The following is a 57,671-nucleotide window of genomic DNA, read 5'->3' on the forward strand; positions in this document are numbered from 1 at the left end:
GTTTTTTCAAAGTGTCGAGCACAATTTCCATTGTGATGCTATCTGCTACTTCATACGCCAAAATCTCATTCGTCTCAGCGTCTTTAATCGTTGATAAATAAGCACGTTTACCATTTTTATATGTCAAATATGTGATATCCGTTAAGAGGACTTTACCAGCCACGCCTTGTTTAAATTGGCGTTCGAGCAGATGTGGACACGTACGATGTTCTTGTGTGGCTTTGGCTAGACGACGATAAGGATTTGCTTTACGAATTGGACAGATAATCCCGAACTTCTTCATAATGCGGCGAATTCGCTTCAGATTATAGGTAATACCATATTGATGGTGAAGCGTCATTTTGATTTGACGGGCTCCTTTGTGACGTCGTCGGAATCGATATTAGTTCAAATTTCAGTTCTGGTGCGAGTTTTATTTCTTTTTCAACATCTGCCTTTCGAGTAAATCGATCTTTTTTAATAGTTCGTTTTCCGCTTCTAGTAAACGCATTTTTGCTTCAAGTCGTGCATACTTTTCCTCTATACTTAATTCTCGCTCGATAGGACGTCCTGTACCGTGTTTTCGAGAATCTTCTAAACCGGTGATTCCACGTTTTTTATAAGCTGTTCTCCACCTAGTACCTGCTCTGTGAATACGTGTTATACCAATCGCTTCCACGTCAAATCCCGCTTCTTCAAAAATTTCTCTTGGTAATTTTCCTGTTTCAGATTGTGCAATAAATAAGCGTTTAAACTCATCCGTATACGTAATCGAAATTCCTCACTACCTATTTTAAATAATATGGGAATAGTTAATGATACGCTGTGTTATGTAAATTGTAAAAGTAAGGGATAATTACATAGTCAAAATGACACAAATTATGTATAATATATTATAAGTTAATAGTAATTGATTTGGACGTTATATAGAAAAGGTGATTTCATGACAGACCATTTACAAACGCTAAAATATATAAAATCTGATGTTTTGAGCTTTTGGGTGAGTTCTTATGAAGAACAAACTAGTTTTAATGGGTATTTTTGTTCATTGAAACAGTTTCTAAAGAAGCGCTTGAAAATTGATAATGCTGCTTTTCTTAGTTTTGAAGGTAATTCCTTAATCCCAATAGAAGAGATGGCTTCATTAACAATTGAAACAAAGCTAAATGCTGTGTCATGGCTGATGATCGAAGCTAGTTTTTATCAACAAAAAGTAGTGAAAATTCCTTATATATTGAAAGCAAGACAGGCCTATTCAATGATGACAGATATGGTGCTTTTCCAAGCAGAGGGCAAAAATCCCATTGGTGTATTACTTGTGGAGGCAACAGAGTCTTGGACAGACTTTATGACCTCGGAGTATGGTGAAGAGTGTATAGAAATACTTTCAAAGGTTCTTCAAATGATTAAAGACAATTTAGATGTCAAAATAAATGAAGACCAATATAGAAAACTATATAACATGACTGATTTATTTCATTCAACAATGGATATTGATTTAATTTTAGAAAATGTATTAAAAAATATACGGGATAATTTTCCTGAGTTTAATGTGGAGCTTATTTTATCGAATGATCAAGATCGACACACGACCATCGATATTAAGCTTTTTGATTATTTATCAGAAAGACCTGCTACTATTGAAGCCTTTGTATCAGGAGAGTTAACCACAGAGCTAGCGAGCGATTTAAATTGTCGGTTGTTAAATGCACCGATTAAGGGCAGGCAAGCTATTTATGGCATCTTGCAAGTAAGTGCTCCCACCACTTATCTTTTTTCAACAACCGAAAAAGATTTTGTACGGATGCTGGCACAAGCTTCAGGAAATGCTCTTGAAAATGCAAAATTATATCATCAATCGCATCGCCTCGTAAGTGATTTACAACTCATCAATGAAACTTCGCATCGTTTAAATATGCGAATTGACATTCATGAAATGTTACTTTTCCTACAAAAGCAGTTACTGAAATCCTTTCAGCCAATGGAAGTTTGTTTCGCATTTAAAAAACATGATACATTTGAAATAACAGGTGCAAGTACCTCCCTGTTCCATTCAGAAAATGGTCAAAGTTATATAAAACATGTTGAACAGCACTTTGCTCAAACGAATGATCCACTATTTGTTGCCGATTTCAGCCGTCTAACTCCTAATCAAATTGAGTATCGCTCGATTATGGCGATTCCTATACTTATGGAGGAAAAGATTAATGGTTTCAGTATTGTTTTACATAAAGAGCCATATTTCTTTTCATTCGATAGTTTCAAATTAATGCAATCTTTAATTCACCACTCATCATTAGCCATTGCAAACTCAATTTTACGAACACAGCTACAGGAAATGGTCGATTTGGATCATTTAACGAAACTGTATGCCCGCAGTTACCTCGATCAGTTTGTAGAAAAATCACTTGAATATGATCAATCGGGTATGTTTTTGTTAATTGATATTGATAATTTTAAACGTATTAATGATACGTATGGTCACCAAGTTGGAGATAAAATTCTTGTTCAGATTGCGGTTCAATTAAAAGAGACTATTGGAAGTCGTGGGATATGTGCAAGATGGGGTGGAGAAGAAATGTCTGTCTATGTGCCTAACATCGATGAAAAAGAAGCTTTAGAATTAGCATCAACCATTGTGGAAGTCATCCCAAGTGCCACAGATCCACAAGTAACCATTTCTGCGGGTCTTATAACATGGGATGAGCGAGATCGACCAGCATTCCAATCTGTGTTTTTGCATGCCGATACCGCCTTGTATGAAGCGAAAAATAGCGGGAAAAATCGCTTTTGTACTCACAATGGTTCGTACCAAACGAATTCATAGGTTTGATAAATGTAAATGGTTGTTTAAATAAATTGCCCTGAAATGACAATATAAAACATTTCAGGGCAATTTTTAATATTGTATTATAAATGGTTAAGGAGTGTTTTAACAAATTTTTCTAAGCCATTGCGATCTTCCGCTGAAAATCGATTCACAATAGGACTATCGATATCTAACACACCAAGAATTTCACCTTGCTTCATTAGCGGTATAACAATTTCAGACTGCGATGCAGCATCACAGGCAATATGGCCTGGAAAATTGTGTACATCTTTCACGACAACTGTTTCTCTTGTTGCCACAGCTGTACCACAAACACCACGCCCAATAGGGATTCTAACACAGGCAGGCAGGCCCTGGAATGGTCCTAACACAAGCTCATTTTCCTGTAAAAGATAGAAACCAACCCAGTTAATGTTCGTTAAAAATTGATTTAACAGAGCAGAGGCATTACTTAAATTGGCGATTTGATTGGTTTCGCCAGTTAATAGTGCATCTAATTGTTTTGACAATGTCAGATATTGGTCAGCAATTGATCCTTCGTAATTAATTTGTGTAAACATACTAAGCACCTCGTTTAAAAGTTATTTATATTGGTAATATAACGTTATAGTGTTGATGTAAGTCTTCTACGCTATGTGCATCTGAACCAAATACATATGGTAGTTTAATAGCTTGACTATAATTGATAAGGGCAAATGGTGGATAGGGCTCCTGACAATATTGTTTACTTAAACCAGCACTATTTAAATCTAATTCATAGCCCGCGAATTTCATGCTGTCTAATATTTCTTTGATACGTGGGGTGTCATTGATTTTTTCGTTGTGCGCTAGTTGAAATTTATGAATAAGCGATGGGTGCCCAATCCGTTTTGGTTTGTAAGGACCAAGATCTGCTTTAATCGATTGTAGGACTGTATCATAATATAAATCATAAACCTGTTCAACAGAGCCAACTTTTTTTGAAAAATCAATAAAGCATTCAGAAGAAAAGTCGATACATACAAAGGTATCTTGCCATTTTAAAAAATGAACTGATAAAATAGCGTCATCTAAAAAATGTCCATATGTATCAAGGAATTGACGAGTTTCTTGTTCGTAGCCTTGGATGTAGTCAACTTCTAGTCCGATGCGGATGCGAATATCCTGTGCATACTGTTGTTGCAGATGCTGCAATTCTTCAATGTAAGGCATGAGATCATCGGAATTCATGCCACTATCTTGTTGTGGGGTTGGATCGACAAAACTTTTAGGCAATGGGGCGTGTTCTGTAAATGTTATATCTGTGAAATGTTGAGAAATCGCTTTTTCAATATATTGGTTGAATGAGTCCGTAGTACCATGTGGACAAAAAGGACTATGTATATGCCCATCACGTTTCATAATTTACCACTCCTTTAGCTCTATAGATACGCTATTTAAATATTTCACAATAGCGAAAATACAGTTTTCTGAAAAACACTTAAATTTTAGTACAAAAGGCGAAAACATAGTATATAATAAATACAACTAGCCAATTCGTTTATTGTAGAATAGGAGGCTTACGATGGAGTATATCATCATTCCGATTATCCTACTATTAATTTTAGCCATAGTAGGATTTATGATGCGAAGAAAACATGTTGCAATTATTGCAAAACTTGAAAATGAAAAATTACAAATACAACATAATCCTATAAATGAAGAAATTTCAAAAGTAAAATCTTTAAACATGAACGGTGAAACGGAAGAAATGTTTGAACGATGGCGCAATACTTGGGATGAAGTCATCGACGTACATATGACGAAAATAGATTCTCTTCTATTTGATGCTGAGGATCAAATTAATCGACTTCGTTTTAAAAGGGCAACTTTAATAGAACGTGAAATTGAAGATTACATTGAAAAATGCGACCAAGATAAAAATAAAATTTTAGAAGAACTGAATGAATTAATTGGCAGCGAAGAAAAAAATCGAATTGAAATCGAACAATTAAAAGAATACTATCGCTCTGCGAGAAAAACATTGCTGGCTCATCAGCATTCATTCGGTGTAGCATTACCTGCATTAGAGAAGAAGCTAGAGACATTTGTTCAAAAATTTGAAGAGTTCGATGTACTGACAAATGAAGGTAATTATTTGCAAGCACGAGAAATAGTCATTAGCTTAAATCAAGAATCCCAGCAGACATTCGAATATATTAATGATGTTCCAAGTATTTTAACGGAAATTCAAGTAAAGCTACCAGGTGCGGTTCAGGAATTGCGTAATGGTCAGCGTGAAATGGAAGACCAATCGTACTATTTACAGCATTTAGAATTGACAGAGGCACTTAATAAATATGAAAAAGAATTTGATGCATTAAAACAGGAACTTGCAGAGCTGAATTTAAAAGTTGTGAAACCTCGTGTGACAGAAATAAATGAAGAAATCGATCATTTTTATGATTTACTTGAAAAAGAAGTTATTGCTAAAAATTATGTAGATCAAAATTGTGATCGTTTATTAAGTTCTATCACCAATGTCATTTCTTCAACAAAATTAGTGAATGACGAGGCAACTTATGTACAGCAAAGTTATCATTTAAATGAAAAGGATGCAGAAATTCCAAAAGCTGCTTTAAAACAATTGGAAGCACTGCAACGTCGCTATGATCTATTAGCTATGCGAGTTAGGGAAGAAAAATCGGCTTATTCTAGCTTACAGGAAGAGTTAATCGAAATTAGTGAAGAGCTTGAACGAATTCATGAGGAACAAGGTCATCTATCAAATACAATGAAGAAACTTCGAATAGATGAAAATAAGGCACGCGCTCAAGTCGAAAACTTAAAGAAAATATTACAGGATACTGATCGTTTATTAAACAAGGCAAATATTCCTGGAATTCCTGAGGAGATGGATGCACGTCTTGATGAGGCAGCAGAGCACATCTATGTTGTCATGCAAAGCTTGCAAGAAGTACCGCTTAATATGGGTACTGTTCATAATAATCTAAATGCAGCAACACTTTGTGTAGAGGATGTTAAAGCAAAGGCACATGAGTTAATAGAAAATGTGATGCTCATTGAGCGTATTATTCAGTACGGTAATCGCCACCGTGCGTCAAACCCAAAATTGAATGGACGTTTAAGAGAAGCAGAAGATGCTTTCCACCAATTCCGTTATGCAAAGGCTTTAGAAGAAGCAGGTACTGCAGTGGAAGAAATGGAGCCAGGTGCCTTAAAGCGTATTCAAGAAATGGTTGCCGAAGAATTCACAGCAAAATAATTTAAATAACCTTTTGAGCTGTCTAAAAAGTATAGCGATTACTTTTTAGACAGCTTTCTATTTATTGCTTAGATTAGGATGTGATTCAGTATGAAGCTGGCAATCAAAGAAATGAATGAACAGTTCGCAAGTGAAATTTTACAATGGCAATATGTAGCACCTTACGATTTTTACAATAATGAATTATCAGATGACAATGTACAAGAAATGCTTGATAATCCTTACTTTGCGATCATTAATAATCAGAGTGAATTAATCGGCTATTATTGTACAGGTACGGCAGCACAAGTACCAAAAGGACAAGATGTCGGGGCATACGTAGAATGCTGTGTAGATATTGGAATTGGTATGAAGCCAAATCTAACGGGTCAAGGATTAGGAACGGCATTTTTTTCGTTTATTGTACAAACAGTTCAAGAAGAACATCATCTACCGCTACGTTTAACAGTGGCCCAATTTAATAAGAGAGCAATCCATCTTTATGAAAAATTAGGTTTTGTTAAAGCGATCGAATTTAGTACACCAACAGAGTTTGTCACAATGCTGAAAATGTAGGATATCATTAAAATTGAAAGAATCGTTAAAGTTAGTGGTCAATCGCCAAAGATTGCGTTATGATAAATACCGTTAAATCAACGTTTTGAAAGTGTGTGAAAAGTTATGGTTAATACAATTTATTTTGATAATAGTGCAACAACTAAGCCTTTAAAAGAGGTTATGCAGGCATTTATGGTTGTGAATGAGCAGTATTATGCCAACCCTGCTTCTATCCATGCTATGGGTGTTGAAGCAAATGATTTATTAATGCGTGCGCGTGAGCAAGTAGCAGATATTTTGCAGACAGAGGCAAAAAATGTGCTATTTACTTCAGGTGGTACAGAATCAAATAATGCAGCTATTTTTGGCATAGCACGTAGTAATACGCATATAGGAAAGCATATTTTAACGACTGAAATTGAACATCCATCCGTGTTAGAAACAATGAAGCAACTTGAAAAGGAAGGCTATGATGTTGAGTATCTTCGTGTTGATCAAAATGGAGTGATTTCTCTAGACGAGCTTCGTACTAAAATACGAAAAGACACAATATTAGTTAGCATCATGCATGTGAATAATGAAATGGGTGCGATTCAGCCTATAAAGGAAGCAGCAAAAATGATTCATGATATGAGTCGTGCAGCCTTTCATGTTGATGCTGTGCAAAGCTTTGGGAAATTAACAATATCCTTTAAAGAAGAAGAAGGACCTGATTGTATTTCTATCTCGGGTCATAAAATTCATGGCTTTAAAGGCTCAGGAGTATTAGCATTCCGTAAACCTATAAGATGGCAGCCTTTTGCGCTTGGTGGAGGTCAGGAATTTGGTATGCGCAGTGGTACTGTAGCAGTTCCACAAGCTGTTGCTTTAGCGAAAGCGGCTCGACTGGCTGTTGAAACAATGAACGAACGCGCAAATAATTACCGTCAATGGCACGATGAAATCCGAACTCAACTAGAAAGTTATGGCGAAGCAGTGCATATTTTATCAACCCCACAGGGAGCTGCACATATTGTGTCATTTAGTGTTCGTGATTTAAAAGGGGAAGTTATTATTAATGCTATGCAAAAACGTGGTGTCATTGTCTCAACATCAAGTGCGTGTTCTTCCAAGCAAACGAAAACAAGTCATGTTGTCGAGGCACTTCACCTTGACGAGCATTATAAGAAAGGCGTAATTCGCCTTAGCTTTGGCGCACATAACACAAAAGAAGATATAGAAAACTTTAAACAAGTACTAGCAGAAGTAATGTTGGAACTCAAAGGAGAAAATAAGTAAATGATTTGGAAAGAAATTTTAATACGATATGGTGAGCTTTCTACAAAAGGTCGCAACAAAATGGATTTTATCCGCCGCTTACGTGAAAATATTCGTCATGCCTTTGCAGATTTAGGTCAATTGCATATTCGCACAGAACGCGACCGTATGTTTATTGCCATAGAAGACGAAGCACAAATGCAAAAGCTAATTACAGGCTTACCTAAAATTTTTGGAATTCAATCATTTAGCCCTGTAGCTGCATGTGAAAAAGATATGGACAGTATGAAAAAGCTCGCTATCACGATTATGGAGACATTTAAAGACGAGCAACATACTTTTAAAGTAGAGGTAAAACGTACTGATAAAACATTTCCTTTAGAATCTCACGCCATTCAACGTGAGATCGGAGGCTATGTATTACCGCAATTTCAAAATTTATCTGTCAAAGTGAAGCAGCCTGATATTGAGCTACGCGTAGAAGTTCGCCACGATGCAACTTATATGATGGCACAAGTCATTCCTGGTGCAGGTGGAATGCCTGTAGGATCAAATGGCAAGTCATTATTAATGCTATCTGGCGGTATTGATAGCCCTGTCGCAGGTTATTTAATGATGAAGCGTGGTGTGCGATTAGAGGCAATTCACTTCTTTAGTCCACCTTATACAAGCCAAAATTCACTGGAAAAAGTTAAAGTGCTTGCCAATGAATTAACAAAATTCGGTGCTAGTATTCGTTTACATGTCATTCCTTTTACTGAAATACAAGTTCTTATTAAAGAAAAAGTACCTTCTAACGTATCGATGACGACAACACGCCGAATGATGTTGAAGGTTGCTGATCAGGTGCGTGAGGAAATTGGGGCACTTGCCATTGTAACAGGCGAAAGTCTTGGGCAAGTAGCGAGTCAAACACTTGAAAGTTTAACAGCGATTAATGCTGTAACGAACACACCTATTTTGCGTCCGTTAATTTCATCAGATAAACTCGAAATCATTGATATTGCAGAAAAAATCGGCACATACGAAACATCTATTCAGCCATTTGAAGATTGCTGTACGATTTTTACACCAGCAAGTCCAAAAACAAAACCAAAGCTTGAAAAGGTTGAGCATTATGAAAGCTTCTCTGACTTTGATGAATTGATCGAGCGAGCAGTGAAAAATCGCGAGGTCTATATTTTCCCTAAGAAAGAAGAACAACAACAAGATAAATTTGCAGATCTTCTATAAGGATTTAAAAGCCGTCTCAAAGCCGTTTTGAGACGGCTTTTTTGCATGGATATCGTTATTCCAATGGAGGTACAATTTACCTCTAATTTTTTTGTATTAAAAATCTAATATCGCACATTCTATATTCACAAGGAGGTGAGAAACATGGCTTCAAACAACAACCGTAGTTCAAACCAGCTTGCAGTACCTGGTGTACAACAAGCACTAGATCAAATGAAATACGAAATTGCACAAGAATTTGGTGTTCAATTAGGAGCTGAAGCTTCAGCTCGTGCCAACGGTTCCGTTGGTGGTGAAATCACTAAACGTCTTGTACAAATGGCAGAATCTCAATTAAAAGGTATGCCAAACAACAACCAATAAATGCTGATTAAGCATTTATAAACTTAAAACCAGTGACCGTAAAAGGCACTGGTTTTAGTTTGTTTATTGTTCATTTATTTATACAAGATAAAGATCTAAATGTATTTACTGTATGCTCCACATCTTCGCTTTCACAGATAGCTGAAATTACAGCAACACCATCAGCCCCAGTTTGAAATACAGTTTGTGCATTTGTGCAGTTTATTCCACCAATCGCTACAATCGGTAATTCAGGATAAAGAGAACGAGCCTGCTGTAAAAAAGATGTACCACATGGTGGTTGTGCATCACTTTTAGAGGATGTTGGAAAGATTGGACCGATCCCAACATAATCAGCTTGATGGTTAATAGCTATTTGTAATTCTTCCTCGCAATGGACAGAAACACCAAGAATCATGTTCCCAATTTTTTTACGAGCTTCACCTACAGGCAAATCATCTTGCCCGATATGAACTCCATCAGCTTCCAGTCGTATCGCAAGCTCAATATCGTCATTTACGATAAAGGGTACATTATATTGATGACATAGTTTTTGACATTGGCGTGCAAATTGTTCATAGGCAAGATCAGTTAATGCATGAGGGCCTTTTTCACGAAATTGAAACATTGTAATGCCTGCTTGTAAGGCTTTTTCTAGGATATAGATAGGTTGTTGTTGAGGAGACACGTTGCTGGTACCCATAATAAAATAAAGCTGCAAATCCTCACGTTTCATGAATCATCACCTCACAGGCATCCTTATACTGTTGGTAAGCAAAATGATTAGTGGGTCCATGACCATTTCCAATCGATAAATCATACATAATTGCTAATTGGATAAACTTTTTAGCTTCAATAATAGCTTCTTCCATAGCAAATCCTCGCCCAAGAAAAGCAGTAAGTGCTGCCGAAAATGTACATCCAGTACCGTGCGTATTTTTTGTTTGGATTCGAGGAGACTGCATCGAAAAAGAAGGTCCATTTTTGATAAATACGTAATCAATAGCATAAAGTGGATTTGCTAAATGACCACCTTTAATGATGACACATTGTACACCTAGCTGTAACAAGCTTTGAGCTACGTCTTTTATGTCTTCAAAATGCTGAATAGTTCTCCCTGTAAGTGTCTCTGCTTCGGGTATGTTGGGCGTAACAACCGTAGCAAGTGGTAGTAAAGTTGAGCATAAGGCATTGATAGCTTCTTGCTGTAATAGGCTTTCTCCTCCTTTTGCGATCATCACTGGATCAACAATCAGTGGAATGTTTAGCTCACCGATCATGCGTGCAATGGCTTTGATAATATCTGCCGAATAAAGCATTCCTGTTTTAATCGCAGCTATTGGAAAATCTTCTACTAAGGCTTCAAATTGTTTTTTTATAAAGGAAACGTCAATTGGACAAACACCTGATACACCCAATGTATTTTGTGCAGTTAAAGCAGTAATCACAGAAGTACCAAACACTTCTAATTCCTGAAATGTTTTTAAATCAGCCTGTATACCTGCACCGCCCCCACAATCTGAGCCGGCGATTGTCGTTACAATATGCATGAAGTTGCACCATCCTTTGACAAACGATGTATAGCATTGAGGAAAGCTATTTGAAAATCACCAATGTCTGCAGTAAATGCTGATGCTAGTACACCTGCTTTTTTATAGTAAGTTAGGGTCTCCGTTAATTGTTGGTAAGGGCTATGGCTTACACTATAGGCTGCACCACAAATTGCGCTAAGTAAACAACCTGTACCCGTAACTTCTGTCATTTGTGGATGACCACCAGCGATCCATTGGCTATGCTTGCCATCAGTTATAAAATCACGCTCTCCCGTTACAATAACAATGCATTGATAGCGTTGAGCTAATGATGTGGCTTCTACTTCCATTGCGATAGTGCCTTGCCCACTATCGACGCCTTTTTGTTGCCAATCTACACCAGCTATTGCTGCAAGCTCGCCGAGATTACAGCGAATCACGGCAAATTGTATGTTCTCAAGTAAGTTTCTTACGGTTTCCTTACGATAAGTTGTGGCTCCAACTCCGACAGGATCTAAAATAACAGGAATACCAAGTGCATTGGCTTTTATACCTGCTAATAACATGGCACTTTTTGTGCGATCATTGAGTGTTCCGATATTAATTAATAATGCTTGAGCAATCGCTACCATTTCCTCTACCTCTTGACAGTCATCGGCCATTACTGGTGAAGCACCTATCGCTAATAAACCATTTGCTTGAAAATTTGCCACTACATAATTGGTGATGCAATGGATAAGTGGTTGCTGTTGACGAATTGTTTGAAAAATCATTGTAGTCCTCCTTTTGGGATGGACGTAAGCATGCAAAAAAGGCCCTTTTTGTGTAAAAATGCACGAAAAAGAGCCTTTCATCTGAAAAAACGATGTTATTGCTCCCTACGTCAGTATTAACTAACAGGTTCAAAGGGTCAGGTTTTACCTTCTCAACTCTTACGAGTCCCCCTGCAATCTTGCTTATAGTTGACCAAAATGTACCATACTTTTCATTTGTATTCAATAGCAAGTTTTCCTATGGATAAAATGTGACCGATGCCATATAGGAGAGTATGATAGTTGTCATGACTTTACCGAAATCAAGCACAAACCATTGAAAATGCTGAAAAAAGAGTTTTATAATGTGTCATAGCAAAAGGGAGGCAATTGCCATGAAAAGACAAGATTTAATTGCACCAGAATGGTATAACATAGCAGAGGAAATTGAAAAATATGCTCAGGATGCAACCAAAAATGCTTTAATCATTTATGAAGAAAACCAAGACATCCAATGTATTACATATGCACATTTATTGGAAAAGGCAAATCAAGCAGCACATGTTTTCACCAAGCAAGGCTTAAAGAAAGGTGATGTCATTTTAGTGATGGTCCCACGCTCTGTGGAAGCATATATTGTATATATTGCTGCATTGAAAGCGGGTTTAACCATTATTCCAAGTTCTGAAATGTTAAGAACAAAGGATATTGAGTATCGAATTCATCATGCAAATGCTAAAGCAGTTATTGCATTTGAACCCTATATCGAACAGTTTGATCAAGTGGGAAATTTACAAGGCTTACTGCAATTTGTCATAGGAAATGCGCACAAACCTTGGCAAAACATACTTGAAAAGATGCATAATCAACCTACAACCTACATAAATCCTATCCCAACAAAAAGCACAGACAATGCATTTTTAGCCTATACAAGTGGAACAACAGGAAATCCCAAAGCAGCAGTGCATACGCATAGTTGGGGCTATGCACATTTACGAACAACAGCACCACATTGGATGGGTGTACAAGAAAATGATATTGTTTGGGCAACTGCAGCACCAGGATGGCAAAAATGGATATGGAGTCCGTTTCTAGCTATTTTAGGTAGTGGTGCTACTGCATTTGTCTACAAAGGTAAATTCGATGCAGCTTCTTATCTAGCATTGCTTGAGAAATTCAAAATTAATGTACTATGCTGTACACCAACTGAATATCGTTTTATGGCAGCGCTTGAAAATTTACATGAATATGATCTAAGTGCCATTCGCCAAGCCGTATCAGCTGGTGAGCCATTAAATAGTGAGGTCATTAAAGTATTCTTGGAAACATTCAAATTACAAGTACGAGATGGCTATGGACAAACGGAAAATACATTATTGGTGGGCACAATGGTAGGGATGGAAGCAAGAGTTGGCTCTATGGGGAAACCTACTCCCGGCAACACTGTTGAAATTATTAATGATTTGGGCAAACCCGTTACAATCGGAGAAGTGGGTGATATTGCTGTACATCGTGAAACACCAGCCCTCTTTAAAAAATATTTAAATGATCCTGAACGTACAAATTTACAATTTCGTGGGGATTGGTATATTACAGGAGATCGAGCCTATAAAGATGAAGATGGCTACTTTTGGTTTGATGGTCGAGGAGACGATGTCATTATATCCTCAGGCTATACAATTGGCCCTTTTGAAGTAGAGGATGCTTTAATGAAGCATCCAACCGTAAAAGAGGCTGCTGTCATTGCGAGTCCTGATAAAGTCCGTGGGAATATCGTCAAGGCATTTATCGTTCTACACAATGGTGAAAAAGGTGATGCAGCGCTTATTCAAACACTTCAAAGTCATGTAAAATCACTGACTGCCCCTTATAAATATCCACGTGCTATTGAATTTGTAGAGGAGCTACCCAAAACATCTTCCGGGAAAATTAGACGTGTCGAATTACGACAACAAGAAATTAAAAACCTCCAATCTTAATCATTTCCTAGGAAATAATGTCGAAAATCAAAGTTCATCAATGGTATGGACTTTGATTTTTTAAATTTTTTTAGGTAAGGTAATATGAGGAAATAAACAGCTTAAAGCTTTTTGCATTTAATTATTGCAAAAAAATGAAACAAATAAGCAAGTCATACGTATTACGTGTTGAGGAGGCGGAAAGACATGAATGTAAAAAGGTGGGTTGCTTTAGTAGTGGCAGGTGTTCTCTTACTATTTTCGTTAGGAATTAATACCATTTTTGCGCTATTTAAAGCAGATTTCCTAGGTAATTTTGATAGCTTAATGGCAGGTAATAGCTTAGATGTATATGAAAATGTCATTGAAGGGGAAAATTTTGATAAGCGAATTGCTTATTTAAAGGTAGATGGAACGATTCAAGATATCGGCTCAAGTACATTGTGGCAACCAGTTGCCTATGACCATCAATTTTTCTTAGAACAATTGGATAATATTTTATATGATGAGACCATACAGGGGGTTGTTTTAAGCGTTAATTCACCAGGTGGTGGTGTAAAGGAATCAGCAGATATCTATAAAAAGCTACTAAAAATTAAAGAGGAACGACAAATTCCGATTTATGTATCGATGGATTCTATGGCAGCTTCAGGTGGTTATTATATTTCGGCCCCAGCAGATAAAATATTTGCCCATCGTGATACAATAACAGGTTCTATTGGTGTTATCATGCAATCTATTAACTATCAAGAGCTGGCTGAAAAAGTAGGGGTCAAATTTGAGACGTTTAAATCGGGAGAGCATAAAGATATGTTAAGTCCAATGCGTGAAGTGACAGCAGAGGAACGTGCAATGATGCAAGATATGATTAATGAAACGTACGAAGAATTTGTAGATATTGTAGAACAGGGACGTAATATGTCTGAAGCAGAAGTGAAGAAGGTTGCAGATGGTCGTATTCTTGGCGGTACAAAAGCGCTTGAAGCAGGATTAATTGATGAGATTGGTGATGAAGAAGCGACCATTGCAGCTCTTCGTGAAGATTATGGACTTGAAGATGCGGCTTTATTTGAGTATTCATACGATATGGGCGGCTGGCAATCATATGTTGGTATGAAAATTGGCTCCATGTTTGGTCCATCTGCAGAAGAAAAAATGCTAATGAAAATCATGACGGACTATAGCGCACCGAAAATGATGTATCTTTATGGGGAATACTAAGGGGGGAGCACAATGACAAACAATGAAATTGTTATGCAAGGTTCACCCTCTATGGAAAATGGCTTTCTTATGAATATATCAGGAGAATCAGCAAATGATAAAAACTATGCATTAAAAACTGCTGGTTTTTGGGTACGATTTTGGGCATTTTTATTAGATGGATTCATCATTTCTGCTATAGGTGGAATACTTGTTAATCCAATCTTCTATTTAATGGATTGGTCCCTATCTGATTCTGTTTGGTATGCGCCGATTTCTATTATTACAGCAATCTTCTACTATAGCTACTTTGTGCTGATGACAAAGTTCTTTGGGCAAACACTAGGGAAAATGGTGTTTGGATTACGTGTAATTTCATTAAAGCACGATCAGCTAACTTGGTCAGATGTGTTATTCCGTGATTGGATTGGTCGTATCATCAATAATATTTTTATGCCACTGTATATTTTGGTAGTGATTTTGCCAGAAAATCAAGGTTTACATGATTATTTTGCTGATACAACAGTGGTGCATGAAAAAATCTTTATTGAAAAGGCTTCAACACCGACTACTTTACCAAAACAAGAAGAGCAAATAGAAGCTTTTGTGCAAGAAGAAAAAATAGATCTAGCCAAGCTAGAGGAAAAAAATGAACAATAAACATAAGACTGTCTCCTAATTTGAGACAGTCTTATCTATTTCTAAGTATGTAAGCTATGATAGTTGCAATTAATTCCCTCCATTTAGTAATATTATGTACATATGATGATTAGGAGGCGTTTATATGGCACAAGTAACATTTAAAAATGGTCCAGTGACACTAGTAGGCAATGAAGTAAAGGTGGGCGATCAAGCTCCAGATTTTACGGTATTAGCAAATGACCTATCACCTGTAACATTAAATGATTCAGAAGGAAAAATTCGTTTATTTAGTGTTGTACCATCATTAGATACTGGTGTATGTGATGCGCAAACACGCCGATTCAATGAGGAAGCTGCTAACTTAGGTGATAATGTAGTTATTTATACTGTATCTGTGGATCTTCCATTCGCTCAAAAGCGCTGGTGTGGTGCAGCAGGTATTGATGCAGTCCAAACTGTATCAGATCACCGCGATCTTTCATTTGGTGAGGCATATGGCGTATACATTCAAGAATTACGTCTTCTGACACGTGCAGTATTCGTTGTGGATGCAAACAATAAAGTAACATATGTTGAATATGTACCTGAAGCTACAGATCATCCAAACTATGAAGCGGCCATTGCAGCTGTCAAAGCACTAGCATAATAAGCTGCTTTTAGGCTAAGATAATACTAGACAAAGGGGCTGTGACAAGTGTTTGTCACGGCTCTTTTCTGCGTGAAAGGAAGTTAGAAATGGAAAATATCGAAAAGTTATTTGGTTTGCTAAATGAGCATGCCGAAAAAATCGAAAAAGAACAGAATATAACGTTACTAGAAGGGTTATTAGATGGGTTAGAGGCATGGCTTGATGGCGAAGTTGATTTTTCTCAAAAAGATGCAACAAAAGAGGATATACGTAAAGCTATTCAAATTGCTATTTTAAAAGGAATGCGCAAAGGCTCACAGCCGAATCATCAAATGACTCCTGATACGTTAGGGTTATTAGTGGGCTACTTTGTGGAGCAAATTTTTGCAGAGAGTCTTGAAAATGAAAAGATCTCGATCATGGACCCAGCAGTAGGCACAGGTAATTTATTACTGACGGTTATGAATTTATTAGATGGAAAAGTGGAAGCAACAGGTGTAGAGGTTGATGAGCTACTTATTCGCCTCGCTGCGGCAACTGCTGATTTAATAGAACAGCCTATTTCTTTATACCGTCAAGATGCCTTAGAAGATTTATTGGTCAATCCAGTTGATGCAGTTATTTGTGATTTACCTGTAGGTTATTATCCAAATGAAGAAGTGGCACTCAATTATGAATTATGTCCAGCAGAAGGGATGAGTTATGCCCATCATTTATTCATCGAGCAATCAATGAATTATACAAAAGATGGCGGCTATTTATTTTTCCTTGCACCATCTCATCTTTTTGAGTCAGAGCAGTCTAAGCAATTACACAAGTACATTCAAAAGCATGCGTGGATTCAAGCGATTATTCAATTACCTGACTCTATGTTTGCTAATAAGTCATTAGAGAAGAGCCTGGTGATTTTACAAAAACAATCGAAGGAATTGAAAGCACCTAAAGAAGTTCTATTAGCTAAAGTCCCAAATATGCAGAATAAGCAGGCTCTTGCACTATTCTTTGAAAAAGTGAAGATGTGGAAAGAGGGCAAGTAAGTGCTATTAAGTGCAAGTAAAAAGGTATCCTATACAAGGATACCTTTTTATGTATTACAAAATTAATTTTCTGGTGTACGGATAACTAGTACGTCACATTTAGCTGAACGTACGATAGCCTCAGATACAGAACCGATTAAGAAGCGTTCTACTGCATTTAGACCAGTTGCACCACAAATGATTAAATCTGCGTCTACGATGTTAGAAAGCTCTTTTGTTATGATATTTTTTGGAGAGCCATACTCGATGATAAGATTAACATTCGTTAAACCTTCATCTTCAGCTTGCTTTTTATAACCATTTAATAGTTCTTCAGAAAATGCTTGAGCACGTTCTGCGATGGAGCGGTCATATGCTTCGATAGCAGCAAATGAACGAGTATCGATTACATTTACTAGATTTAATACTGCACCTTCGTTTCGTTTTGCCACATCAATCGATTTACGAAACGCGTATTCAGCTTCTTTTGAACCGTCTACTGCAACAACAATGCTTTTATAATGATTAGCCATTTGAAAAACCTCCCTGATTTGTATATGTTGATTATACCAAATGATTTTCTAAAGGAAATACTTTCCGCAAGAAAAATTATGAAAATGTGAAGGCATTTCATGTAGATATGTGAATTAAATATAAATACTCAATTCCCACTATTTGCAGTGTGTAAACCTCTTTTGCTCATTTGAAACTGCTCATGAATTAGCTTCCTTAACAACTATTTATTCGCCTTTTTAGTTTTTTAATATAGTAATTTATAATGGTTTATAACGTTAGAATATTTGTTATTTTGGAAATCTTATAAATTTTATCTGTATTTGCATTAGTTAAAGCTTTTTTTGCAATTGTTTGGTAATATGGAAGTGCAAGGGGTGCATCAAATTTAGTTACATAAATGATGCTTATTTCTTACGTTATGGAAGGGGATAGGAAACAATGAAGATTGGTATTCCAAAGGAAATTAAAAACAATGAAAACCGTGTAGCAATGACACCAGCAGGAGTTGTCACTTTAACACATGCAGGTCATGAAGTGTACATTGAAACTGGAGCGGGGCTAGGCTCAAGCTTTACGGATGCTGATTACATTGCAGCTGGTGCTCATATTGTTCAAACAGCTAAAGAAGCTTGGTCACAAGAAATGATTATGAAGGTAAAAGAACCTGTAGCTTCTGAGTATGATTACTTCTACGAAGGTCAAATTTTATTCACGTATTTACACTTAGCGCCAGAGGTTGAATTAACTCAGGCACTTTTAAATAAAAAAGTTGTAGGGATTGCCTACGAAACAGTACAATTAGCAAATGGCTCATTACCATTGCTAACACCAATGAGTGAAGTTGCTGGTAAAATGGCTACACAAATTGGTGCACAGTTCTTAGAAAGAAACCATGCTGGTAAAGGTATTTTACTAGGCGGTGTATCAGGTGTACAACGTGGGAAAGTAACAGTAATCGGCGGTGGTATTGCAGGTACAAATGCTGCAAAAATCGCTGTTGGTATGGGTGCGGATGTGACAGTTATTGATTTAAGCCCAGAGCGTTTACGTCAATTGGAAGATATGTTTGGACGTGATGTTCAAACATTAATGTCTAATCCATATAATATTGCAGAATCAGTGAAAGATTCAGATTTAGTTATTGGGGCGGTATTAATCCCAGGCGCAAAAGCACCGAAGCTTGTATCTGAAGAAATGATTCAATCAATGCAAGCCGGCTCTGTTGTAGTCGATATCGCAATTGACCAAGGTGGTATTTTTGCAACATCTGACCGTGTGACAACACATGATGATCCAACATATGTGAAGCATGGCGTTGTACACTATGCAGTTGCAAATATGCCTGGTGCGGTACCACGTACTTCTACAATTGCTTTAACAAATAATACAATTCCATATGCACTTCAAATTGCCAACAAAGGCTACAAACAAGCTTGCCTTGATAATGCAGCACTGAAAAAAGGCGTGAATACATTAGATGGACAACTTGTTTATAAAGCAGTGGCAGATTCACAGGGACTACCATTTGTCAATGTGGATGAGTTAATTCAATAAACTTTGCTAGACATAGGAAAAGGAAGCACACTAGTTGCTTCCTTTTTTGCATTATAGAATGATTAAATCTTTCGGGAATTTTGTTAATACCTCAACGCCATCTTTTGTTACGACAACATCATCCTCAATACGTACGCCTGTTACATCTGATTTATAAATGCCAGGCTCAATCGTAAAGACCATACCTTCTTCCATCGTCATCTCATTAGCACCTGTAACAGATGGGAATTCATGCACAGAAATACCAAGACCATGTCCAAGGCGGTGCGTGAAATAGTCACCATAACCAGCCTCTGTGATTGTATCACGTGCAATTTTGTCTAAGTCCATCGCACGAACACCTGGCTTTACTGCTGCGACAGCATTTGTGTTGGCAGCTAAAACAGTTTGATAAATTTCTTTTTGAGCTTCACTTGGCTCACCAAAAGCAACAGTACGTGTAATATCTGAGCAATAGCCATCGTAAATAACGCCAAGGTCAAATAGTACCATATCACCTTTTTCAATTTTACGTGCACCTGGCTTCCCATGAGGAGAGGCAGTTTTTGGACCACTCAATACCATTGTTTCAAAAGACATTTTACAGCCTTTATCTTGAATGGCACTTTCGATCGCTGTTAGGATTTCCATTTCTGTTTTACCTTCAGCAATTTCCTTGCAACCGATTTCAATTGCATAATCAGCCAACTCTGCAGCCTTACGTAATTTTTCTAATTCACTTTCATCTTTGATTACGCGCATCGCATTAATCTTTTCATCAAGACGCACAAAGCTAGCTTGAGGGAAAGATTGCTGTAAAGCTTCCAAGCGCTCAACAATGAGTTGAGCTTTTTCAATTGCAAATGTAGCTGGGGTGATTTGGCGTGCTACGATCGCTTGAGCAAGAACTTCCATCGAATTTTCTGTATCTTGATGGCCGATTACCTCATAGGACCATCCAGCAGCCTTTGCATCTGGAATCTCCATTTGTGGACAAATTAGAAAAGGCTCCGCATCTTTAAAAATCATCACGCCTAGTAATCTTTCATGTGGATTACTTTTAAAGCCTGAAACGTAAAAAACATTGTCAGGTGTTGTTACGAATGCTGCATCGATATGATTTTGCTGCAAGTAACGTTGGATTTCTTCAACCTTTGACATCAATATGTCCTCCTTTTATTGCATGGGAAATTTTACGTAAGAAAGCTTCGACTGCCTAAAAAAGTAGCGAGGATTCTTATCTAGTACTGAATAATTGTGCTCTAACGGGGTATAAGGCTGTTAGAGAATACTACGATTATTCTCTGTACAAGCATATCAAAAAAAGGGAAAAAGCGCATGGGTAGCGAATTAAAATGTTGGACTGTACTTTGTTAAATGAGGAGGATTTTAGATGAAAATAAGTTATCACGGGCATTCAGTTGTCAAAATTCAAACAAATGGAAAAACGATATTAATTGACCCTTTTATTAATGGCAATGGGCAAACAGATTTAAAAGTGGCTGACGAAGCACCAGATATTATTTTACTTACACATGGGCATAATGATCATGTTGGAGATACAGTAGAATTAGCGAAGAAAAAAGATGCGTTAGTCATTGCGCCAAATGAACTGGCTAATTGGATTTCTTGGCAAGGTGTAAAAACACACCCAATGCATATAGGTGGAGCGAAGGAATTTGACTTCGGTAAAGTAAAATTTACACAAGCCTTTCATGGATCTTCTTATGTAACAGAAAATAACGAAATAATTTATATGGGCATGCCTGCTGGAATTTTATTATTTATTGAAGGATTAACGATTTATCATGCAGGCGATACGGCTCTTTTTGGTGATATGAAACTCATTGGTGAACGCCATCCGATTGATATTGCATTCTTACCTATTGGTGATAATTTTACAATGGGGCCAGAGGATGCAGCCTGCGCAGTTTCGTTTTTAAAGCCGAAAATTGTTGTACCGATTCATTACAATACATTCCCACCAATTGAGCAAGATCCACAAATTTTTGCAGATTTAGTGCAAAATACAGAAGTTCAAATTTTGAAAGCTGGAGAAAAAGTAAACTGTTTCTAATCGTTGGTAATGCTGTACTATATGAATTGACACCACGCTGGTAGTTGAAATGATGGGGAAAGTTAAACAATATCATCACTTTATATTAAATATTTTCTTAAAAAATATGGTACACTAAGAGCAGAATTGAAGCTTAGGAAATAGGTGATATTTTGTCTACAAAACATGAGAAAATTTTACAATACATCGAATCACTACCCGTGGGCGATAAAATTTCAGTACGTCAAATAGCAAAAGAAATGCAAGTGAGTGAAGGGACGGCTTATCGTGCCATAAAGGAAGCTGAAAATCGTCGCTTAGTAAGTTCTATTGAACGTGTTGGAACAATTCGTATTGAGAAAAAAAAGAAAGAAAATATTGAGCGCTTAACTTTTGCAGAAATTGTCAATATTGTAGATGGCCAAGTTTTAGGTGGAAAATCAGGTCTACATAAAACACTAACAAAGTTTGTTATCGGTGCTATGCAATTAGAGGACATGATGCGCTACACAGATGCAGGTAGCTTATTAATTGTTGGTAACCGTATTAAAGCGCACGAAAATGCCCTTCGCGCGGGTGCAGCTGTTTTAATCACTGGCGGTTTTGATACGACGGAAGATAATAAGTTGCTTGCAGATTCATTAGATTTACCAATCATTTCAACAAGCTACGATACGTTTACAGTAGCAACGATGATTAACCGGGCAATCTATGACCAATTAATCAAAAAAGATATTCTATTTATTGAAGACATCTATGTTCCAATGACTGACACTGCAGCATTAAAAAATGATGAAACAATTCATCATTTCCACAAGTTGAATGAACGTACGACCCATGGTGCATTTCCTGTTGTCACGCATCAAAATAAACTGGTCGGTATGATCACTGTAAAAGACGTCATTGGTCGTGAAGAAAATGAGCTTATTGAAAAAGTAATGACGAAAAATCCGATTGCAGGCTCCATGAAAATGAGTGTCGCTTCTGCAGGGCATCGAATGATTTGGGAGGGGATTGATCTCTTACCAATAGTAGATGATGATAATATTTTACAGGGTGTTATTAGCCGTCAAGATGTACTGAAGGCGTTGCAATTAGCACAAAGACAGCCACAGCATGGTGAAACGATTGATGATTTAGTGAAAAATGAAATGAAAGTACTAGGCGATGAAGAACTCATTGTTGAATTTAAAGTCACACCACAAATGACCAATCAATATGGGGCAATTTCATACGGAGCTTTTACAACTTTGCTTGCTGAGGTCGGCTCATTTGCATTAAAACGTCGAAAACGTGGAGATGCAGTGGCGGAGAATATGACTATTTACTTTATTAAACCAGTTCAAATGGAAAGTACGCTTACTGTTAAGCCTCGGATTTTAGACATGAGTCGTAAGTTTGTGAAAATGGATTTTGAAGTGTATAATCAACAAATACTTGTTGGTAAGGCAATGATGATGTTCCAACTATTAGAACGTTAAGTATTGAAAAGGGATGGCCTAGCGCAATTGCTTGGTCATCCCTTTGTTACATATATTATTGATTAATGCGGAATTCTTCCTCAACAAATTGTCCATAATGGCGTGCTTTTTTTATATTTTCTACAATAACTAAGATGCCGAGCGCGACAAGAATTGCTACAATAATAAATGTAAATAAGCCCGGGAATAAATAAGCTTGATTTAAAGCAAATGACAAAATTAAGGAACCTAAGCCGATGTTCGCCTTGCTTTTATACCAATTTTTGGCAATTGGTAATGGAGAACGGAACTGTTTTGTTTTAAAATAAAAATAAAAAACAAAAGATATGATTATCGCAAACACAAATATTAAATTGAGCATAGTAAACCTCCTAGCATAACTAGACATTATTGTAACGATAATTATGTAAAAATGCTAACGGTTCTTACTATCATTTTGGGGGAAATTATTGTGAAAAGACAAATCATCGACACAATTGAGGCCAATGAAACCATCATTATTCATCGTCATGTACGTCCAGATCCTGATGCTTATGGCTCACAGCAAGGTTTAAAAGAGATTATTTTAGCCAATTATCCTGAGAAAAAGGTTTTTGCTGTAGGGGAACATGATGCCTCGTTATCTTTTATGGCGCAGCCTGATGAAATAGCGGATGAAGTGTATGACAATGCATTAGTCATTGTCACAGACACTGCTAATACAGAACGTGTTGACGACCAACGCTACACAAAAGGGAAAATGGTGATAAAAATTGATCATCATCCAAATGATGATGCTTATGGTGATCTTTTATGGGTGGATACAACAGCAAGCTCTTGTAGTGAAATGATCTATGAATTATATGAAGAAGGCAAGGAAGTAGCAAACTGGAAACTTTCAGATGCTGCTGCACGCTTATTATTTGCAGGAATAGTAGGCGATACAGGTAGATTCCAATTCCCGAGTACAACAGCTAAAACATTTAAAGTTGCTGCGGACCTGATTACATATGATTTTGATCGAAATCAACTATTTGATGGCATGTACGAAATGGAGCAAAAGTTACTTAATTTACAAGGCTATATTTATCAAAACTTTACAATGGATGAGCATGGAGCTGCCTATGTGAAGCTAACAAAAGAATTACTAGCAGAGCATGATACTGTGCCATCTGAGGCCTCTTTATTAGTAGGCTGCCTTGGCAGTGTGAAAGATATATGCTCGTGGGTTGTTTTCATTGAAGAAGGGGATCAAATCCGTGTACGTTTACGTTCAAAGGGGCCCGTTATCAATACTTTAGCGAAAGAATTTAATGGTGGCGGACATCCGCTTGCTTCTGGTGCTACTGCCTATTCATGGGAAGAAGCAGACCTCGTTATTGCAAGATTAAAAGAGATTTGTAAAGCGTATCATTAACAAAGAAAAGGAAGGGATTCATTTGACACATGTATATACAAAGATGCATACGAGCGCGGATTTATTGAAAAGCACAATTCGGCTTGAGCAATTGATTCCTTTTTTACAAGAACAAAAGACACAAGCCTGTGCAATCGTTAATACGAAATTGTACGGGCTTTTGCCTTTTTGTAAAGCATTGCAGCAAGCAAATATCCATGCGGTCATTGGGCTTTCGGTTAACGTTCAATGGCGTGACAAAACCCTTCCCCTCGTCCTGTATGCGCAGACACAGGAAGGCTATCAACATTTATTAAAGATTAGTAGTGCGATTTCAATTAGACAAGATGATGTGCTGCCTTGGAAGTGGCTTGAGGGGTATTCAGCAGGCTGTATAGCTCTACTTTCTTCAGACGATTTAGCAGGTCTAGATGACTGGCAGGCAATGGTTTCTGCTTTGGTCCAGCTATTTAACCATCATTTCTATATGGGGATTGCTAGACCTGGAGGGATAAAGGCTGAACAGGAAGATGATATCGTTTTCTGGTGTGAAGAACAGGCCATTACACTTGTAGCCTCTCAAAGCTGTTATTTTTTGCGTCCAGAAGATCATTTTGCTTATGAAGTAGCAAGAGCAATTGATACAGGAGAAAAGCTTGGTACTACTATGCAAACAGCTGATGTACAGGGCTATTTTGCCCCAACAGCATACGAATGGCAACATTGGTTTGCTGATCGTCCAGATTGGCTTGATGCCAGTACGAAAATGCTCGCTTGCTGTAGAGCTGAAATACCAAAAATGCCTGTTCAAATGCCTAAATTTCCTGTACCTGAAGGGGAAACGGCTGAACGCTTGCTTGCTAAAGAAGCATTTACTGGATTAGAAGAGCGATTTAAGCAACTGGCAATACCTGTTGCTTATCATGAACGACTACAATATGAGCTTGAAATTATTTGTTCTATGGGCTTTGCGGACTATTTTTTAGTTGTGGCAGATTTCATGCGTTATGCTAAAGAAAATCGAATTTTGACGGGACCAGGACGTGGTTCCTCAGCAGGTTCCCTTGTGGCATATAGTCTTTCGATTACACAAGTAGATCCACTTGCCTATGGTTTATTATTCGAACGCTTTTTAAATCCTGAAAGAATCACCTTACCTGATATTGATATCGATTTTGTTGATAGTAAAAGACATCAAGTCATTCAGTATGTTGCCCAAAAATATGGTAAAGCAAATGTTGCGCAAATTATTACATTTGGAACATTGTCTGCAAAAGCAGTAGCCAGAGATGTTGCGCGGGTATTTGGCTTTGATGCAGAGATGCTAGAAAAAATTTCGAAGATGATTCCAAATAAGCCGGGAATTACATTACAAAGAGCTGTAGCTGAGTCACAGGTCTTTCAAGGCTGGCTAGCGGAGAATGATAAGCATATGCGTTGGTACGAGGTAGCGTTAAAATTGGAGGGGCTACCAAGAAATTCCTCTACACATGCAGCTGGTATTGTCATCGCTCCATCGCCTTTAGTGAATACTGTACCGATTGAAGAAGGGCATGATGGTATTTATAGTACGCAATGGCCAATGGGAGATATTGAAGCATGTGGTCTCGTTAAAATGGATTTTTTAGGCTTGCGCAATCTCACTATTTTAGAGCAAATACGTTGGTCAATTTATAAAGCCGGTGGCCCTTGGATAGAATTTGAAAGAATCCCTATGCATGATGACAAGACGTTTCAGCTATTACAAAGAGGGGATACGTTGGGGATCTTTCAATTAGAATCAGACGGTATGAAGCAAGCCTTACGTGATATCGGTCCTACGAGTTTTTTAGATATTGTTGCTGTAAATGCGCTTTATCGTCCAGGTCCAATGGATTTTATTCCTGTCTATGCAAAACGGAAAGCCGGCAGAGAAATGGTATCGATGCCACATCCAGTGCTAGAGCCTATTTTACAAGAGACCTTTGGTGTGATCGTTTATCAAGAACAAATTATAAAAATTGCATCAGTACTGGCTGGCTTTACTATGGGACAGGCAGATTTACTTCGCCGTGCAGTGAGTAAAAAAAATCGACAAGTTTTAGAGGAGCAACGTACTGCATTTGTTCATGGGGCGCTACGTCAAGGCTTTGACCAGCGTGTAGCTGAAGAGGTCTACGAATTGATCGTACGCTTTGCGGATTATGGTTTCCCTAAAAGTCATGCTGTGGCCTATAGTGTTATTTCCTATCAAATGGCTTATTTAAAGGCGCATTTCCCTCAAAGTTTTTATGCAGCGTTATTATCGAATGCAACGGGAAATATAGAAAAGATTCAACAACTTGTCCATGAGGCAAAAGATAAGGGCATCCCATTTTATCCACCTTCTTTAAAAAACAGTACGAAGTATTTTACTGTAGAAAATGAAGGCATTCGCTACAGCTTATCAGGAATTAAAGGTGTGCCTCATACATTTATAGAAAAAATGCATGGACTCCGTCAAACAAATCCAGAAGTATTAAATAACCTATTTGATCTGGCTGTTGCCTTAAGTGCGCAGCATTTTAAGCCAAAAGTGTTGGAATCATTGATATATGCTGGAGCGCTTGATTATCTAGAAAAGGATAGAGCAGTCCTCATCATGACAGTAGATGCAGCTTTGAAACACGCGGAACTTTTAAGGCCTACTGAAGATATCGATTTGGCATCAGCAATGGCATTTAGTTTTGGGAAGCCAAAATATATGCAGGCAGAAGCAATGTCCGAGAAGGAAAAATTGATGCATGAAAAAGAGAGCTTGGGCTTTTATATTTCTACCCATCCAGTCGCGCAGGAAAGACTATACTGGGCGGATATCAATTGTACTTGCCGAGAGTTAAAGCAGAAGCGTGATGGCTCCTCCATAAAAATGCTTGGTCTGATTGAAGAAGTGAAGAAAATCCGTACAAAAAAAGGTGAGCAAATGGCCTTCGTTCAGCTACAGGATGAGTTTGGTACGGTTTCTATTACATTTTTTCCACAAACTTTTCAATTGGTCCAAGACCTGCTGTTAGAGGAGGAAATGCTGTTGATTGATGGTGTTTTAGAAAGACGTTTTGGCAAGCCACAAATCAAAGTAAAACATGCGCAAACGACGAAAAAGATATAAAATAAAACAAGAATTTAGAAACTGCATTAAATTTTATGCAGTTTTTTCTTTACTTTTGAACAGTTATTTTGTAAGCTAGAGTCAACGTTAAAAAGTGGTCAGACCACTTTTTTGATAAGGGGAGTTAGTCGTATGGATAAAAAAACCGAACAAAAAAAAGTGTTTTTAGAAATCGTCCAACAACTACGTCAACTCATTAAAATGGAAAAAATTCAAGCAGGTGAGAAACTACCTTCAGAACGAGTTCTATCAGAGCGTCTAGGTGTCGGGCGATCCTCTGTGAGAGAGGCTTTGCGAAGCTTAGAGTTGCTAGGACTTATTGAAACGAGACATGGTGGTGGTACTTTTCTTGCGTCCACACATAAGCATCAGCTCGTAGAAATACTGTCGATGTTTATATTAGAAGATGAAAAATCAAAAAAAGATGTCGAATTGACGCGACAAATTCATGAAATGGAAGCAATTCGCGTAATAAGTTGTACAGAGACTCTTCGCACACTACCTGTGTGGGATAGTTTTTTTGTGAAACTAGAGATAGAAGGTACAATTAATTGTCGAGATATTTTACGAGAACTATTAATTACGACAGGTAATCGTCTTTCGTTAAAAATCTGGTTTCAATTAGCAGCTTATGATGGCGACCGTTTAAATCGAAACTCAACAGAAGATGAAAAATTAATCATTCAAACGATGTTGAAATCGATGCAGCTTGGTTACGAAAAAGAAGCATTAAAAGCTTATGAGCAGTGGATGAGTACTGTACAGAGCATTTAAACAACAACAAAGGGGGAGTCGAACATGGCAATACGTAGCTTATTTAGTGGTAATCGAAAAAAGAAAGAGGACGGGCAAGAAAAGGCATTTCCAGAAGGATTAATGACGAAATGTCCTGAATGTCGTCACATTCAATTAACAAAGGAATTAGAAAAAAATCATAAAGTATGTACAAAATGTAGTCATCATTTCAAAATGACAGCACAAGAGCGTGTGGCATATTTCTTAGATGAAGGTTCATTCGAATCCATGGATGATCATTTACAAACAAGTAATCCCCTTAATTTCCCAGCATATGTTGAAAAAATTTCAGCAGACCAAGAGAAAACAGGCTTGAACGAGGCTGTCCTAACAGGTGTTGGTACGTTAGATGGTGAAGAAATTGTCGTAGCGATTATGGATTCGCACTTCCGTATGGGGTCAATGGGCTCTGTTGTTGGTGAAAAAATTACAAGAGCAGTAGAAAAGGCTACAGAACTAGGTGTACCATTTATTATCTTTACCGCTAGTGGCGGTGCCCGTATGCAAGAGGGCGTATTATCGTTAATGCAAATGGCGAAAACTAGTGTGGCATTAAAACGCCACAGTGATCAAGGCTTATTATTCATTTCTATCCTAACACATCCAACAACAGGTGGAGTTTCCGCAAGCTTTGCTTCTGTTGGTGATATAAATATTGCAGAGCCACAGGCATTAATTGGCTTTGCAGGGCGTCGGGTAATTGAAGAAACGGTACGAGAAAAACTGCCAAGTGATTTCCAAACAGCAGAATTTTTATTAGAGCATGGTCAGCTTGATGCCATTTTCCATCGCAAGGATTTACGTAAACAAGTTTCTTTACTTGTAAAAATGCATACGAAAGGCGGCGTACAACATGTCTAAAAATTTAGCATTTGAAGAACCAGTCGTACAATTACGTGAGAAAATTGATGAATTAAAAACAATTGCTGCTGAAGCAGAAGTAGATATGTCTGGTGAAATCGAAAAGCTTGAAACACGTTTATCACAATTAGAGCAATCGATTTATGCCAATATGAAGCCGTGGGATCGTGTGCAAGTAGCAAGACATCCAGAAAGACCTACAACGCTTCAATATATTGAAGCAATGTGTGAAGATTTTATTGAATTACATGGTGATCGTACATTTGGTGATGATGCAGCCATTCTTGGTGGGATTGCCATTTTCGAAGGGCAACCAGTAACAATTATTGGACATCAACGTGGTAAGTCTACTAAGGAAAATATACGTCGTAATTTTGGTATGCCTCATCCAGAGGGGTATCGAAAAGCACTACGCTTGATGAAGCAAGCTGAAAAATTCAAACGACCAATTATTTGTTTTATTGATACAAAAGGTGCTTACCCAGGGAAAGCTGCTGAAGAACGTGGTCAAAGTGAAGCAATCGCTAGAAATCTTGTAGAGATGGCTGGCTTAACTGTACCTGTAATTAGTATCGTTATTGGTGAAGGAGGAAGTGGTGGTGCACTAGCATTAGGTGTAGCAAACCGTGTCTTTATGCTCGAAAACTCGACTTACTCTGTTATTTCGCCAGAAGGAGCAGCATCTATTTTATGGCGGGACGGTAGTCTGGCTAAGCAGGCAGCAGAAGCAATGCGTATCACAGCACCCGATTTGAAAGAACTTGGTGTAATTGATGGCATTATTCCTGAAATTATTGGTGGAGCACATCGCAATGTAGCAAAACAGGCCCTTTCTATTAAAGAATGCATTAGTGACACACTTCATGCATTAAATTCTTTAAATGGAGAACAATTAGTTGAAGATCGCTATGAAAAATTTAAAAAAATTGGACAGTATACAGAAGTGTAAATCTGTTTGTTAACAGATGATTGTTCTTTACCTTTACAGTGTATAAAAATCTAAAGCAATAAATTTGCTCGTTAAGAGACAAAATTTGTATCTTAACATATTAAAAAGCTATAAAAATTAAAGAAGATAATAGCGCATAATGAACGCCAGACTTCTTGAAAAAATGTTAGATTTAGGATGTTTTTAGGTGGAAAGAGTGTGTGAAAGCGCATTCTTTTCATTTTTTATGTAAAAGTTATGTTTTTGTATCCTCAGAACCCTTACATAGTTTGTTTTTTCATGTTAATGTGAATAATAATAGTAACTGCAGGAGGTTCGACAATGAAAAAAATTGCTGTATTAACTAGTGGTGGAGATGCGCCTGGAATGAACGCAGCTATTCGAGCGGTTGTTCGTAAGGCAGCATTTCATGGAATCGATGTTGTCGGAATTAAGCATGGTTATGAAGGCTTAGTAAAAGGTTATATGGAAGAACTTGATTTAGGTGCAGTTGGTGGTATTATTCAACGCGGTGGAACGCATTTGAATTCGGCAAGATGCCCAGAATTTAAAGAGGATGCTGTCCAGCAACGAGGAATTGAGAATTTACGAGCTGCTGGTATTGAAGGACTTGTTGTCATTGGTGGTGACGGGTCATATCGAGGAGCCATGGATTTAGTAAAAAAAGGCTTCCCTGTTGTAGGTGTGCCTGGGACAATCGACAATGATATTCCAGGAACGGAATATACGATCGGCTTTGATACAGCCCTAAATACAGTCGTAGAATCCATTGATAAAATCCGAGATACCGCTACATCGCATGAAAATTCATTCATTGTAGAGGTCATGGGACGTGATGCAGGAGATATCGCTTTATGGGCAGGTCTCGCTGCTGGTGCTGAAACTGTATTAATTCCAGAAGAAGATTATAATTTAGACGATATTGTCGCACGCTTAGATCGTGGTGCTGCACGTGGTAAAAAGCATAGTATTATTATTGTTGCAGAGGGCGTTATGTCAGGAAGTGAGCTGGCAAAACTGTTGAAAGAAAAGACTGGAAAAGAAACACGGGTTTCAGTGTTAGGTCATATTCAACGTGGTGGATCACCTACAGCAAGAGATCGTGTATTAGCAAGTCAGTTTGGCGCACATGCAGTTGAATTACTTATGGAAGGCAAAGCTGGTAGAGCGGTAGGTATTCGCAATCATCAAGTCATTGATTATGATATGCCAGAGGCTTTTGAAAAGAATCATGAGGCAGATGTAAGCCTTTATACACTAATGAAAGAACTATCAATATAATTTGTTATAAAACGGAGTGGGCAAAAATGAGAAAAACAAAAATCGTATGTACAATTGGACCTGCAAGTGAGTCACCAGAAACTTTAGAAAAATTAATCGAAGCAGGTATGAACGTTGCCCGCTTGAATTTTTCACATGGATCTCATGAAGAACATGCAGGGCGTATTCATTTAATTCGTGAAGTGGCACAAAAATTAAATAAACCAGTGGGAATTTTACTTGATACAAAGGGACCGGAAATTCGTACACACAACATGAAAAATGGCGAGCTTCATTTGTCAGCAGGTCAGGTAATTGATATTTCAATGACAGAGGTAGAAGGTACTGAGACGAGCTTCTCTGTTACTTATGAGCGCTTAATTGAAGACGTTGAGCAAAATTCGATTATTTTACTTGATGATGGATTAATTCAACTACGTGTATTAGCAACGGATATGGAAAAAGGATTAATTCATACCATTGTTGAGAATGCTGGCGTTCTAAAAAATAAAAAGGGTGTTAACGTACCAGGTGTTTCTGTACAACTACCAGGTATCACAGAAAAAGACGCACAAGATATTTTATTTGGTATCGAACAAGGTGTCGATTTTATTGCCGCTTCATTCGTTCGTCGTGCAAAAGATGTCCTTGAAATTCGTGAATTGCTTGAACAAAATGGTGGTAGTCATATTCATATCATCCCAAAAATTGAAAACCAAGAGGGTGTCGATAATATCGATGAAATCATCCTGGTATCTGACGGTTTAATGGTTGCTCGTGGAGATCTTGGTGTTGAAATTCCTGCAGAAGAAGTACCACTTGTACAAAAGAAATTAATTCTAAAATGTAATCAAGTTGGTAAACCGGTCATTACGGCAACACAAATGCTAGATTCCATGCAGCGTAACCCACGACCAACACGTGCAGAGGCAAGTGATGTAGCCAACGCAATTATTGATGGGACAGATGCGATTATGTTATCTGGTGAAACTGCAGCGGGTCTTTATCCAGTAGAATCAGTACAAACGATGAATAAAATTGCACAACGCACTGAAAATTCATTAGATTATAGATCAATTGTTTCTGCACGTAGTCGTGAGAAAGAAGCCAATATGACGGAGGCAATTTCTCAAGCAGTTGCTTATACTTCTATCAATTTAGGGGTGAAAGCCGTATTAGCACCAACTGAAAGTGGTAATACAGCGAGAATGATTGCAAAATATCGACCAGGAGTGCCAATTGTAGCCGTAACAGGCTCTACAAATACAGCTCATACATTAACACTTGTATGGGGCGTATACCCAATTGTGTGTCAACGCGTGACAACAACAGATGAAATTTTAGAACTAGCTGTGGATGAAAGCTTGAAGCATGGCTTTGTTACACACGGAGACGCTGTTGTCATTACAGCAGGTGTACCTGTAGGTGAAGCGGGTACAACAAACTTAATGAAAGTACACATTATTGGTGATTTACTTGCACGTGGACAAGGGATCGGAAAAGCATCAGTTGTTGGTAAAACAGTGGTTGCTAAAAATGCTGCTGAGGCACTTGCCTACGATACAGACGGATGCATCCTTGTAACAGTCGGTTCAGATCGTGATATGATGCCTGCTTTAGAAAATTGTGTTGGTCTAATTACTGAAGAAGGTGGGCTTACTAGCCATGCAGCAGTTGTAGGGTTAAGCCTAGGTATACCAGTTATCGTTGGTGTAAAAGAAGCAACTACATTAATTCGTCATGGTCAAGAAATTACAATGGATGCTGAAACAGGTGTTATTTACAAGGGGCATGCAAGTGTTCTTTAATTATTAACAAAAAAGCTCTAGTGCGGTTTGTTGTACTAGAGCTTTTTCATAAGGGTTGTACACACTATTTCTGGAAACTACTAATTTCTACCTTTAACAGAAGTTGCTTTCTCTTAGAATAGGTGTATTCATTTTTTTATGAAACTAATCGGGCTATAATAACGTATAAAAGGTATAGCTTTTCAAGTAGAAAGGAGAAAAATATGCGAAAAATTTTTCTTGGTTTCATTGTCTACGCATTAGCCGAATTGGCGTTATTAATAGTCATTGGACAAAATATTGGTGTTTTAAGTACATTATTGCTCATTATTGCTACGAGTGTTATTGGGATTTATGTCATGAAAAATAAAGGTATGAACTCTGTTCAAAATGTGAAAAATACATTAGCACGCGGAGAAGCACCAGGAGCTGCATTAGTGGATACTTTCTTAACTTTTGGTGGTGGTTTGCTTTTAGCGTTACCTGGATTTTTAACAGATGCCCTAGGTTTACTCCTACTCATGCCATTTTCTCGAAAAATGTTCCAACCCATTGTCTATTACTGGATGCGTAAAAAAATGAAAAAGGGCCAATTCATCATCGTTCAAAGATAGAGTTTTCCTTTAGTTTTACAGCTAGAAATAAAAAGATAGGGCTCAGTAATATACCATAAAAACCAAATAATAGAATAGAGGCAGCGCTGATAAAGAATGTATGGAACGTGCGTAGCTGAAGCGTATTGGACCAAAGCATCGAATCGGCTAGCTGCCTTGTTAATTGTACAAATAAATATAGTAGTAAAATGGCTACACATAAAAAGGTATTGCCATTGAAATAAAAATAAATGCTCATTGGCACAAGAAAAACGCCGATCCCGAAAAACGGTAGTACATCTGCAAATGCTACAATAAATGCTTTAATGATGGCTTGTTCAAATTGTAGGATCATAAACCCTGCACAAAGAATGAGTAGGGTAATCGTAAATAATTGAAACTCCACAAACAAGAAATAATGAAAAAGTTGCATGATTTTTGCAAAATGGGATTGCCACTCTTGACGATATTTTTTAGGCACATACTGAAAGAACCAATAGCGTGATTTACGTGTTTCTAGAAGCGCAAAGTAATAAGCGACCAAAAAGATGAAAACCTCAATGACATGCTTCATTAATAATTGGAAAAGATCTGCTGTATATACGAAGATGGAATCGAAAATGGACAGTGATTTTTCTTTTAAAACTTGTACAAACATGGATTCATATTCACTGAAAAGCGGGAAATTTTGTAATGTATCTCTAATTTCTGGGAAAATGACGATAATACTGTTAATAGATATGACAACTAGCAGAAAAATACATGTTAATATTAATACTTCCACAATAATGGCTGCAATCCAATACGCTATCCTACAATATTTATGTAAAAAATTTATGATAGGATACGTAGAAAATGATAAAAAAATCGCGAGTGACACAGGTAAAACAAACCAAAGTATGACTAAATAAAAAATAAACAGCAAAATACTTGTAGTTCTTTCGTATGAAAAATACTTTAAATTCCTCATTTTTACAAATTCACCCCAAACCAATTGATAAATTAATGTCAAAATATACAAAAAAATCTCTTTAGGACAATTATATAGTCGTTCGGACGTCTTTTTCTTTATTTGGAGGATTTTCATTCACAAAGCTGTCAAAAATGATTATAATAGCAATGTAAGCGATTTACTTAATGGTTCATATGAGCAAAATTCGTAAATGCAACATAAAAAACGCATTTGCAACAAAAAAATAAGTATGAGGGAGCGATAATTTATGTCAGCAACTAAAGGTTTAGAAGGTATCGTAGCAGCGGAATCTAAAATCAGTTCAATTATCGATGACACACTTACATATGTTGGTTACAACATTGATGATTTAGCAGAAAATGCGTCATTCGAAGAGGTAATTTACTTGTTATGGCATACTCGTTTACCAAAAGCGGACGAGCTAGCTGAACTAAAACAACAATTGGCAGACAACATGTCAATTCCGCAAGCGATTGTCGACCAATTTAAAACATACCCACTTTCAACTGTACATCCAATGGCTGCATTGCGTACTGCAGTATCTTTACTTGGTGTATTCGATGAAGAAGCGGATGTTATGGATCCAGAAGCAAACTACCGTAAAGCAATTCGTCTACAAGCTAAAATTGCAACAGTAGTAACTGCATTTGCACGTGTTCGTAAAGGTTTAGAGCCAGTTGCGCCAAAACCAGAATTAGGATATGCGGCAAACTTCTTATACATGCTAAAAGGTGAAGAGCCAGAAGCTATTGAAATTGAAGCATTTGACAAAGCATTAGTGTTACACGCTGACCATGAATTAAATGCATCTACATTTACAGCACGTGTATGTGTAGCTACATTATCTGACGTTTATTCAGGTGTAACTGCAGCGATCGGTGCATTAAAAGGACCACTTCACGGTGGAGCAAATGAGCAAGTTATGAAAATGTTAACTGAAATTGGCTCACTTGAAAATGTTGAATCTTATATTCAAAATAAATTAGACAACAAAGAAAAAATCATGGGCTTCGGTCACCGTGTATATCGTAAAGGCGACCCTCGTGCTCCGCATTTACGCGTTATGTCTAAAAAATTAACTGAACTAACTGGTAAACCAGAGCTTTACGAAATGTCAGTTAAAATCCATGACATGATCGTAGAACAAAAGAAATTGCCTGCAAACGTAGATTTCTTCTCTGCGTCAGTGTATGATTCTTTAGGTATTGATCATGACCTGTTCACACCAATTTTCGCAGTATCACGTACTTCAGGTTGGGTGGCACATATCCTTGAGCAATATGCTAATAACCGCCTAATCCGTCCACGTGCTGAGTATGTTGGACCAGGCATGCAAAAATATGTTCCAATCAGCGAGCGCTAATTTGGAAAATATGCTAGAATGTTTGGGACTGTGTTATCACTAACACAGTCCTATGATTATGAATTTAGGAGGCAACAGAATGTCAAACAAAATTGTAGTTGAAAATGGCGTACTTAATGTACCAAACAATCCAGTAATTCCTTTCATCGAAGGTGATGGAATTGGTCCAGATATCTGGGCTGCAGCATCACGCGTAATCGACGCAGCTGTAGAAAAAGCTTACAACGGTGAAAAGAAAATTGAATGGTTAGAAGTTTTAGCTGGTGAAAAAGCATTTAACCAAACTGGTGAATGGTTACCACAAGAAACTTTAGACAAAATTAACGAATACTTAATTGCAATCAAAGGTCCTCTTACTACTCCAATCGGTGGTGGTATCCGCTCTCTAAACGTAGCGTTACGTCAACAACTTGACTTATATGTATGCTTACGTCCAGTACGTCACTTTGATGGAGTGCCTTCTCCAGTTAAACGCCCAGAAGACGTTGACATGGTTATCTTCCGCGAAAACACAGAAGACATCTATGCTGGTATCGAATTCGAATCTGGCTCTGAACAAGCTCAAAAAATCATCAACTTCCTACAAACTGAATTTGGTGTAAACAAAATCCGTTTCCCAGAAACATCTGGTATCGGTGTAAAACCTGTATCTAAAGAAGGTACTGAGCGTTTAGTACGTTCTGCTATTGAATATGCAATTAAACATAAACGCCCATCTGTTACTTTAGTTCACAAAGGTAACATCATGAAATTCACTGAAGGTGGATTCAAAAAATGGGGTTATGAATTAGCAGAAAAAGAATTTGCTGATCAAACATTCACTTGGAACCAATACGATGCAATCAAAGAAGAGCAAGGTGAAGAAGCAGCAAACAAAGCACAAGCTGACGCACTTGCAGCTGGTAAAATCTTAGTTAAAGATTCTATCGCTGATATCTTCTTACAACAAATCTTAACTCGTCCAACTGAGTTCGATGTAGTAGCTACAATGAACTTAAATGGTGACTATATTTCTGATGCTCTAGCTGCACAAGTTGGTGGTATTGGTATCGCTCCAGGCGCGAACATTAACTATGTAACTGGCCATGCGATCTTTGAAGCTACTCATGGTACAGCACCAAAATATGCTGGTTTAGATAAAGTAAACCCATCTTCAGTATTACTTTCAGGTGTATTAATGCTTGAGCACTTAGGATGGCAAGAAGCTGCTGACATGATCACTCAATCTGTTGAGAAAACAATTTCTTCTAAAGTTGTTACTTATGACTTCGCACGTTTAATGGACGGCGCTACAGAAGTGAAATGTTCAGAATTCGCTAATGAGTTAATCAAAAACCTATAATTTTCTATTCTACAATAGAATTTATCGCTAAAGCGGATGCTTTTTTCTGCCGATATAATTAGGGTGAAAGTAAATTTTAATTTAATATTTACGATAAACTTGTTTAATCGAGGGAGTGAGATGGATGTCTCCTCCCTCTTTTAAAATATATAACCTAATTTTAAAGGAGCGTATTCAAATGTCTCTGAAACGTAAAAAAATCTCAGTAATCGGTGGCGGTTTTACAGGCGCTACTGCAGCATTTTTAGCAGCTCAGAAAGAACTTGGTGACGTTGTATTAGTGGATATTCCACAAGCAGAAAACCCAACAAAGGGAAAGGCACTAGATATGTGGGAAGCAGCACCAATACAAGGATTTGACTCTTATGTACAAGGTACTTCCAATTATGCAGATACGGCGAATTCTGACGTAGTTATTATTACCGCTGGTGTTGCACGTAAACCAGGCATGAGCCGTGATGACCTTGTTCAAATCAATCAGGGTGTGATGAAAACTGTTTCAAAAGAGATTGCTACGCATTCACCAAATGCTACAATCCTTGTACTGACAAACCCAGTTGATGCCATGACTTACACAGTATACAAAGAAACTGGCTTCCCTAAAAATCGTGTTATTGGTCAATCGGGTGTTCTTGATACGGCTCGTTTCTGCGCATTTGTGGCAGAAGAACTTAAGATTTCAGTGAAAGATATTACTGGTTTTGTATTAGGTGGTCACGGTGATACTATGGTGCCATTAACACGTTATTCATTTGCTGGTGGCATTCCGCTAGAAACACTTATTTCTGCTGAACGTTTAGAGGAAATTGTTGACCGAACACGTAATGGCGGAGCAGAAATTGTTAACTTACTTGGAAACGGCTCTGCCTATTATGCGCCTGCTGCGGCATTAATAGAGATGGCTGAAGCTATTGTAAAAGACCAAAAACGTATTTTACCATCTATCGCTTATTTAGAAGGTGAGTATGGCTATCATGACTTATACTTAGGTGTTCCTACTTTACTTGGCGAAAACGGTATTGAAAAAATCTTTGAGCTAGAATTAACGGACAAAGAAAAAGCAGCTTTAGATCAATCGGCAGAAGCAGTTCGTAATGTGATGAAAATTTTAGTGTAAAATATCAGTCTGAAACTTAAAGCGAGTAGGGAATGTCCCTGCTCGTTTTTTTATGTTTTATGTGTCTAGAAAGGTAAGGATCTTCTGCTTTTCATTGTACTTTTAGCATAAAATTGATACTATGAATGTAGTATGATAGAAAAGGGGTTGGCGTATCTTTGCTTCAAAAAAATAGTAAACTTGGTCTCACAATCGATGAAATTACAGTTGGCGAGAAAATCCATATCACTGAAAAAATTGAAGATAGGGATTTATTGCTTTATTTAGGGCTTACAAACGATAGTAATCCGCTTTATATTCAACATGATTATGCGGCTATGACACCTTTTCAAAAGCCAATTGTGCCGACGATTATGTTAAATGGTATTATTACATCAGCTGTGTCAAAGTATATTCCAGGACCAGGTGCACGAATTATTGAGCAACATTTAAAATATTTAGGACCTCTCTATCATTATGAATTGTTCGATACGCTATTAGAGGTTACAGCAATCAATAAATATGACAATACCATCACTGTATCTGTCCACTCATATAATGAGCAGAAACAGCTTGTAATTGAAGGTTTATTGCTTGTAACTCCACCACTTGCGCTATAGACGTCTTGAGATTTGAAATGGGGGTTTCAAATCACTAACGGAGGCATTAGACATGACAAAAACGATTTTAGTAATTGAAGATGAATTTTCGATTGCAACATTATTGAAATATAATTTAGAACAGGCAGGCTATGTAGTGGAAACGGCTGCTGATGGTCAGGAAGGGCTTGAAAAAGCAATCGACTTACAGCCAAATTTAATTCTTTTAGATTTGATGCTTCCAAAGCTCGATGGTATGGAGGTCTGTAAACAAATACGACAGCAACGTATGAATACGCCAATTATTATGCTAACTGCTAAAGATGACGAATTTGATAAAGTTCTTGGTCTTGAGCTGGGAGCAGATGATTACATGACAAAGCCCTTTAGTCCTCGTGAAGTTTTAGCGCGTGTCAAGGCTGTATTAAGACGTTTCACGCAAAACGTTGTGGCAGATGATAAGGATGAGGCGCAGGAAAAAATGTATGAGTTTGGACAGCTGCGAGTGTACCCAGAGCGATTTGAAGTATTTTTACAGGATGAGGCACTGGAATTTACCCCAAAGGAGTTTGAGTTACTCATCTATTTACTTGAAAATAAAAATCGTGTATTAACACGTGATCAGCTATTAAGTGCTGTATGGAAATATGATTTTGCTGGCGATACTCGAATTGTGGATGTACACATTAGCCACCTTCGCGATAAAATTGAAGAAAATAGCCGTAAGCCGATGTTTATTAAAACAATTAGGGGCCTTGGTTATAAATTTGAGGAGCCGAAAACGACATGAAATCAATGAGCAACCGCTTATTTTTGACATTCATGCTTTTACTTGGAACGATATTAGCTGTCCTAATGATTGTTATAGGTCAGCTTTTTCCTGTTTATATCGAGCAATATAACGAGCAAGCAACCACTGAAATACGGGCATCAATGGACCAAGTAATCGATGAACGCAAAATGGATTTAACGAAGGAAGATCAGGAAGCCTTGTATGCAGCCCAAGCTATGGAACGAGATGAATCCTTATTGAACTATGTACGTGCACGCCTTTATGGAGTGCTGGCTATTCTCTTCACAATCACGTTGATATTAATAGCGATTATAAGTCGTTATATGATACGTAACTTTACTGCACCGATTGATAATGTGACAGAAACTGCCCTTGAGCTTGCAAAGGGGAACTATCGTGCGCGTGCTCAAGAGAATGAACATGAACGCATGATACCGCTGAGTCATTCCATAAACATATTGGCACGGAATTTGCAAGATATTACAACGATCCGTGAAGTAGAGGAAGAAAGACTAAAGACCTTAATTGAAAATATGGGAAGCTCTCTCATGATGATTGGACGAGAGGGGAATATTTCCATTGTGAATCGTGTATTTCTGGAGCGCTTTGGAATGCAGCTTGATGATGTACAGGGGAAGGTATTTCGTACAATAGGCTTACCGAAATCATTAGAGCAATTTATCGATCATGTCTTTCTGACAGAAATGCCGTATCGACAACAAATTAAAATGGAAGTACAGCAGGAGCTATATAATAAAGAAGTCTATGGAGCACCTGTTATCGGGGATCATGGACGATGGCTAGGCGTTGTCATCGTTATGCATGATATAACGGAACTAGTTCGATTAGAACAAATTCGGAAAGACTTTGTTGCGAATGTATCACATGAATTACGCACACCGATTACATCTATTAAAGGCTTTTCAGAAACTTTATTGGATGGGGCCTATAAAGACGAGAAAATGCTGATCTCTTTCTTAGAGATTATTTATAAAGAAAGTAATCGACTCCAAATGCTAATTCAAGATTTACTAGAACTATCAAAGATTGAGCAGCATGGCTTTACTGTCAATATTATGCCGATGGGCTTGCAGGATGTTTTAATTCGTGGAGCGGAATTGACAGCACCGCGATTGGATGAAAAAAATATGAGCTTCCAGGTGGATATCGAACGAGATGTCCAGGTTATGGGGGATGCCAATCGTATTATTCAAATCGTGACGAATTTAATTACCAATGCGATTACATATTCTCCTGAAAATACGACTGTTTCTATTCGATTAAAGGAAAATGAAACACATGGTATTATCGAAATAGAGGATCAAGGGATTGGGATTGAAAAACATGAAATTGCACGCGTTTTTGAAAGATTTTATCGGGTGGATCGAGCGAGAAGTCGTAATTCTGGTGGAACAGGCTTAGGGTTAGCAATTGTTAAGCATTTAGTAGAGGCTCATCATGGCCGAATTCAAGTAGAAAGTGAAGTCGGCATAGGAACTAAAATGATTGTCATGATTCCGAAAAATTAACAAATCCTTTACATGAACAACATGTTATATTCATATTTGGGCACTATACTTATTTCTAGAAACCCCCAATATGATTGTTAAGACGATGACCATAAAAATCTAATAGAAGATTTTTAACTGCTTTATATTCCCCACAGAAAGAATTTAGTGTTTTTTAAACACTAGGTTCTTTTTCTGTTTTACAGGGAACGTAAATAGGTGTATAGTATAGTAGCATAAAGTTTAACAACGATCTTACCTGCGATTGTCTGTTAGACGAACGCTTTGACAGTCAGTGAATCAACCTTCTTATCATTCGAAATGTGTTTTCCTGACTGTTAAGGCAGAGAAATAAATGAGAGAAGGATGACCATGAAAATCGTCAAAAGTATCGTGCAAATCGGCTATCTTTACATCCTATTATTAATCGGAAATACTATTGCACGCCTACTTCACTTGCCGATTCCAGGGAGCATAATAGGACTCGTCCTATTATTTTTACTGTTACAGTTTCATATAATTAAGCTTGAATGGATTGAATTAGGAGCAGCCGTACTATTAAGTGAACTCTTGTTATTCTTTATTCCATCTGCCATCGGTGTTATTGATTATCATGCCTTATTTGGTGTGCAAGGAATGAAGGTTGTGCTGGTCATTGTTGTGAGTGCAATTGTGGTAATGTTTGTAACGGGCTATACAGCACAATGGCTAGAGCAGCGGAAGAAGGGTGATGCTGTATGACTTTATTAATCGCCATTGTCAGCTTACTTGGGACCGTTGCTATTTTTTATATTTGTAAAATGTTTTATAAAAAATATAAAAAAGAATGGCTGACACCTATGCTCATTACACCTTTAGTCATTATAGGTATTTTACTACTGACAGGTGTATCTTATAAATCCTACAATGCTGGAGCGAATGTCTTAACAAATTTACTAGGACCAGCAACCGTTGCGTTTGCCGTTCCTATATATAAAAATGTCAACCTATTAAAAAAACACGCATTTGAAATTTTCATCAGCATTGCTGTTGGTTCTGCGGTTGCTATTGTGTCATCCTTTATGATGGCTCTATTGGTGGGCTTAAATGATGAGTTGGTACATAGTTTAGTGCCACGTTCCGTAACAACACCTATTGCGATGGATATTTCCAATATGATTGGTGGTTCTCCTACGCTTACAGCTGTTTTCGTTATGACGACTGGTATTTTAGGAAGCTTGTTAGCACCAATCGTAATTAAAATATGTCGTTTCCACAGACCTTCATCTAGAGGCTTAATGCTTGGTATGGGTGCCCATGGAACGGGTACATCTAAAGCATTTGAATTTGGAGAGCTAGAAGGTACATTTGCTAGTCTAGCGATGATTGTTGCTGCATTAATTAGCATTGTATTATCCACTACCATTTTCCCAGTATTTGAACATCTGGTTATTAATATCCTGTTGCCATAAAAGGTAACAGGATTTTTTTACTTTAAAAAAGCTTCTACAAAGCGTAAGATACAGAAGATTCTCTCCCTTTCAATCATTATATGAAAATATTTTGAAACTTTTTATAAAGGTTCACCGTAAACAATAGTACTAAGCAAAAGGAGGAACAGACATGAGTGTGAAAAGGACACTAATGATTGTTGGACTTGGAATATTTGGAATTATTGCACTTATTACAGTTTTTACTTCATGGTACACGGTAGATGAATCAGAGCAAGCTGTTGTTATTACATTTGGTCGTGCCGATGATACAGTAACAAATCCAGGTCTTCATTTTAAATTACCTTGGCCCGTCCAATCCGTTGAAATTTTGTCAAGAGAAACCTTTAGTTTGCAATTTGGCTATAAGCAAAATAAAGCAGGTGAGTTAGAGGCATACGACGCCGAAACGAAAATGATTACAGGGGATGAAAATATTGTATTAACAGACCTTGTTGTTCAATGGAAAATTACAGAGCCTAATAAGTTTTTATTTAATTCGCAAGATCCAGAAAGAATATTACATAGCGCGACATCGAGTGCCATACGTTCTATTATCGGCAGTTCTTCTATCGATGCAGCGTTAACAGAAGGTAAAGCTGACATCGAAGCAAATACTCGTCAATTATTAGTTTCACTTATTGAAAAATACGATATTGGAATAAGCGTTTTAGGTGTCAAATTGCAAGATGTAGAATTGCCCAATAAAGATGTGCGTGCAGCATTCACTGCTGTAACAGATGCACGTGAAATGAAAAATACAAAAATAAATGAAGCTGAAAAATATGAAAACCAACGCATTAGTGAAGCTGAAGGCGAACGTGATGCTATTATGTCGAAAGCAAAAGGAACTAAAACAGCCCGTATAGAGCAAGCACAAGGGGATGTAGCTGTCTTTAATAAAATGTATGAGCAATACAAGGGCAATCAGCAAATTACACGAGAGCGGTTAATTATTGAGACGCTTGAAAATGTCCTACCGAAAGCACAAATTTACATTATGAATGATGATGGTAGTACGATGAAGTATTTACCACTTCAGCAACTACAGCCTCAACAGTCGCCACAGACACAAACAGAGAAAAAAGAGGGGAGCGGTAACTAATGGACCAAAAAAATAAGGATCTAGAAAAATTCCTCAATTTCTTATCTGGCAAAAGTAAAAAAGCTGCTCCTTCAGAAGGTGATTCGGGAGACAATGTAGTTAAAATGTCGAAGAAAGGACCGAAGAATCCTAAAAAATATATCTCTCTAGCTGTAACATTAACGGTCCTATTCGCTCTAGCGATTACTTTATTAACGAATATTTATATAGTTAAAGAATCAGAGTATGCTGTTGTTCGGCAGTTTGGAGAGGTTGTTAAGTTTGAGCGTGAACCAGGTTTAAATATGAAAATTCCTTTTATTCAAAGTGTCACAAAGTTACCAAAAAACCAAATGACATATGAGATTTCGGAAGAAGAAATTAATACAAAGGATAAAAAACGAATTATTATTGATAATTATGCTGTATGGCGTATTACGGATCCTAAGCTATTGATTTCGAATGCTGGTACGATAGAAAAAGTTGAATCACGTATGGAAGAGTTCATTTATTCTGTTATTCGCTCTGAACTTGGCCGAATTAACTATACTGAGATTATAAATGATGAGGATTCTTCTCGAGGCAGCATAAACGATCAAGTAACAGAACGTGTGAATGAACTTCTTTCCAACGATAACTATGGTATTGAAGTAGTAGATGTACGTATTCGTCGCATTGATTTACCAACTGAAAATGAGCAATCCGTTTTTATGAATATGATTTCAGATCGTGAATCAATTGCCCAAAAGTATTTGTCAGAAGGAGATGCACAGAAACGTCGTATTGAGGCACAAACGGATCAACACGTACAAGAAATGCTTGCTAAAGCAAGTAAAGAAGCTGCTTTAATTCAAGCTGAAGGAGAAGCAGAGGCTGCAAAGATTTACAATAAATCTTTCTCTCAAGATCCTGAATTTTATTCTTTATACCGCACATTAGAATCCTATAAGAAAACGGTTGGGGAAGATACAGTTATTATCTTGCCAGCTACTTCACCATATGCCAACATCTTGTCTGGTTATATAAAATAAACACAGTTTAAAGTCGTCTCAGTCTTGAAAGAGACGACTTTTTTGTTGCAATAGGATTATAATTATCCATGAAATCGAATTATTGTAGTATGAAAATAATAGAAATTTATAAGTTTGTATTCCCCAATCAACTATAATTTGATAGAATAATAATGTTTAAAAAAGAATAGTTGGGGGTAAGGGCTTTGAAATTACAAATTAGCAAATGGCTCCAAAATTTAGGGATCGCTTGTAGTATAGCATCGTTATTAACACTTTTCTTCCGTCTATCCGATTTTTCGTGGGTGACGAAGAGTGTCTATCATATACCAGTATTTTTTGTTTGTATCTTTTTACTCAGTATCATTATTGCAGAGGATGTAAGAAACCTTTTTAAGAAATTATTTTGGTATGAAAAAAGAAAGGTCAAGCGTCCTATTTGGCAAGTTGGGATTGGCTTAATTTTCTTTTTGGCACAAATTAGTACAGTAATGGTATTTAATCAAGAGCTAACATATCCACAATTAGGTGGCATGCCGTTATTCCTTGTATTTGCTTTTATGAATGCATTTATATTAACGGTCATATATGAAGAAGTTTTTTATCGTACTTCAAATCAATAACATCCATTAGGAACTTTCATTCACAGGGACCTTGTCCTCGAATGAAAGTTTTTGCTTTTTAGTAAGCGATGGAATACGTCTTATGCCTTGTTAACACGTAAATTATTAACATTTGTCAGTATTGCTCTTATTTAATCTGTAGTACAGTCAAGATATTGAGAATAGTCAATGACTAAACTTGATAAGCAGATATGCTACATACTATATTAAAAATTATATTTTTTAACCTTGTTTTAACCTTTAATAGGTATGATAAGCAAAGATTCATTTTAATAGGAGGTAATCAGGATGAAGAAGGTAGTGTTTGGAAGTGCTTTAGCAGTCGGATTATTATTTAGCGGGGCAGGGCAATCCTCTGCTAATAGCCAAATTCAACCAATTGATATTCAAGGCATGGATTTAGAATCGGCATTACAGGCAGTTCAATCACAGCGAGCACAACTGTTAGAAAATCAACTGAAGGATCAGCTAGAGGTTGTTCAACAACGAAATCAACAGCTAGTTGATTTGAATACACAGCAAATGGATATGCTCCGTTTTCAAGGCATGAATAATAAACGGAATGAGGCTTTTGATGTAATGACTAATTTTGCGAAAAAAATGCAGGATAGTCGTTCATCTATTATAGGGAATATACGTTAAGGATGTTGGAATATTTTAAACAAGTCAACCGCAGTGCGCGCGGTTGGCTTTTTTGTATGGATAGGAATGCTAAAGTGGCGGATAGAGCCTTAAAAGTGGCGGATAAACCATTAAAAGTAACGGATAACCTTGTGAATGGACGCCTGCTTTTTTTACTTGAAATGTATTGTTATGTTAAAGTAGAAGGAGAAGACAACGCAGGAGGATAAAATCATGACCAAGGAAAAATTACTATTATTGGACGGTAATAGTTTAGCGTATCGCGCGTTTTTTGCGTTGCCATTGCTAACGAATGATAGTGGCATTCATACTAATGCTGTATACGGCTTTACAACAATGCTACAAAGAATATTAGAGGAAGAACAGCCAACTAAAATATTGGTTGCTTTTGATGCTGGAAAAACAACTTTCCGCCATGAAACCTTTACAGAATATAAAGGAGGACGTCAAAAGACACCTCCAGAATTATCAGAGCAATTTCCTTATTTACGAAAGCTCATTGATGCGTATGGCATTAAGCAATATGAGCAGGAATTATATGAAGCCGATGATATTATTGGAACGCTTGCTAAAGAGGCTTCAACACAGGATATGGATGTCATCATCGTTTCTGGAGACCGTGATTTAACACAATTGGCGACAGAGCAAGTAACCGTTTATATAACGAAAAAAGGTATTACCGAAATAGAGAAAAATACACCAGCCTTTATTGCAGAAAAATACGGGTTAACGCCGCTCCAAATTATTGATATGAAAGGCTTGATGGGAGATTCCTCCGATAATATTCCTGGTGTACCAGGCGTCGGGGAAAAAACGGCTGTAAAATTATTAAAAGAGCATGGCTCCGTTGAAGCGCTTTATGAAGCGATGGATACATTGAAGGCTTCTAAAATGAAGGAAAAGCTAGTAGCTAATGAGGAGCAGGCCATCATGAGTAAGAAGCTGGCAACGATTTATACGGATGCTCCAATCACGATTTCACTGGATGATCTTGCGTATAATGGGCCAAAAGAAGATGAATTAATCAGTGTGTGGCGTGAGCTTGGCTTCAAATCGCTGCTTGATAAAAGTGACTTTATAATGCATGAGGAAGAGCAGGCACCTTTCGACTATGACCTTGTTCAGGAAATTCAGCCTGAGGACTTACAAGATGTGATGGCTGTGCATGTTGAACTGGAAAATGAACATTATCACACTTGTCAGCAGCTAGGGATTGCCTTATCAAATGGCACAAAGACGCAATATATTCCATTTGATAAAGCAGCAAAGTCAGATACTCTCCGTCGTTGGCTAGAAGATGCCACAAAAATAAAATATATGTCCGATTCCAAGGCAGCTCAAGCATCATTGAAGCGAGCAGGGATTCAATTAGCTGGTGTTGACTTTGATTTGCTACTTGCTTCTTATATTAATAATCCAGCATTAAGTGGCGATGATATTGCCACACTTGCAAGGGAATTAGGCTACTATGATGTCCAAGCAGATGAGGCGGTTTATGGAAAAGGTGCCAAGCGTGCAATACCTGACTTAGATCAACTTGCACAGCATGTTAGTCGTAAGGCTTTTGCAGTATGGTCATTACAGCCGAAGCTGGAAGCATTATTAAAGGAAAATGAACAATTCGATCTTTATAAAAACCTAGAGCTACCATTGGCAGGAATTTTAGCTGAAATGGAAAGCGAAGGGATTACGGTTAACCGTGCTACGTTAGAGAAAATGGGGCAAGAGCTTAATGATAAGCTTGTGGTAATTGAGCAAGAAATTTATGCGGAAGCTGGAGAAACCTTTAATATTAATTCACCAAAACAATTAGGTGTAATTTTATTCGATAAGTTAGGGTTACCTGTAATTAAAAAGACTAAAACAGGCTATTCAACTGCTGCAGATGTCCTAGAAAAATTACAGTCAGAGCATGCTATCATTGAGCATATTCTGTTGTATCGTCAACTTGGAAAATTACAATCCACATATATTGAGGGCTTATTAAAGGAGATTCATAAATCAGATAGCAAAGTGCATACACGCTTCCAGCAAGCTTTAACTGCGACTGGGCGTCTAAGCTCAACAGATCCGAATTTGCAAAACATCCCGATCCGTTTAGAGGAGGGCCGCAAAATTCGTCAAGCCTTTGTACCCTCAAAAGAGGATTGGATCCTATTTTCTGCTGACTATTCGCAAATTGAATTACGAGTTCTTGCACATATGTCAGAAGATAAAAACCTTGTTGAGGCTTTCCGAGAAGGAATGGACGTTCATACACGTACAGCTATGGATGTATTCCATGTGTCGGAAGATGAGGTTGATAGTAATATGCGTCGTGCAGCGAAAGCTGTTAACTTTGGAATAGTCTACGGTATTAGTGATTATGGACTTTCACAAAACTTAGATATTACACGTAAGGAAGCGGCCAATTTTATTGAAAAATATTTCGCAAGTTTCCCTGGCGTAAAACAGTATATGGATGATATTGTACAAAATGCGAAATTTAATGGTTATGTGACAACGATATTAAATAGACGCCGTTATTTACCGGATATTACAAGCTCTAACTTTAATTTAAGAAGCTTTGCTGAGCGTACAGCAATGAATACGCCAATTCAGGGTAGTGCAGCGGATATCATTAAAAAGGCAATGATTGATATGGATGCTCGATTGAAAAAAGAAAAGATGCAGGCAAAACTGCTACTTCAAGTGCATGATGAGCTAATCTTTGAGGCACCAAAGGAAGAGATTGCCTTACTAGAAAAGATTGTACCAGAAGTCATGGAAAACGCTATTGAGCTTGCTGTACCGCTTAAAGTAGATTTTAACCATGGCTCAACTTGGTACGAGGCAAAATAAGGAGGGGTTCAAATGCCTGAATTACCAGAGGTAGAAGGTGTCGTCCAGGCATTGAAGCCAAAGGTTGAAGGACGTACTATTCATCAGGTACAGCTGTCTGAACGAGTACATTTCTCTTTTAGTGAGGGGAAACAATGTATTATTAAACAAGCAGAGCCAGATACTTTTGAAAGTACTTTGTCCCAGATGACCATTACCAAAATTGAACGAAGAGCAAAATATATTTTCTTTCATTTGCTGAAGGATGATGCTCCATATGTTCTTGTCAGTCACTTAGGGATGACAGGTGCTTGGTTTGTTGTGAATTCACCCGAAGAAATTAATGAGGCGAAATTTCAAAAGCATATCCATGCGACATTTGAAATGGCAGATGGGGGATACTTGATCTATTCTGATATTCGCCGTTTCGGTGAACTTCGTTTTCTGACAAAAATTGAAGATCATGCGCCATTGACCAAAATGGCACCAGAGCCATTTGATGAACGAGCATGTGATTTTTTTATAACAAAATCTAAGCTACCGAAATATGAAAATAAAGCTGTAAAAGAAGTAATTATGGATGGGCAAGTCATTTCGGGCTGTGGCAATATTTATGCAACGGAGGCATTGTTTGCTCAGAAAATTCACCCCGCTCGCAAAATGAACCGCATTAGTGAAAAGCGGAAGCGGGCATTATTTGAGGAGATTGTTGCTATCCTACGTCAAAGCATTGAAGCGGGAGGTTCGACTATTTCTGATTATCGGAATATTAATGGAGAAGCCGGGAGTATGCAGAATCGATTAAAAATGTATGGGAAAAAGGTTTGTCCAGCATGTGAAACGGCAACAAGTCAAATGACAATTGGAGGGCGTACCTCTGTCTTTTGCCCAAATTGTCAACATTAAAGGGGAGTTAGCAATGATTATCGGACTTACAGGAAGTATTGCAAGTGGAAAAAGTACAGTAGCTAAAATGATGAGCGAACTGGGTTTACCGATTGTTGATGCAGATGTTGTAGCACGAGATGTCGTAGAACCTGGAACAGAGACATTAGCATTGATTGCTGAAAGCTTCGGACAAGCTATTTTGCTTGAGAATGGCAATTTGAATCGAACAATGCTGGGAGATATCATATTCCATGAGCCTGCCAAACGCAAAACGTTAAATGATATCATGCATCCAGCAATCAGAAAAGAAATGTTACGTCAGCGTGATGCCTATTTAGAAGCAGGACATGAGCATGTTGTGATGGACATCCCGTTGTTATTCGAAAGTAAGCTTCAACATTTTGTGGAACGTATCATTGTGGTATCGGTCAGTGAAGAAGTTCAGCTTCGACGTTTAATGGAACGAAATAATTTATCTAAAGAAGATGCATTGGCACGTATGCACTCTCAACTGCCGATGTCTGTCAAAGAAAAAGGAGCACATGCGGTCATTTATAATAATGAAAATATAGAAAGTACAGAAGAACAATTAAAAAAAATCCTACATTATTGGGATGTTATTTAATGAGTTCTTTTATGATGCGTAGCAAGCCGACCTTGCTGCGCATTTTTTTATGGTGAAACGCCATAATAAAGAATAATTTTTCAGAAAATAAGAACTTTTATATTCTCAATATATAATGTTCATCTTTTTTAAAATTGTGTTATACTAATCACCATAAAGTATATAATTAATTAATCTGAGTATGTACTCACAGGAGGATATTATAAATGACAGTATCAATTGCTATTAATGGTTTCGGGCGTATCGGACGTATGGTTTTCCGCCAGGCTATCGTACAACAAGATTTAAACATCGTTGCGATTAACGCAAGCTATCCTGCAGAAACGTTAGCACATTTGATTAAGTATGACACAAATCACGGAACTTTTGAAGGTACGGTAGAACCAGCAGGCGATGCTTTAGTTGTAAATGGTAAACGTGTTCAAATTATTAGTGAACGTGATCCATTAAAATTACCTTGGTCTACAATGGGTGTAGATATCGTGATTGAAGCTACAGGAAAATTTAATGAACGTGATAAAGCAGCCATGCACTTAGAAGCTGGCGCGAAAAAGGTAATCTTAACAGCACCAGGTAAAAACGAGGATGTAACAATTGTTTTAGGTGTAAATGATGACAAATTGGATATTGCTAAACATGATGTTATTTCAAATGCTTCTTGTACTACAAACTGCTTAGCGCCAGTAGCAAAAGTATTGAATGACACATTTGGTATTGAGAATGGCTTAATGACAACAGTTCATGCTTATACAAATGACCAAAAGAACTTAGACAATCCGCATAAAGATTTACGACGTGCACGCGGATGCGCCCAATCCATTATCCCAACATCTACAGGTGCAGCAAAAGCATTAAAATTAGTTTTACCTGAATTAGAAGGTAAAATTCATGGTATGGCTCTTCGTGTTCCAACACCAAACGTATCTTTAGTTGACCTTGTAGTAGATTTAAATACAGATGTAACAGTTGATGCTGTCAATGCTGCATTTGTAAAAGCAGCAACTGAAGGTCCAATGAAGGGTATTCTTAATTTCTCTGTAGAACCATTAGTATCTGCTGATTACAATACAACAACTTATTCTTCAACAGTTGATGGACTTTCTACAATGGTGTTAGGTAATCGCAAAGTAAAAGTACTTGCTTGGTATGATAACGAGTGGGGCTACTCTGCACGTGTTGTTGACCTTGTGAAAAAAGTGGCAAATGCTTTAGAAACAGTAAACGCATAATAATTTCTATAGAGAGCACATTGAAATCGAAAAGGTTTCAATGTGCTCTTTTTTGCAATAGCTTTCCTTATTCTTCAGGTGCTTTAGATTTATCATGAGCTCACAAACGTGAATGCACTTTTCTTACATGTAGGAAATTTGTTATAATAGATATATTAAATTGTTGTAAACCAGGAGAGTAATTATATGAGATGTCCATCTTGCCAATTTAACGGAACGCGTGTTGTGGATTCGAGGCCAGTAGATGATAATAAAGAAATTCGTAGACGTCGTGAATGTGAGTCATGTGGCTTCCGTTTTACAACGTTTGAAAAAATTGAAGAGACGCCATTAGTCGTTGTGAAAAAGGAAGGTTCACGAGAAGAGTTTAGCCGTGAGAAGGTACTTCGTGGGCTTATTCGTGCTTGTGAAAAACGTCCAGTGGCACTTGATGTGCTGGAGGAACTTGTTTTGTCCATTGAAAAAGATCTTCGTCGTATTGGAAATTCGGAAGTACGCTCAGAAGATGTTGGCGAAATGGTCATGGACCGCTTAGCCAAAATTGATGAGGTTGCCTATGTGCGTTTTGCGTCGGTCTACCGTCAGTTTAAAGATATCAATGTCTTTATTGAGGAAATAAAGGACATTATTCAACGTCAAACGGAGAAGAAATCATAGCAAAAAGAGAGGATGAATGACGTTGATTCATTTATATAAGGAATTGCAGCCTGGCGATCCTTTCGACATTCGTCTACCTCATGCATTTTCTACGCAAGAGCGTCAATTAGTTACATTATTTTATCAACCATTAACGGGATCAGAGCCAATTAGCCTCTATTTAACATTATGGGCAGAAGCAGAGCAAATGCCAAAGCAGCAAATGACACATTATTATTTAATGAATGTGCTAGGGCTACCAATTGGTAAAGTGTTTGAGGCTCGTATTGCATTAGAAGCTATTGGTTTGCTGCGTACATGGAAAAAGGAAAATGCTGGTGAGCGTAGTTTTTTATATGAGCTACAGCGCCCATTAGATGCAGATAGCTTTATGAAAGACCCGCTGCTGTCGATGTTTTTGTTTAGTAAAATTGGAGAGCAGGCTTATCGCAACTTACGTCAGCGCTTTATGTCACCTGTAAAGGACACGGCGTTTAAGGATGTATCTCGTGCTTTTATTGATGTCTATAAGCCTGTTCATGCCAATATTCCATCAGATTTACAAGTGGATACGAGTCATAAGGATAAACAGCAAAAAGTATATCCTTTTTATTTGGAGCAATTCGATTTTGATTTATTGCAAGCTGGTTTGTCTGAGCAATTGGTACCTTCCAATTTGTTGACATTTGAAGTGCGTGAAGCTATAGCCAAATTGGCATTTTTATATCATTTAACAGCCCTTGATATGCAAAAAGTAGTAATACTTGCTTTAGATGATGATCTAGGAATTTCTCAGGAACGTTTACGAAAGGCTGCTGCTGATTTTTATAAATTAACCGTATCCAAGGAGCCGCCAAAACTTGCGCGTGTCACTGATCCTTTACCAGTAGCAGAAGCTGGACAAAAAACCAAGGATCAGGAGCTTCAACACTATTTAGAAACAACGGCGCCTGTCCAAGTTTTAAGAGATATAAATAATGGTAAAGAACCATTACAAACCTCTGTCCAGCTTGCAGAAAATTTAATCGTTCAACATGGCATGCCAATTGGAGTGGTTAATGCATTGTTAGAATACGTTATGCTAACAACAGATATGAAGCTCCCTAAAAAATATGTGGAAACGATTGCTGATCATTGGGTACGTAAAAATGTCCAGACTGCTAAGGAAGCAATGGAACTTGCACGCCAAGAGCATGATAAATATACAGCTTGGAAAAACAAGCCGCAAACTCCCAATAAAACGAGTCAACAGTCAAAGGGACGTTCAAGATATCAACGTGAAGAAAAAGTGCCTGAATGGTTCTATAAACGAAATGAAAATCAAGAGGAATCTACCACTAGTACTATAGATTTTGAAAAAGAGCGACAAAAAATATTAGAGATGCTAGGAAAAAGCGAATAGTAAAGAAGGTGAGCAGTAATCGAACCTATAAATGGACCACTAAAGCGAGCAATTAATGTACCCTCGTTTCAAGAACGCTATGAAGCCATGCGACGTGAAATTTTAGAGCACCCACATGTGCAGGAATTTTTAGCACAGCATGCAGATGAATTAAACTATGACAATGTTGAGCGAAATTTACCTAAACTACATGAATTTATTAGTCAATCTACTGAGTGCTGTGGGTGTGATAATACAGAGCATTGTACAAACTATTTAAAAGGGTTCCTCCCGACACTAAGGGTTGTTCGGAACTCTATTGAAATGGACTATGTGCGCTGTGAGCAAAAGATCAGGGAAGAAGAACGCCGAGATGTTGCGAATATGATTGCAAGTATGCATATGCCAAAAGATGTGCTACAAGCAACAATTCATGATTTAAGTATTGATGATGAATCACGTGTGGCGATTGCACAAAAAGCAGCTCAATTTGTTAAATTAACAAAAGAAACTGGTCAATTACCTGCAAAAGGTTTTTACCTATATGGTAAATTTGGTGTAGGGAAATCCTTTGTACTTGGTGCATTGGCCAATGAATTAGCATCTATTAAAATCCGCTCTGTAGTAGTTTTCGTTCCGGAGTTTTTACGAGAAATGAAAAATGCTATTGGCGATAATACATTGAATGAGAAAATTGATTATATTAAAAAAGCACCTGTCTTAATGCTAGATGATTTAGGCGCGGAGACGATGACTGCCTGGACACGTGATGAAATTTTGGGGACTATTTTCCATTATCGTATGGCAGAGCAATTGCCAACTTTTATTACGTCTAATTTTAACTATGAAGAATTAGAGCATCACTTAGCGCAGTCACAAAAAGGTGATATTGAGGTTGTCAAAGCGGGACGAATTATGGAGCGAATTAAAGCCCTAACAGTGCCGATCGAAATGCGGGGTAAAAATCGTCGGATGTAACATTGATAGTTGCATTTTTCGACAATCGAGCGTATACTGACTCATATACTTAATATCAATATGCATTGATGAGGACATGAATTTTGTGTATCAGCTTTAAGAGAGGGAAGTCATCGGCTGAAAACTTCCTAGTATGGGCACATTATTTACTACCTACTGAGCAGCGAAAGGGATAATCTTTCGCCGGTCCCTAGCCCGTTAGCTAGCCTTGAGCTTCGTCTGACTTTATGTAAGTCGGAAGGAAGAAGGGTGGAACCACGAGCATACGCTTCGTCCCTTTTGTGAGGGACGGAGCTTTTTTTATTTTTCTCAGATTTCATTGAAATCGATGTGAGAAGTGGTGGCTTCGCTCAAACCAAGCCGTAGAGTCACACAAACATTGCTCATCAAGCATTATGTATTTATCAAAAACAAAGGAGTGCAAAGAATATGTCAGAAATGATTAAATTAACTTTCCCAGATGGCGCTGTAAAGGAATTTGCAAAAGGCACATCAACTGATGACGTAGCATTATCCATTAGCCCTGGCTTACGTAAAAAAGCTTATGCAGGTAAAATTAATGGTGTGTTAGTGGATTTAAAAACACCAATTGAAGAGGATGCAACAATTGCAATCATTACACAAGATGATGAGGAAGCACTTGAAATTTTACGTCACTCAACTGCCCATTTAACAGCTCAAGCTATTAAACGTCTATTCCCAGATGTAAAGCTTGGGATTGGTCCGGTAATTGAAGGTGGTTTCTACTATGATATTGACTCACCAACACCAATCACTGCAGAAGATCTACCTGCCATTGAAAAAGAAATGAAGAAAATTATTGCTGAAAACCTTGAGGTGGAACGCAAAAATGTAAGCCGTGCAGAAGCACAAGCGCTTTATGAAGAAATTGGCGATGAGTATAAATTAGAATTACTTGAAGCCATTCCTGCAGATGAGCAAGTATCTATTTATTATCAAGGCGAGTTTTTTGATCTTTGCCGTGGTATCCACGTACCATCTACTGGTAAACTTCGTGAATTCAAGCTTTTATCATTAGCGGGTGCTTACTGGAGAGGGAACTCTGATAACAAAATGTTACAACGTATTTATGGTACAGCGTTCTTCAAAAAAGAGGAATTAAAACACCACCTCCAAATGCTAGAAGAAGCAAAAGAACGTGATCACCGTAAAATCGGAAAAGAATTAGAACTGTTCACAACGTCTCAAAAGGTTGGCCAAGGTTTACCACTTTGGTTACCAAATGGTGCAACAATTCGTCGTGTTATTGAACGTTATATTGTCGATAAAGAATTATCACTTGGCTATAAGCATGTTTATACACCAGTATTAGGTTCTAAGGAGCTTTATCAAACTTCTGGTCACTGGGATCATTATCAAGATTCAATTTTCCCACCAATGGAAATGGATAATGAGACATTAATTATGCGTCCGATGAACTGTCCTCACCATATGATGGTGTACAAAAACAGCATGCATTCATACCGTAACCTTCCATTGCGTATTGCAGAGCTTGGCACAATGCACCGTTACGAAATGTCAGGGGCTGTTTCAGGCTTACAACGTGTTCGTGGGATGACATTAAATGATGCCCATATTTTTGTTCGCCCAGATCAAATTAAAGCGGAATTCCAAAAAGTAGTACAGTTAATTTTAGAGGTTTATAAAGATTTCGATCTTAATGATTACTCATTCCGTTTATCTTATCGCGACCCAGCAGATACTGAGAAATACTTCGATGATGATGCAATGTGGGAAAAAGCACAAAGTATGCTAAAAGAAGCAATGGATGAACTTGGCTTAGACTACTTTGAAGCGGAAGGTGAGGCTGCATTCTATGGTCCTAAACTTGACGTTCAAGTAAAAACAGCGATTGGGAAAGAAGAGACTTTATCTACAGTTCAATTAGACTTCTTATTACCAGAACGCTTCGACCTAACTTATGTTGGGGAAGATGGTAAGCCTCATCGTCCAGTTGTTATCCACCGTGGTGTTGTATCAACAATGGAACGTTTTGTTGCCTTCTTAATTGAAGAATACAAAGGAGCATTCCCAACTTGGTTAGCGCCGGTACAAGTTGAAGTTATTCCAGTATCGAATGAAGCTCACTTCGACTATGCAAAGCAAATTGAAGAGCAACTTACAGCGGCTGGTTTACGTGTGGAAATGGATGATCGTGAAGAGAAATTAGGCTATAAAATCCGTGAGGCACAAATGAAAAAGATTCCTTATATGCTTGTTATCGGGGATAAAGAGGTAGAGGCAAATGGCGTAAACGTGCGACGTTATGGCTCGAAAGATTCCGAAACAATTAGCTTTGAGGATTTCCTAGCAGCTATTAAAGCAGAAATTACAAAATAAGCTTCAACTAGAAACCCTCGCTTGCCAAAGTGAGGGTTTCTGTATAAAATAAATCTTGCATTTGTATAGAATAGCTTCATTTTGGTTATGTTAGCACTGATAAGAAAATAAATATTTGACAGCTTATCATATACATGCTAATATAATTAAGGTTAATGAATACAAAGTTTGTGGTTGAAGTAGAGGCTGCCCGCTTCTCACCTGATACAACGCTTTAAAGGCTGTGAACAGGTATGACACGTTGAATTGTTTTGCGTAGACTTGCGCATGCACATATAGCGGGCGGACATCTTCAAAAATGTCCGTCCTTTTTTTATGGACATGACGAGAGGATGTACCGTTCAACCGGGCAAGGCTTTGCCCAAACCATGTATTCGCGACAACTACTTGGAGGTGGATTACTATTAGCAAAGACATGTATGTAAACGAAGGCATTCGCGCACGTGAACTTCGATTAATCGATCACAATGGTGACCAGCTTGGTGTAAAGACACGTAATGAAGCGCTAGAAATCGCCGCTCGTGTAAACTTGGATCTTGTCCTTGTGGCCCCTCAAGCCAAGCCGCCAGTCGCTCGTATCATGGACTATGGTAAATTTAAGTTTGAACAGCAAAAGAAAGACCGTGAAATTCGTAAAAATCAAAAGGTCATCGTAATGAAAGAGGTTCGTTTGAGCCCAACAATCGATGAGCATGATTTCCAAACGAAGTTACGTAATGCGATTAAATTCCTTGAAAAAGGCGATAAAGTAAAATGTAGCCTACGTTT

53 protein-coding genes, 1 pseudogene, 1 riboswitch and 1 other annotated feature (1 of these 56 only partly in view) are annotated in these 57,671 nt (G+C 37.7%); of the genes and pseudogenes, 44 read left to right on the plus strand and 10 right to left on the minus strand.

The genetic code is table 11. From position 1 onward, the window contains the following. Positions 1-751, minus strand: a pseudogene (locus V1L66_RS06445) (IS3 family transposase); the annotation flags it as partial. A 171-nt stretch (positions 752-922) separates the two neighbouring features. Between V1L66_RS06445 and V1L66_RS06450 the strand changes: the two are divergent. Next, the gene (locus tag V1L66_RS06450; RefSeq protein ID WP_036078381.1) at positions 923-2,806 is read left to right on the plus strand and encodes a sensor domain-containing diguanylate cyclase; all 1,884 of its coding nucleotides are present in this window, start codon (positions 923-925) and stop codon (positions 2,804-2,806) included. 83 nt (positions 2,807-2,889) lie between these two features. On the opposite strand, the gene V1L66_RS06455 is transcribed toward V1L66_RS06450, so the two are convergent. Together V1L66_RS06455 and hisJ are read right to left on the minus strand one after the other, a co-directional pair. Beyond that, the gene (locus V1L66_RS06455; protein WP_016991576.1) at positions 2,890-3,369 is read right to left on the minus strand and encodes a GAF domain-containing protein; all 480 of its coding nucleotides are present in this window, start codon (positions 3,367-3,369) and stop codon (positions 2,890-2,892) included. A 25-nt stretch (positions 3,370-3,394) separates the two neighbouring features. After that, positions 3,395-4,189: a histidinol-phosphatase HisJ gene (gene hisJ, locus V1L66_RS06460; RefSeq protein WP_016991575.1), complete on the minus strand. Its 795-nt coding sequence runs from the start codon at positions 4,187-4,189 to the stop codon at positions 3,395-3,397. A 163-nt stretch (positions 4,190-4,352) separates the two neighbouring features. Here hisJ and ezrA point away from each other — a divergent pair, with 163 nt between their 5' ends. The 5 genes from ezrA to V1L66_RS06485 all read left to right on the plus strand — a co-directional run bounded on the left by ezrA (position 4,353) and on the right by V1L66_RS06485 (position 9,443). Further along, positions 4,353-6,053, plus strand: coding sequence for a septation ring formation regulator EzrA (gene ezrA / locus V1L66_RS06465; RefSeq protein WP_016991574.1), 1,701 nt, complete (start codon positions 4,353-4,355; stop codon positions 6,051-6,053). 90 nt (positions 6,054-6,143) lie between these two features. Continuing rightward, complete coding sequence (locus tag V1L66_RS06470; RefSeq protein WP_333005033.1) at positions 6,144-6,608, plus strand: GNAT family N-acetyltransferase; 465 nt, start codon at positions 6,144-6,146, stop codon at positions 6,606-6,608. 105 nt (positions 6,609-6,713) lie between these two features. After that, the gene (locus V1L66_RS06475) at positions 6,714-7,868 is read left to right on the plus strand and encodes a cysteine desulfurase family protein (RefSeq protein ID WP_016991573.1); all 1,155 of its coding nucleotides are present in this window, start codon (positions 6,714-6,716) and stop codon (positions 7,866-7,868) included. Beyond that, complete coding sequence (thiI, locus tag V1L66_RS06480) at positions 7,869-9,080, plus strand: tRNA uracil 4-sulfurtransferase ThiI (protein WP_016991572.1); 1,212 nt, start codon at positions 7,869-7,871, stop codon at positions 9,078-9,080. 144 nt (positions 9,081-9,224) lie between these two features. Beyond that, positions 9,225-9,443 carry an alpha/beta-type small acid-soluble spore protein gene (locus tag V1L66_RS06485; RefSeq protein ID WP_004226165.1) on the plus strand — a complete coding sequence of 73 codons (219 nt, stop codon included), beginning with the start codon at positions 9,225-9,227 and terminating at the stop codon, positions 9,441-9,443. A 70-nt stretch (positions 9,444-9,513) separates the two neighbouring features. Here the strand turns inward: V1L66_RS06485 and thiE are convergent, their stop codons facing one another. Genes thiE through thiM form a run of 3 tightly spaced genes read right to left on the minus strand, consistent with a single transcriptional unit; the run spans position 9,514 to position 11,727 of the window. Further along, a complete protein-coding gene (gene thiE / locus V1L66_RS06490) occupies positions 9,514-10,158 on the minus strand; it encodes a thiamine phosphate synthase (RefSeq protein WP_016991571.1) in 645 nt (214 codons plus the stop codon). Then, positions 10,148-10,972 carry a bifunctional hydroxymethylpyrimidine kinase/phosphomethylpyrimidine kinase gene (gene thiD / locus V1L66_RS06495; RefSeq protein WP_258859361.1) on the minus strand — a complete coding sequence of 275 codons (825 nt, stop codon included), beginning with the start codon at positions 10,970-10,972 and terminating at the stop codon, positions 10,148-10,150. The genes thiE and thiD overlap by 11 nt, the downstream gene beginning before the upstream one ends. Next, positions 10,960-11,727, minus strand: coding sequence for a hydroxyethylthiazole kinase (thiM, locus tag V1L66_RS06500; protein ID WP_016991570.1), 768 nt, complete (start codon positions 11,725-11,727; stop codon positions 10,960-10,962). The genes thiD and thiM overlap by 13 nt, the downstream gene beginning before the upstream one ends. 85 nt (positions 11,728-11,812) lie before the next feature. Further along, positions 11,813-11,910: riboswitch (TPP riboswitch) on the minus strand. Positions 11,911-12,101: 191 nt separating this feature from the next. Here thiM and mbcS point away from each other — a divergent pair. From mbcS to V1L66_RS06525, 5 genes are all read left to right on the plus strand, one after another. Next, entirely contained in the window at positions 12,102-13,685 is a 1,584-nt protein-coding gene (gene mbcS / locus V1L66_RS06505; RefSeq protein ID WP_016991569.1) for an acyl-CoA synthetase MbcS, read from the plus strand. 186 nt (positions 13,686-13,871) lie between these two features. Next, on the plus strand, positions 13,872-14,885 hold the full coding sequence (gene sppA, locus V1L66_RS06510) for a signal peptide peptidase SppA (protein ID WP_016991568.1): 1,014 nt from the start codon (positions 13,872-13,874) through the stop codon (positions 14,883-14,885). A gap of 12 nt (positions 14,886-14,897) precedes the next feature. After that, entirely contained in the window at positions 14,898-15,524 is a 627-nt protein-coding gene (locus V1L66_RS06515) for an RDD family protein (protein WP_016991567.1), read from the plus strand. A gap of 124 nt (positions 15,525-15,648) precedes the next feature. Then, a complete protein-coding gene (gene tpx, locus V1L66_RS06520) occupies positions 15,649-16,152 on the plus strand; it encodes a thiol peroxidase (RefSeq protein WP_004226187.1) in 504 nt (167 codons plus the stop codon). A gap of 89 nt (positions 16,153-16,241) precedes the next feature. Continuing rightward, positions 16,242-17,171: a class I SAM-dependent methyltransferase gene (locus V1L66_RS06525; RefSeq protein WP_036078357.1), complete on the plus strand. Its 930-nt coding sequence runs from the start codon at positions 16,242-16,244 to the stop codon at positions 17,169-17,171. A gap of 62 nt (positions 17,172-17,233) precedes the next feature. Here V1L66_RS06525 and V1L66_RS06530 read toward each other — a convergent pair whose 3' ends face one another. Then, positions 17,234-17,683 (minus strand): universal stress protein, encoded by a 450-nt coding sequence (locus V1L66_RS06530; protein ID WP_004226191.1) that lies wholly within the window; start codon positions 17,681-17,683, stop codon positions 17,234-17,236. Between the two features lie 421 nt (positions 17,684-18,104). On the opposite strand from V1L66_RS06530, the gene ald reads away from it, so the two are divergent. Further along, positions 18,105-19,220 (plus strand): alanine dehydrogenase, encoded by a 1,116-nt coding sequence (ald, locus tag V1L66_RS06535; protein WP_004226195.1) that lies wholly within the window; start codon positions 18,105-18,107, stop codon positions 19,218-19,220. 51 nt (positions 19,221-19,271) lie between these two features. Here the strand turns inward: ald and V1L66_RS06540 are convergent, their stop codons facing one another. Next, positions 19,272-20,360, minus strand: coding sequence for a Xaa-Pro peptidase family protein (locus V1L66_RS06540; RefSeq protein ID WP_016994812.1), 1,089 nt, complete (start codon positions 20,358-20,360; stop codon positions 19,272-19,274). 232 nt (positions 20,361-20,592) lie between these two features. Between V1L66_RS06540 and V1L66_RS06545 the strand changes: the two genes are divergently transcribed. Together V1L66_RS06545 and V1L66_RS06550 are read left to right on the plus strand one after the other, a co-directional pair. Next, the gene (locus V1L66_RS06545; RefSeq protein WP_016994815.1) at positions 20,593-21,276 is read left to right on the plus strand and encodes a metal-dependent hydrolase; all 684 of its coding nucleotides are present in this window, start codon (positions 20,593-20,595) and stop codon (positions 21,274-21,276) included. A gap of 152 nt (positions 21,277-21,428) precedes the next feature. Further along, positions 21,429-22,736 (plus strand): DRTGG domain-containing protein, encoded by a 1,308-nt coding sequence (locus V1L66_RS06550; RefSeq protein ID WP_016994817.1) that lies wholly within the window; start codon positions 21,429-21,431, stop codon positions 22,734-22,736. Between the two features lie 55 nt (positions 22,737-22,791). Here V1L66_RS06550 and V1L66_RS06555 read toward each other — a convergent pair whose 3' ends face one another. Next, positions 22,792-23,097 (minus strand): YtpI family protein, encoded by a 306-nt coding sequence (locus V1L66_RS06555; protein WP_036078350.1) that lies wholly within the window; start codon positions 23,095-23,097, stop codon positions 22,792-22,794. Positions 23,098-23,187: 90 nt separating this feature from the next. Here V1L66_RS06555 and V1L66_RS06560 point away from each other — a divergent pair, with 90 nt between their 5' ends. The 8 genes from V1L66_RS06560 (at position 23,188) to V1L66_RS06595 (ending at position 33,504) form a co-directional block, all read left to right on the plus strand. Then, complete coding sequence (locus V1L66_RS06560) at positions 23,188-24,132, plus strand: bifunctional oligoribonuclease/PAP phosphatase NrnA (RefSeq protein ID WP_026023552.1); 945 nt, start codon at positions 23,188-23,190, stop codon at positions 24,130-24,132. Between the two features lie 22 nt (positions 24,133-24,154). After that, positions 24,155-27,238, plus strand: a complete 3,084-nt coding sequence (dnaE, locus tag V1L66_RS06565; protein ID WP_333005055.1) for a DNA polymerase III subunit alpha — start codon at positions 24,155-24,157, stop codon at positions 27,236-27,238. 132 nt (positions 27,239-27,370) lie between these two features. Then, on the plus strand, positions 27,371-28,012 hold the full coding sequence (locus V1L66_RS06570; protein WP_036078346.1) for a FadR/GntR family transcriptional regulator: 642 nt from the start codon (positions 27,371-27,373) through the stop codon (positions 28,010-28,012). Positions 28,013-28,036: 24 nt separating this feature from the next. Further along, positions 28,037-28,894 (plus strand): acetyl-CoA carboxylase, carboxyltransferase subunit beta, encoded by an 858-nt coding sequence (gene accD, locus V1L66_RS06575; protein ID WP_016995344.1) that lies wholly within the window; start codon positions 28,037-28,039, stop codon positions 28,892-28,894. Beyond that, positions 28,887-29,843, plus strand: coding sequence for an acetyl-CoA carboxylase carboxyltransferase subunit alpha (locus tag V1L66_RS06580; protein ID WP_004226227.1), 957 nt, complete (start codon positions 28,887-28,889; stop codon positions 29,841-29,843). The genes accD and V1L66_RS06580 overlap by 8 nt, the downstream gene beginning before the upstream one ends. Positions 29,844-30,164: 321 nt before the next feature. After that, positions 30,165-31,124 carry a 6-phosphofructokinase gene (gene pfkA / locus V1L66_RS06585; RefSeq protein ID WP_036078344.1) on the plus strand — a complete coding sequence of 320 codons (960 nt, stop codon included), beginning with the start codon at positions 30,165-30,167 and terminating at the stop codon, positions 31,122-31,124. 26 nt (positions 31,125-31,150) lie between these two features. Next, on the plus strand, positions 31,151-32,911 hold the full coding sequence (gene pyk, locus V1L66_RS06590) for a pyruvate kinase (protein ID WP_016995426.1): 1,761 nt from the start codon (positions 31,151-31,153) through the stop codon (positions 32,909-32,911). Between the two features lie 203 nt (positions 32,912-33,114). Next, a complete protein-coding gene (locus tag V1L66_RS06595) occupies positions 33,115-33,504 on the plus strand; it encodes an FxsA family protein (RefSeq protein ID WP_016995427.1) in 390 nt (129 codons plus the stop codon). Here V1L66_RS06595 and V1L66_RS06600 read toward each other — a convergent pair. Beyond that, a complete protein-coding gene (locus V1L66_RS06600; RefSeq protein ID WP_176408499.1) occupies positions 33,488-34,453 on the minus strand; it encodes an AI-2E family transporter in 966 nt (321 codons plus the stop codon). The two genes, V1L66_RS06595 and V1L66_RS06600, sit on opposite strands and share 17 nt — an antisense overlap. A 250-nt stretch (positions 34,454-34,703) precedes the next feature. Between V1L66_RS06600 and citZ the strand changes: the two genes are divergently transcribed. The 22 genes from citZ to infC all read left to right on the plus strand — a co-directional run. Continuing rightward, entirely contained in the window at positions 34,704-35,819 is a 1,116-nt protein-coding gene (gene citZ, locus V1L66_RS06605; RefSeq protein WP_016995478.1) for a citrate synthase, read from the plus strand. A 79-nt stretch (positions 35,820-35,898) separates the two neighbouring features. Further along, on the plus strand, positions 35,899-37,161 hold the full coding sequence (gene icd, locus V1L66_RS06610) for an NADP-dependent isocitrate dehydrogenase (RefSeq protein WP_016995477.1): 1,263 nt from the start codon (positions 35,899-35,901) through the stop codon (positions 37,159-37,161). 178 nt (positions 37,162-37,339) lie between these two features. Beyond that, positions 37,340-38,278, plus strand: coding sequence for a malate dehydrogenase (gene mdh / locus V1L66_RS06615; protein ID WP_036078340.1), 939 nt, complete (start codon positions 37,340-37,342; stop codon positions 38,276-38,278). A 158-nt stretch (positions 38,279-38,436) separates the two neighbouring features. Further along, positions 38,437-38,877, plus strand: a complete 441-nt coding sequence (locus V1L66_RS06620; RefSeq protein WP_004226245.1) for a MaoC/PaaZ C-terminal domain-containing protein — start codon at positions 38,437-38,439, stop codon at positions 38,875-38,877. Positions 38,878-38,929: 52 nt separating this feature from the next. Next, the gene (locus V1L66_RS06625; protein ID WP_016993215.1) at positions 38,930-39,646 is read left to right on the plus strand and encodes a response regulator transcription factor; all 717 of its coding nucleotides are present in this window, start codon (positions 38,930-38,932) and stop codon (positions 39,644-39,646) included. After that, positions 39,643-41,178 (plus strand): two-component system histidine kinase PnpS, encoded by a 1,536-nt coding sequence (pnpS, locus tag V1L66_RS06630; RefSeq protein WP_036078337.1) that lies wholly within the window; start codon positions 39,643-39,645, stop codon positions 41,176-41,178. Before V1L66_RS06625 ends, pnpS begins: the two co-directional genes overlap by 4 nt. Positions 41,179-41,529: 351 nt before the next feature. Next, entirely contained in the window at positions 41,530-41,898 is a 369-nt protein-coding gene (locus tag V1L66_RS06635) for a CidA/LrgA family holin-like protein (protein ID WP_016993213.1), read from the plus strand. Beyond that, on the plus strand, positions 41,895-42,608 hold the full coding sequence (locus tag V1L66_RS06640) for an LrgB family protein (protein WP_036078335.1): 714 nt from the start codon (positions 41,895-41,897) through the stop codon (positions 42,606-42,608). The genes V1L66_RS06635 and V1L66_RS06640 overlap by 4 nt, the downstream gene beginning before the upstream one ends. A 151-nt stretch (positions 42,609-42,759) precedes the next feature. Next, the gene (gene hflK / locus V1L66_RS06645) at positions 42,760-43,731 is read left to right on the plus strand and encodes an FtsH protease activity modulator HflK (protein WP_036078332.1); all 972 of its coding nucleotides are present in this window, start codon (positions 42,760-42,762) and stop codon (positions 43,729-43,731) included. Further along, the gene (gene hflC / locus V1L66_RS06650; protein WP_016993209.1) at positions 43,731-44,741 is read left to right on the plus strand and encodes a protease modulator HflC; all 1,011 of its coding nucleotides are present in this window, start codon (positions 43,731-43,733) and stop codon (positions 44,739-44,741) included. Before hflK ends, hflC begins: the two co-directional genes overlap by 1 nt. Before the next feature lie 185 nt (positions 44,742-44,926). Further along, positions 44,927-45,343, plus strand: a complete 417-nt coding sequence (locus tag V1L66_RS06655) for a DNA polymerase I (RefSeq protein WP_333005069.1) — start codon at positions 44,927-44,929, stop codon at positions 45,341-45,343. Between the two features lie 288 nt (positions 45,344-45,631). Further along, positions 45,632-45,985: a hypothetical protein gene (locus V1L66_RS06660; RefSeq protein WP_016993207.1), complete on the plus strand. Its 354-nt coding sequence runs from the start codon at positions 45,632-45,634 to the stop codon at positions 45,983-45,985. Positions 45,986-45,987: 2 nt separating this feature from the next. Then, a complete protein-coding gene (locus V1L66_RS06665; RefSeq protein WP_258859372.1) occupies positions 45,988-46,194 on the plus strand; it encodes a hypothetical protein in 207 nt (68 codons plus the stop codon). Positions 46,195-46,198: 4 nt separating this feature from the next. Next, positions 46,199-48,826, plus strand: a complete 2,628-nt coding sequence (gene polA, locus V1L66_RS06670; RefSeq protein ID WP_258859373.1) for a DNA polymerase I — start codon at positions 46,199-46,201, stop codon at positions 48,824-48,826. Positions 48,827-48,838: 12 nt separating this feature from the next. After that, positions 48,839-49,711, plus strand: coding sequence for a bifunctional DNA-formamidopyrimidine glycosylase/DNA-(apurinic or apyrimidinic site) lyase (gene mutM, locus V1L66_RS06675; protein ID WP_333005072.1), 873 nt, complete (start codon positions 48,839-48,841; stop codon positions 49,709-49,711). 13 nt (positions 49,712-49,724) lie between these two features. Further along, entirely contained in the window at positions 49,725-50,318 is a 594-nt protein-coding gene (gene coaE, locus V1L66_RS06680; protein ID WP_333005073.1) for a dephospho-CoA kinase, read from the plus strand. 206 nt (positions 50,319-50,524) lie between these two features. Then, positions 50,525-51,547 carry a glyceraldehyde-3-phosphate dehydrogenase gene (locus V1L66_RS06685; RefSeq protein WP_016993198.1) on the plus strand — a complete coding sequence of 341 codons (1,023 nt, stop codon included), beginning with the start codon at positions 50,525-50,527 and terminating at the stop codon, positions 51,545-51,547. 186 nt (positions 51,548-51,733) lie between these two features. Next, a complete protein-coding gene (gene nrdR / locus V1L66_RS06690) occupies positions 51,734-52,204 on the plus strand; it encodes a transcriptional regulator NrdR (protein ID WP_004226277.1) in 471 nt (156 codons plus the stop codon). Between the two features lie 16 nt (positions 52,205-52,220). Continuing rightward, positions 52,221-53,585 carry a replication initiation and membrane attachment family protein gene (locus V1L66_RS06695; protein WP_036078322.1) on the plus strand — a complete coding sequence of 455 codons (1,365 nt, stop codon included), beginning with the start codon at positions 52,221-52,223 and terminating at the stop codon, positions 53,583-53,585. Between the two features lie 27 nt (positions 53,586-53,612). Next, positions 53,613-54,542 carry a primosomal protein DnaI gene (dnaI, locus tag V1L66_RS06700; RefSeq protein ID WP_258859410.1) on the plus strand — a complete coding sequence of 310 codons (930 nt, stop codon included), beginning with the start codon at positions 53,613-53,615 and terminating at the stop codon, positions 54,540-54,542. 429 nt (positions 54,543-54,971) lie between these two features. Further along, the gene (thrS, locus tag V1L66_RS06705; protein ID WP_036078318.1) at positions 54,972-56,903 is read left to right on the plus strand and encodes a threonine--tRNA ligase; all 1,932 of its coding nucleotides are present in this window, start codon (positions 54,972-54,974) and stop codon (positions 56,901-56,903) included. Positions 56,904-57,074: 171 nt separating this feature from the next. Then, positions 57,075-57,223 (plus strand) — a sequence feature (ribosomal protein L20 leader region). A gap of 95 nt (positions 57,224-57,318) precedes the next feature. After that, positions 57,319-57,671, plus strand: the 5' portion of a protein-coding gene (gene infC / locus V1L66_RS06710) for a translation initiation factor IF-3 (RefSeq protein WP_016994853.1). 151 nt of this gene lie beyond the right edge of the window; the window shows 353 of its 504 coding nt (coding positions 1-353); it begins with the start codon at positions 57,319-57,321; its stop codon lies off the right edge, out of view.

It is taken from the genome of Lysinibacillus sp. IITD104, from assembly GCF_036698265.2.
Taxonomy (GTDB): domain Bacteria; phylum Bacillota; class Bacilli; order Bacillales_A; family Planococcaceae; genus Lysinibacillus; species Lysinibacillus boronitolerans.

Coding starts and splice junctions, on each gene's coding strand:
- thiE (WP_016991571.1), bottom strand. CDS start 10,158: ATGAAACGTGAGGATTTGCAGCTTTATTTTATTATGGGTACCAGCAAC.
- icd (WP_016995477.1), top strand. CDS start 35,899: ATGTCAAACAAAATTGTAGTTGAAAATGGCGTACTTAATGTACCAAAC.
- V1L66_RS06540 (WP_016994812.1), bottom strand. CDS start 20,360: ATGTCAAAGGTTGAAGAAATCCAACGTTACTTGCAGCAAAATCATATC.
- V1L66_RS06515 (WP_016991567.1), top strand. CDS start 14,898: ATGACAAACAATGAAATTGTTATGCAAGGTTCACCCTCTATGGAAAAT.
- hflC (WP_016993209.1), top strand. CDS start 43,731: ATGGACCAAAAAAATAAGGATCTAGAAAAATTCCTCAATTTCTTATCT.
- nrdR (WP_004226277.1), top strand. CDS start 51,734: ATGAGATGTCCATCTTGCCAATTTAACGGAACGCGTGTTGTGGATTCG.
- pnpS (WP_036078337.1), top strand. CDS start 39,643: ATGAAATCAATGAGCAACCGCTTATTTTTGACATTCATGCTTTTACTT.
- V1L66_RS06640 (WP_036078335.1), top strand. CDS start 41,895: ATGACTTTATTAATCGCCATTGTCAGCTTACTTGGGACCGTTGCTATT.
- hflK (WP_036078332.1), top strand. CDS start 42,760: ATGAGTGTGAAAAGGACACTAATGATTGTTGGACTTGGAATATTTGGA.
- V1L66_RS06470 (WP_333005033.1), top strand. CDS start 6,144: ATGAAGCTGGCAATCAAAGAAATGAATGAACAGTTCGCAAGTGAAATT.
- V1L66_RS06660 (WP_016993207.1), top strand. CDS start 45,632: ATGAAGAAGGTAGTGTTTGGAAGTGCTTTAGCAGTCGGATTATTATTT.
- accD (WP_016995344.1), top strand. CDS start 28,037: ATGGCAATACGTAGCTTATTTAGTGGTAATCGAAAAAAGAAAGAGGAC.
- V1L66_RS06450 (WP_036078381.1), top strand. CDS start 923: ATGACAGACCATTTACAAACGCTAAAATATATAAAATCTGATGTTTTG.
- V1L66_RS06665 (WP_258859372.1), top strand. CDS start 45,988: ATGTTGGAATATTTTAAACAAGTCAACCGCAGTGCGCGCGGTTGGCTT.
- V1L66_RS06625 (WP_016993215.1), top strand. CDS start 38,930: ATGACAAAAACGATTTTAGTAATTGAAGATGAATTTTCGATTGCAACA.
- polA (WP_258859373.1), top strand. CDS start 46,199: ATGACCAAGGAAAAATTACTATTATTGGACGGTAATAGTTTAGCGTAT.
- V1L66_RS06525 (WP_036078357.1), top strand. CDS start 16,242: ATGGAAAATATCGAAAAGTTATTTGGTTTGCTAAATGAGCATGCCGAA.
- V1L66_RS06475 (WP_016991573.1), top strand. CDS start 6,714: ATGGTTAATACAATTTATTTTGATAATAGTGCAACAACTAAGCCTTTA.
- thiM (WP_016991570.1), bottom strand. CDS start 11,727: ATGATTTTTCAAACAATTCGTCAACAGCAACCACTTATCCATTGCATC.
- sppA (WP_016991568.1), top strand. CDS start 13,872: ATGAATGTAAAAAGGTGGGTTGCTTTAGTAGTGGCAGGTGTTCTCTTA.
- V1L66_RS06530 (WP_004226191.1), bottom strand. CDS start 17,683: ATGGCTAATCATTATAAAAGCATTGTTGTTGCAGTAGACGGTTCAAAA.
- V1L66_RS06555 (WP_036078350.1), bottom strand. CDS start 23,097: ATGCTCAATTTAATATTTGTGTTTGCGATAATCATATCTTTTGTTTTT.
- thiD (WP_258859361.1), bottom strand. CDS start 10,972: ATGCATATTGTAACGACAATCGCCGGCTCAGATTGTGGGGGCGGTGCA.
- ald (WP_004226195.1), top strand. CDS start 18,105: ATGAAGATTGGTATTCCAAAGGAAATTAAAAACAATGAAAACCGTGTA.
- mutM (WP_333005072.1), top strand. CDS start 48,839: ATGCCTGAATTACCAGAGGTAGAAGGTGTCGTCCAGGCATTGAAGCCA.
- pfkA (WP_036078344.1), top strand. CDS start 30,165: ATGAAAAAAATTGCTGTATTAACTAGTGGTGGAGATGCGCCTGGAATG.
- pyk (WP_016995426.1), top strand. CDS start 31,151: ATGAGAAAAACAAAAATCGTATGTACAATTGGACCTGCAAGTGAGTCA.
- V1L66_RS06695 (WP_036078322.1), top strand. CDS start 52,221: ATGACGTTGATTCATTTATATAAGGAATTGCAGCCTGGCGATCCTTTC.
- V1L66_RS06485 (WP_004226165.1), top strand. CDS start 9,225: ATGGCTTCAAACAACAACCGTAGTTCAAACCAGCTTGCAGTACCTGGT.
- V1L66_RS06580 (WP_004226227.1), top strand. CDS start 28,887: ATGTCTAAAAATTTAGCATTTGAAGAACCAGTCGTACAATTACGTGAG.
- V1L66_RS06635 (WP_016993213.1), top strand. CDS start 41,530: ATGAAAATCGTCAAAAGTATCGTGCAAATCGGCTATCTTTACATCCTA.
- V1L66_RS06570 (WP_036078346.1), top strand. CDS start 27,371: ATGGATAAAAAAACCGAACAAAAAAAAGTGTTTTTAGAAATCGTCCAA.
- V1L66_RS06455 (WP_016991576.1), bottom strand. CDS start 3,369: ATGTTTACACAAATTAATTACGAAGGATCAATTGCTGACCAATATCTG.
- V1L66_RS06595 (WP_016995427.1), top strand. CDS start 33,115: ATGCGAAAAATTTTTCTTGGTTTCATTGTCTACGCATTAGCCGAATTG.
- V1L66_RS06685 (WP_016993198.1), top strand. CDS start 50,525: ATGACAGTATCAATTGCTATTAATGGTTTCGGGCGTATCGGACGTATG.
- citZ (WP_016995478.1), top strand. CDS start 34,704: ATGTCAGCAACTAAAGGTTTAGAAGGTATCGTAGCAGCGGAATCTAAA.
- thrS (WP_036078318.1), top strand. CDS start 54,972: ATGTCAGAAATGATTAAATTAACTTTCCCAGATGGCGCTGTAAAGGAA.
- mbcS (WP_016991569.1), top strand. CDS start 12,102: ATGAAAAGACAAGATTTAATTGCACCAGAATGGTATAACATAGCAGAG.
- mdh (WP_036078340.1), top strand. CDS start 37,340: ATGTCTCTGAAACGTAAAAAAATCTCAGTAATCGGTGGCGGTTTTACA.
- hisJ (WP_016991575.1), bottom strand. CDS start 4,189: ATGAAACGTGATGGGCATATACATAGTCCTTTTTGTCCACATGGTACT.
- coaE (WP_333005073.1), top strand. CDS start 49,725: ATGATTATCGGACTTACAGGAAGTATTGCAAGTGGAAAAAGTACAGTA.
- ezrA (WP_016991574.1), top strand. CDS start 4,353: ATGGAGTATATCATCATTCCGATTATCCTACTATTAATTTTAGCCATA.
- tpx (WP_004226187.1), top strand. CDS start 15,649: ATGGCACAAGTAACATTTAAAAATGGTCCAGTGACACTAGTAGGCAAT.
- V1L66_RS06600 (WP_176408499.1), bottom strand. CDS start 34,453: ATGAGGAATTTAAAGTATTTTTCATACGAAAGAACTACAAGTATTTTG.
- V1L66_RS06545 (WP_016994815.1), top strand. CDS start 20,593: ATGAAAATAAGTTATCACGGGCATTCAGTTGTCAAAATTCAAACAAAT.
- thiI (WP_016991572.1), top strand. CDS start 7,869: ATGATTTGGAAAGAAATTTTAATACGATATGGTGAGCTTTCTACAAAA.